Source organism: Methylocystis sp. JR02, assembly GCF_030063565.1.
Taxonomy (GTDB): domain Bacteria; phylum Pseudomonadota; class Alphaproteobacteria; order Rhizobiales; family Beijerinckiaceae; genus Methylocystis; species Methylocystis iwaonis.
Genome location: NZ_JASIRC010000001.1, coordinates 2977387 through 3035057, shown reverse-complemented (window position 1 = coordinate 3035057; position 57671 = coordinate 2977387). Strand labels below are relative to the sequence as shown.

The 57671-nt window shown below is 64.8% G+C and carries 46 protein-coding genes (2 of these 46 only partly in view); 26 read left to right on the top strand and 20 right to left on the bottom strand.

Going from position 1 to position 57671, the window contains the following annotated elements; translation table 11 throughout:
- The 3 genes from QNA11_RS14480 to QNA11_RS14470 all read left to right on the top strand — a co-directional run.
- On the top strand, positions 1–42 hold the end of the coding sequence (locus tag QNA11_RS14480; RefSeq protein ID WP_283483577.1) for a hypothetical protein. Its footprint begins 1770 nt before the window's first position; only the last 42 of its 1812 coding nucleotides appear in the window; its start codon lies off the left edge, out of view; the stop codon is at positions 40–42.
- Between the two features lie 65 nt (positions 43–107).
- Complete coding sequence (locus tag QNA11_RS14475) at positions 108–1049, top strand: hypothetical protein (RefSeq protein WP_283484217.1); 942 nt, start codon at positions 108–110, stop codon at positions 1047–1049.
- Positions 1046–2050 (top strand): heparan-alpha-glucosaminide N-acetyltransferase, encoded by a 1005-nt coding sequence (locus tag QNA11_RS14470; RefSeq protein WP_283483576.1) that lies wholly within the window; start codon positions 1046–1048, stop codon positions 2048–2050. The genes QNA11_RS14475 and QNA11_RS14470 overlap by 4 nt, the downstream gene beginning before the upstream one ends.
- A gap of 339 nt (positions 2051–2389) precedes the next feature.
- On the opposite strand, the gene trmD is transcribed toward QNA11_RS14470, so the two are convergent.
- Positions 2390–3073: a tRNA (guanosine(37)-N1)-methyltransferase TrmD gene (gene trmD / locus QNA11_RS14465; RefSeq protein WP_283483575.1), complete on the bottom strand. Its 684-nt coding sequence runs from the start codon at positions 3071–3073 to the stop codon at positions 2390–2392.
- Positions 3074–3151: 78 nt separating this feature from the next.
- On the opposite strand from trmD, the gene QNA11_RS14460 reads away from it, so the two are divergent.
- Positions 3152–3478, top strand: a complete 327-nt coding sequence (locus tag QNA11_RS14460) for a DUF1905 domain-containing protein (RefSeq protein ID WP_281929747.1) — start codon at positions 3152–3154, stop codon at positions 3476–3478.
- A 1-nt stretch (position 3479) separates the two neighbouring features.
- Here QNA11_RS14460 and rimM read toward each other — a convergent pair whose 3' ends face one another.
- The 5 genes from rimM to QNA11_RS14435 form a co-directional block, all read right to left on the bottom strand.
- Positions 3480–4004, bottom strand: coding sequence for a ribosome maturation factor RimM (gene rimM / locus QNA11_RS14455; protein ID WP_283483574.1), 525 nt, complete (start codon positions 4002–4004; stop codon positions 3480–3482).
- Positions 4005–4145: 141 nt separating this feature from the next.
- Positions 4146–4505 (bottom strand): 30S ribosomal protein S16, encoded by a 360-nt coding sequence (gene rpsP / locus QNA11_RS14450; RefSeq protein ID WP_165049614.1) that lies wholly within the window; start codon positions 4503–4505, stop codon positions 4146–4148.
- Positions 4506–4530: 25 nt separating this feature from the next.
- Positions 4531–6066, bottom strand: coding sequence for a signal recognition particle protein (gene ffh / locus QNA11_RS14445; RefSeq protein ID WP_283483573.1), 1536 nt, complete (start codon positions 6064–6066; stop codon positions 4531–4533).
- A 183-nt stretch (positions 6067–6249) separates the two neighbouring features.
- Positions 6250–6492 carry a hypothetical protein gene (locus QNA11_RS14440; RefSeq protein WP_283483572.1) on the bottom strand — a complete coding sequence of 81 codons (243 nt, stop codon included), beginning with the start codon at positions 6490–6492 and terminating at the stop codon, positions 6250–6252.
- A 257-nt stretch (positions 6493–6749) separates the two neighbouring features.
- Complete coding sequence (locus QNA11_RS14435; RefSeq protein ID WP_202070957.1) at positions 6750–7793, bottom strand: HpcH/HpaI aldolase/citrate lyase family protein; 1044 nt, start codon at positions 7791–7793, stop codon at positions 6750–6752.
- 210 nt (positions 7794–8003) lie between these two features.
- Between QNA11_RS14435 and glgB the strand changes: the two genes are divergently transcribed.
- The 3 genes from glgB to glgA are packed head-to-tail and all read left to right on the top strand — an operon-like array spanning position 8004 to position 12948.
- A complete protein-coding gene (glgB, locus tag QNA11_RS14430) occupies positions 8004–10208 on the top strand; it encodes a 1,4-alpha-glucan branching protein GlgB (RefSeq protein WP_283483571.1) in 2205 nt (734 codons plus the stop codon).
- Between the two features lie 29 nt (positions 10209–10237).
- A complete protein-coding gene (gene glgC, locus QNA11_RS14425; protein WP_283483570.1) occupies positions 10238–11500 on the top strand; it encodes a glucose-1-phosphate adenylyltransferase in 1263 nt (420 codons plus the stop codon).
- Positions 11497–12948 carry a glycogen synthase GlgA gene (glgA, locus tag QNA11_RS14420; RefSeq protein ID WP_283483569.1) on the top strand — a complete coding sequence of 484 codons (1452 nt, stop codon included), beginning with the start codon at positions 11497–11499 and terminating at the stop codon, positions 12946–12948. The genes glgC and glgA overlap by 4 nt, the downstream gene beginning before the upstream one ends.
- A gap of 50 nt (positions 12949–12998) precedes the next feature.
- On the opposite strand, the gene QNA11_RS14415 is transcribed toward glgA, so the two are convergent.
- Complete coding sequence (locus QNA11_RS14415) at positions 12999–14309, bottom strand: IS4 family transposase (RefSeq protein WP_283482376.1); 1311 nt, start codon at positions 14307–14309, stop codon at positions 12999–13001.
- 244 nt (positions 14310–14553) lie between these two features.
- On the opposite strand from QNA11_RS14415, the gene glgX reads away from it, so the two are divergent.
- The 6 genes from glgX (at position 14554) to QNA11_RS14385 (ending at position 23155) form a co-directional block, all read left to right on the top strand.
- Complete coding sequence (gene glgX / locus QNA11_RS14410) at positions 14554–18669, top strand: glycogen debranching protein GlgX (RefSeq protein ID WP_283483568.1); 4116 nt, start codon at positions 14554–14556, stop codon at positions 18667–18669.
- Positions 18670–18711: 42 nt separating this feature from the next.
- Positions 18712–20067 carry a murein hydrolase activator EnvC family protein gene (locus tag QNA11_RS14405; RefSeq protein WP_283483567.1) on the top strand — a complete coding sequence of 452 codons (1356 nt, stop codon included), beginning with the start codon at positions 18712–18714 and terminating at the stop codon, positions 20065–20067.
- The gene (locus QNA11_RS14400) at positions 20064–21425 is read left to right on the top strand and encodes a S41 family peptidase (RefSeq protein WP_283483566.1); all 1362 of its coding nucleotides are present in this window, start codon (positions 20064–20066) and stop codon (positions 21423–21425) included. Before QNA11_RS14405 ends, QNA11_RS14400 begins: the two co-directional genes overlap by 4 nt.
- A gap of 211 nt (positions 21426–21636) precedes the next feature.
- A complete protein-coding gene (locus QNA11_RS14395) occupies positions 21637–22407 on the top strand; it encodes a heme ABC transporter permease (protein ID WP_283483565.1) in 771 nt (256 codons plus the stop codon).
- Positions 22404–22577: a heme exporter protein CcmD gene (gene ccmD / locus QNA11_RS14390; RefSeq protein ID WP_283483564.1), complete on the top strand. Its 174-nt coding sequence runs from the start codon at positions 22404–22406 to the stop codon at positions 22575–22577. Before QNA11_RS14395 ends, ccmD begins: the two co-directional genes overlap by 4 nt.
- A complete protein-coding gene (locus tag QNA11_RS14385; RefSeq protein WP_283483563.1) occupies positions 22574–23155 on the top strand; it encodes a DsbE family thiol:disulfide interchange protein in 582 nt (193 codons plus the stop codon). Before ccmD ends, QNA11_RS14385 begins: the two co-directional genes overlap by 4 nt.
- 2 nt (positions 23156–23157) lie before the next feature.
- Here the strand turns inward: QNA11_RS14385 and QNA11_RS14380 are convergent, their stop codons facing one another.
- The 3 genes from QNA11_RS14380 to QNA11_RS14370 form a co-directional block, all read right to left on the bottom strand.
- A complete protein-coding gene (locus QNA11_RS14380) occupies positions 23158–23487 on the bottom strand; it encodes a PilZ domain-containing protein (protein WP_202070947.1) in 330 nt (109 codons plus the stop codon).
- 378 nt (positions 23488–23865) lie between these two features.
- Positions 23866–24606 carry a sulfite exporter TauE/SafE family protein gene (locus QNA11_RS14375; protein WP_283483561.1) on the bottom strand — a complete coding sequence of 247 codons (741 nt, stop codon included), beginning with the start codon at positions 24604–24606 and terminating at the stop codon, positions 23866–23868.
- Positions 24607–24646: 40 nt separating this feature from the next.
- Positions 24647–25273, bottom strand: coding sequence for a TetR/AcrR family transcriptional regulator (locus tag QNA11_RS14370; RefSeq protein WP_202070945.1), 627 nt, complete (start codon positions 25271–25273; stop codon positions 24647–24649).
- Between the two features lie 245 nt (positions 25274–25518).
- On the opposite strand from QNA11_RS14370, the gene QNA11_RS14365 reads away from it, so the two are divergent.
- The 3 genes from QNA11_RS14365 to QNA11_RS14355 all read left to right on the top strand — a co-directional run bounded on the left by QNA11_RS14365 (position 25519) and on the right by QNA11_RS14355 (position 30116).
- Positions 25519–26211 (top strand): PspA/IM30 family protein, encoded by a 693-nt coding sequence (locus QNA11_RS14365; protein ID WP_283483560.1) that lies wholly within the window; start codon positions 25519–25521, stop codon positions 26209–26211.
- A 61-nt stretch (positions 26212–26272) separates the two neighbouring features.
- Positions 26273–26560 carry a YiaA/YiaB family inner membrane protein gene (locus tag QNA11_RS14360; protein WP_202070943.1) on the top strand — a complete coding sequence of 96 codons (288 nt, stop codon included), beginning with the start codon at positions 26273–26275 and terminating at the stop codon, positions 26558–26560.
- Between the two features lie 85 nt (positions 26561–26645).
- Positions 26646–30116 (top strand): acyl-[ACP]--phospholipid O-acyltransferase, encoded by a 3471-nt coding sequence (locus QNA11_RS14355; protein WP_283483559.1) that lies wholly within the window; start codon positions 26646–26648, stop codon positions 30114–30116.
- A 178-nt stretch (positions 30117–30294) separates the two neighbouring features.
- Here the strand turns inward: QNA11_RS14355 and QNA11_RS14350 are convergent, their stop codons facing one another.
- On the bottom strand, positions 30295–31290 hold the full coding sequence (locus tag QNA11_RS14350) for a CHAD domain-containing protein (protein WP_283483558.1): 996 nt from the start codon (positions 31288–31290) through the stop codon (positions 30295–30297).
- Positions 31291–31437: 147 nt separating this feature from the next.
- Between QNA11_RS14350 and QNA11_RS14345 the strand changes: the two genes are divergently transcribed.
- The 4 genes from QNA11_RS14345 (at position 31438) to QNA11_RS14330 (ending at position 36436) form a co-directional block, all read left to right on the top strand.
- Positions 31438–32871, top strand: coding sequence for a homospermidine synthase (locus tag QNA11_RS14345; RefSeq protein WP_283483557.1), 1434 nt, complete (start codon positions 31438–31440; stop codon positions 32869–32871).
- Positions 32872–33276: 405 nt separating this feature from the next.
- A complete protein-coding gene (locus tag QNA11_RS14340) occupies positions 33277–34395 on the top strand; it encodes a PA0069 family radical SAM protein (RefSeq protein WP_283483556.1) in 1119 nt (372 codons plus the stop codon).
- 112 nt (positions 34396–34507) lie between these two features.
- Positions 34508–35119, top strand: a complete 612-nt coding sequence (gene rnhB, locus QNA11_RS14335) for a ribonuclease HII (RefSeq protein WP_283483555.1) — start codon at positions 34508–34510, stop codon at positions 35117–35119.
- 141 nt (positions 35120–35260) lie between these two features.
- Complete coding sequence (locus QNA11_RS14330) at positions 35261–36436, top strand: site-specific DNA-methyltransferase (protein WP_283483554.1); 1176 nt, start codon at positions 35261–35263, stop codon at positions 36434–36436.
- Between the two features lie 240 nt (positions 36437–36676).
- Here the strand turns inward: QNA11_RS14330 and QNA11_RS14325 are convergent, their stop codons facing one another.
- The 4 genes from QNA11_RS14325 to QNA11_RS14310 all read right to left on the bottom strand — a co-directional run bounded on the left by QNA11_RS14325 (position 36677) and on the right by QNA11_RS14310 (position 42017).
- Positions 36677–37549 (bottom strand): undecaprenyl-diphosphate phosphatase, encoded by an 873-nt coding sequence (locus QNA11_RS14325; RefSeq protein ID WP_283483553.1) that lies wholly within the window; start codon positions 37547–37549, stop codon positions 36677–36679.
- 142 nt (positions 37550–37691) lie between these two features.
- Positions 37692–39398, bottom strand: coding sequence for an OFA family MFS transporter (locus QNA11_RS14320; RefSeq protein WP_283483552.1), 1707 nt, complete (start codon positions 39396–39398; stop codon positions 37692–37694).
- A 276-nt stretch (positions 39399–39674) separates the two neighbouring features.
- Positions 39675–40806, bottom strand: a protein-coding gene (gene prfB / locus QNA11_RS14315; RefSeq protein ID WP_283483551.1) for a peptide chain release factor 2 whose coding sequence is annotated in 2 segments (ribosomal slippage) — positions 39675–40736 and positions 40738–40806 — 1131 coding nt in all. Because the reading frame shifts where the segments join, the coding sequence is not laid out codon by codon here.
- Between the two features lie 119 nt (positions 40807–40925).
- Positions 40926–42017, bottom strand: a complete 1092-nt coding sequence (locus tag QNA11_RS14310; protein ID WP_283483550.1) for a CorA family divalent cation transporter — start codon at positions 42015–42017, stop codon at positions 40926–40928.
- Between the two features lie 333 nt (positions 42018–42350).
- Between QNA11_RS14310 and QNA11_RS14305 the strand changes: the two genes are divergently transcribed.
- Entirely contained in the window at positions 42351–44846 is a 2496-nt protein-coding gene (locus QNA11_RS14305) for a putative bifunctional diguanylate cyclase/phosphodiesterase (RefSeq protein WP_283483549.1), read from the top strand.
- A gap of 410 nt (positions 44847–45256) precedes the next feature.
- Here the strand turns inward: QNA11_RS14305 and QNA11_RS14300 are convergent, their stop codons facing one another.
- On the bottom strand, positions 45257–47728 hold the full coding sequence (locus QNA11_RS14300; RefSeq protein ID WP_283483548.1) for a TonB-dependent receptor family protein: 2472 nt from the start codon (positions 47726–47728) through the stop codon (positions 45257–45259).
- A gap of 113 nt (positions 47729–47841) precedes the next feature.
- Positions 47842–48213, bottom strand: coding sequence for a hypothetical protein (locus tag QNA11_RS14295; RefSeq protein WP_283483547.1), 372 nt, complete (start codon positions 48211–48213; stop codon positions 47842–47844).
- Positions 48214–48480: 267 nt separating this feature from the next.
- On the opposite strand from QNA11_RS14295, the gene QNA11_RS14290 reads away from it, so the two are divergent.
- Positions 48481–50742 carry an NADP-dependent malic enzyme gene (locus QNA11_RS14290; RefSeq protein ID WP_283483546.1) on the top strand — a complete coding sequence of 754 codons (2262 nt, stop codon included), beginning with the start codon at positions 48481–48483 and terminating at the stop codon, positions 50740–50742.
- 297 nt (positions 50743–51039) lie between these two features.
- Here the strand turns inward: QNA11_RS14290 and hemA are convergent, their stop codons facing one another.
- Complete coding sequence (hemA, locus tag QNA11_RS14285; RefSeq protein ID WP_202070929.1) at positions 51040–52326, bottom strand: 5-aminolevulinate synthase; 1287 nt, start codon at positions 52324–52326, stop codon at positions 51040–51042.
- A gap of 223 nt (positions 52327–52549) precedes the next feature.
- On the opposite strand from hemA, the gene QNA11_RS14280 reads away from it, so the two are divergent.
- Complete coding sequence (locus QNA11_RS14280; protein ID WP_283483545.1) at positions 52550–54307, top strand: alkaline phosphatase family protein; 1758 nt, start codon at positions 52550–52552, stop codon at positions 54305–54307.
- 121 nt (positions 54308–54428) lie between these two features.
- Entirely contained in the window at positions 54429–54902 is a 474-nt protein-coding gene (locus QNA11_RS14275) for a pentapeptide repeat-containing protein (RefSeq protein ID WP_283483544.1), read from the top strand.
- Between the two features lie 3 nt (positions 54903–54905).
- Here the strand turns inward: QNA11_RS14275 and QNA11_RS14270 are convergent, their stop codons facing one another.
- On the bottom strand, positions 54906–56291 hold the full coding sequence (locus QNA11_RS14270; RefSeq protein WP_283483543.1) for a M20/M25/M40 family metallo-hydrolase: 1386 nt from the start codon (positions 56289–56291) through the stop codon (positions 54906–54908).
- A gap of 77 nt (positions 56292–56368) precedes the next feature.
- Positions 56369–56830, bottom strand: coding sequence for an FxsA family protein (locus QNA11_RS14265; protein WP_283483542.1), 462 nt, complete (start codon positions 56828–56830; stop codon positions 56369–56371).
- Positions 56831–56957: 127 nt separating this feature from the next.
- On the opposite strand from QNA11_RS14265, the gene QNA11_RS14260 reads away from it, so the two are divergent.
- The gene (locus QNA11_RS14260) at positions 56958–57647 is read left to right on the top strand and encodes a Tim44/TimA family putative adaptor protein (protein WP_283483541.1); all 690 of its coding nucleotides are present in this window, start codon (positions 56958–56960) and stop codon (positions 57645–57647) included.
- A gap of 4 nt (positions 57648–57651) precedes the next feature.
- Positions 57652–57671, top strand: the 5' end (the start) of a protein-coding gene (mltA, locus tag QNA11_RS14255; RefSeq protein WP_283483540.1) for a murein transglycosylase A. Its footprint extends 1072 nt past the window's final position; only the first 20 of its 1092 coding nucleotides appear in the window; the start codon lies at positions 57652–57654; its stop codon lies beyond the right edge, outside the window.

Genomic DNA, 57671 nt, shown 5'->3' with positions numbered 1-57671 from the left:
GACGCGCCTCTCCTTGTTTTCGCCTTGAGAGCCGTGAAATAAGCGGCGCAACACTCCTGTACCGTCGAGGAACCCCCGTGACGTCTTTCGATCGCCGCCGATTTCTCATGGGCGCCGGCGCGCTGGCCGCTACGCCCGCTTTCGCGCAGCCTTCCGCTCAGGAGCAGCTCGACGAGCTGCAAGTGCGCGTCGAGAATAAATCCGTGCAGGAGCTCTGCGCCGAGAAGGACAATATCGAGCTCGACTTCGTCTCGCCGCGCATTCGCGGCCTGCAGATCCAGGCCGTGCATCCGTCCTACATCAACACGATCGTCTCCGACCGCTGGGCGCCGGACTGGTCGAGCTGCGATCTCTCCCACGATCCGAAATTCTTCGCCCAGGCGCGCCGCCGCACCTTTTGGGAGACGCCGGAATTCTGGATGACCGGCTATACCTTCCCCTCCTTTTGGCGGCCCAATGACGTGCCGATCCGCATCGGCGATCAGGTGGAGACGGGCTTCCATCTCATCCAGGTCTGGATGTGGTACCGCGAGCGGGCCGAGGAGATCATGGTCTTCTATCCGCCGGACGGCTATTGGCGCGCCCGGCCGCTGCCCTTCGAGGATATGCGCTGGACCGCCTATGGCTCCTCCTTCCTCGTCGGCCCTGTCGAGACGCAGGAACGCCCGATCGTCGCCTATGAGGAGATTGTCTTCGACCCGAAGACGCGCAGCTTCACGCTGAAATTCAAGCGCGGCGGCGAAGCGAAGGTTTCTCTGAAGGGCATCGACCAGGAGCGGCTGACGCTCGACGTCTCCTATGACGACGCAATGCCCGGCGGGCGGCCTTTCGCGGCGCTGCGCTCGATGTATGCGATGGAGACGATGAGCGACGCCGCGATCGTCGCCTGGCGCTCGAAGCGCGGCAAGGGTTGGGAGGAGGCCCCCGTTATCGACTTCCCCGGCGCCAGCGCCACGGAGGTCTGGGTTGGCCGGCATCTGCCCTCGCGCCATAATCTCTCGGCGCCCGATATGGTGTTCAGCAAATTCCAGGGCGCTACGGGCAAATGACCGCCGGGCGCTGGGGCGCGCTCGACGTCGCGCGCGGCCTCGCCGTTCTGGCGATGGTCGCCTTTCACCTGACCTGGGATCTGGGCCATTTCGGTTATATCGCCGCGTCTATCCCCTGGTCGGCGCCGGTGAAGGCCTTCGGTCATGCGATCGCCTTCTCTTTTCTCTTCATCGCCGGCGTGTCGCTGGCGCTGGCGCATCGCAATGGGGTGCAGTGGCGGGCCTTCTGGCGGCGCTTCGCGATCGTCGCCGGCGCGGCGGGGCTGGTGAGCGTCGGCACCTATATCGTCTTCCCGAGCGCCTTCGTCTTTTTCGGCATTCTTCACTGCATCGCGGCGGCGAGCCTGCTCGCGATCGGATTTCTCTTCCTGCCCTGGCCGGCGGCGCTCGTCGCCGGCGCCCTGTTTTTCGCCGCGCCGCATGTTTTGGCGTCGCCGGCCTTCAATTCGAGCTGGCTGCAATGGCTGGGCCTTTCGACGACCGAGCCGTACACTCAGGATTGGCGGCCGTTTTTCCCCTGGGCCGGAGCGATGCTTATCGGCGTCGGGGCGGGACGGCTAATCGTTCGTCGCCTTTATGGCGAGAAGGCGGAGGAGCAGAAGCGGGTGGAGACGTCCACCGAGGCGGGCCAGCCCCCGGCGTGGCTGACGCGGCAGGCGTCTCAGCCGATCCCTTTCCCCGCGCGCGGAGAGAAAGCCTGGCTATCCCTCGCGGGCCGCAACAGCCTACTCATCTATCTCGTCCATCAGCCTGTGCTCTTTGCGGTCTTCACCGGCCTCGTGATGGTCGCGCCGCCGCCGGAGAGCGCGAGCGATTTCATCGCCGAATGCGTCAGAAGCTGCCGCGCGGAAGGCGCCGAAGAGGGCTTTTGCCATAACGCTTGCGTTTGCACGGCCGAGGAGGCGACGCGCAGCCATGCGCTCGCTGGGATCACGGATGACGCCGAACGGGGGAAGAGGCTGAGAGAAATCGCCGGAAAGTGCATCGCGGCGCAAAAATAGGGTGCGACGAACGCTCCCCTTCACGGCTGCGGGAGTTCGTCATGGCCGGGCTTGTTGTTCAGTCCGGATAGATGACCGACGGGTGTTCGGGGACATAGCCGACACGTTCGCAATGGCTTGGATTGGCAATTTGGAGCGCCGTCCATGCCGATGGGCGCGGCCTCCCCCGGGGGACGGAATGAAATCCTTGCTTTCCCTTAGGAGATTTTGGCCCGACTGGACCCATCGCCTCAAATGAGCTGCGCTGCGCGGCGAGGAAGGCTAGGGCGAGCCCGGCCACTACGTGGGAGTGGAGGGACGATGCATCGAGACGGGGAAGGGCTCTGCTAACCGCCCGTCCTACTTGCGGGTGAGAAGGTCCGGCCGTCTCGCCCGCGTGAGTTTCAATGCCTCGTCATGGCGCCATTTGGCGATCTTGGCATGGTCGCCGGAGAGCAGAATGTCCGGTATCGCGCGCCCCTCGACGTCGCGCGGTCGCGTATATTGCGGATATTCCAGAAGGCCGCCCTCGAAGCTTTCTTCTTCCCCTGAAAGCTCCTCGCCCATCACGCCCGGCAGCAGCCGCACGCAGGCGTCCATGAGCGCCAGCGCGGCGATCTCGCCGCCCGAGAGAATGTAATCTCCGATCGAAACCTCCTCGAGGTTTCGCGCGGAGATGATCCGCTCGTCGACGCCCTCGAAGCGTGCGCAAAGGATGATCGCGCCGGGCCCCTCCGCCAGAGCGCGCACCCGCTGCTGCGTGAGCGGCAGACCGCGCGGGCTCATGAGCAGCTTTGGGCGGGGATCGCCTTCAGGCGCCGCCGCGTCGATCGCCGCCGCGAGAACATCGGCGCGCATCACCATGCCCGGGCCGCCGCCAGCGGGCGTGTCGTCCACGGCGCGATGCCGGCCAATGCCGTGCTCGCGGATCTGCTTGGTCTCCAGCTCCCAAACGCCCCGCGCGAGCGCGTCGCCAGCCAGAGACAGCCCGAGCGGGCCGGGGAACATTTCGGGGAAAAGGGTGAGGATCGTCGCGCGCCACATGGGCGGGTTATGGCACGCCTGCGGCTGCGGGAGAAAGGGCGATCGGATATGCTGGTCTCGTAGCGGAGATTTGCTGAAATGAATTTTTTGAGACTTGAGGTCAGAGGCCCGATTTGGAAATATCCAGGCCCCGGCGGCTGGTATTTTCTCTCTCTCGACGGCGAGGAGTCCAAAAGGCTGAAAGGAGAGCGCAGAATCAATCGCACCGGCTTCGGCTATGTGCCGGTCACTGTGACGCTCGGCTCCAGCGTCTGGGAGACGACCTTGTTTCCATCAAAAGAGGGGCCCTATCTGCTCGCAATAAAGGCGAGCGTGCGGGCCAAGGAGCGGCTCGGAGTCGGCGACGAGGTTGCGGCGAAATGCGTCGTCAGGCTCTCTGATCCTCGCCCGGACGCCTTTCCGTAGGTCAGTCGGCCGGGCCTTCGACTTCCGCCGGCGGCTCGACGACGACCCGGCCGCCCGCAACGTCGACGATCGGAACCACCGCCTTGGTGAACGGCAGCAGGATCGTCTCGCCCTGCGACGGTTGGATTTCGAGAATATCTCCCGCGCCGAAATTGCTGAGGCCGACGACGTGACCGATCAACTCGCCGTCACGCGCCTCGGCGCGGAGTCCCACGAGATCGGCGAGGTAGAATTCGTCTTCGTCTTTCGGCGCCGGAAGCTTTTCGCGGGCGATGTAAAGCTCGACGCCCGTGAGCCGCTCGGCGCCCGAGCGGTCGGCGACGCCTTCGACGCGCGCGACGAGCATGTCCTTACCCTGCGGGCGGACGGAGAGAAGCTTGAAGGTCTTGGAGCCGCTTTTGTCGGTGAGCGGGCCGTAGGAGCCGATCGCGAGCGGATCAGCCGTGTGGCTTTGCAGGCGAATCTCGCCGCGCACGCCATGCGGCGCGCCGAAACGGCCGAGGAGGACGAGGTTGGGTTTGGTCATGGCGGCTTGGCCCCCTCCCTGTCCCTCCCCCGCTTACGCGGGAGAGGGGACGCTCGCGATCAGCTCCGCTGATGAAGGCGACGGTCCGCTCCCTCTCCCGCGCAAGCGGGGGAGGGTTGGGGAGGGGGCAAAAGCGATCAATTACGCAGCCGCGTCCGCAGCGGCGGCGGCGGCTTCGGCCGCGGCGGCGGCGCGTTCCTGGGCCTTCTTCTTCGGCTGGGCCTTCTCGGGATTGTTGCGGGCCTCGCGCTTCACCACGCCGGCGGCGTCGAGCAGGCGGGCGACGCGGTCGGTCGGCTGCGCGCCCTTGGCGATCCACTCCTTGGCCTTCTCCAGATCGAGAATGACGCGGTCGGCGGCGTCCTTGGCCTTCAGCGGGTCGAAGGTGCCGAGCTTCTCGATATAACGGCCGTCGCGCGGCGAGCGGGAGTCGGCGACGACGACGCGATAGAAGGGGCGCTTCTTGGCGCCGCCGCGGGCGAGACGAATCTTGAGAGACATGTCAGTTTCCTTGTGAGTCTTGTGATTACTTTTTCTTTCCGAACGGGTTGAGCCCGCTCAGCAGTCCGCCGCCGAGCCCCGGAAGGTTCGGCTTCTGCGCAAGGAGATCGGCCGGGGGAGCGGCCGGAATGCCGGGGGCGCCGGGAGGGGCGCCGCCGAGCTTCTCCTGCAGTTTCTGCAGCTCCTCCTGCGAGGGCATTTGCATGTCGCCGGGGCCGAGCCCCATCATCTGCGCGGCCTTGCCCATGAGCCCGCCGCGCTTTCCGGCGCCGAAGGACTTCATGAGATCCGCCATCTGGCGATGCTGCTTGAGGAGCTTGTTGATATCCTCAACCTTCATGCCGGAGCCGGCGGCGATGCGCTTCTTGCGCGAGGCCTTGAGCAGGTCCGGATTGCGCCGCTCCTGCGGCGTCATGGAGAGGATGATGGCGCGCTGGCGCTTGATGACCTTGTCGTCGAGATTGGCCTTGGCGAGCTGGTCCTTCATTTTGCCGACGCCCGGCAAGAGGTCCATCATGCCGCCGAGGCCGCCGATCTTCTCGACCTGGGCGAGCTGGTCGCAAAGGTCCTGAAGGTCGAACTTGCCCTTGGCCATGCGCGCGGCCGTCTTGCGCGCTTCTTCCGCGTCGATGGCGGCGGCCGCCTTTTCGACAAGGGCGACGATGTCGCCCATGCCGAGGATACGGTTGGCGATGCGGCTCGGCGAGAATTCGTCGAGCGCGTCCATCTTCTCGCCGGTGCCGATGAGCTTGATCGGCTTGCCGGTGACGTAACGCATGGAGAGCGCCGCGCCGCCGCGGCCGTCGCCGTCCATTCGCGTCAATACGATGCCGGAGAGGCCCACGCGCTCGTCGAAGTTCTTGGCGAGATTGACCGCGTCCTGGCCGGTCAGAGAGTCGGCGACGAGCAGGGTCTCATGCGGGTTGGCGTAGGACTTGATGTCCGCCATCTCCTGCATGAGCGGCTCGTCGATATGGGTGCGGCCGGCGGTGTCGAGCATCACCACGTCGTAGCCCTGCAGACGCGCGGCCTCCATGGCGCGGCGTGCGATCTGCAGCGGCGTCTGGTTGGGCTCGATCGGCAGCGTGTCGACCTCGACCTGGCGGCCGAGCACGGCGAGCTGCTCCTGCGCGGCGGGGCGCTTCACGTCGAGCGACGCCATCAGCACGCGCTTGTCGTGACGCTCCTTCAACCGCTTGGCGATCTTGGCCGTGGTGGTGGTTTTGCCGGCGCCCTGTAGGCCGACCATCATGATGGCGACGGGCGGGCGGGCGGCGAGGTCGATCGGCTGCGCCGTCTCGCCCAGCGTCTCGATGAGCACGTCGTTGACGATCTTGACGACCATCTGGCCGGGCGAGACCGATTTGATGACGCCGGCGCCGACCGCGCGGTCGCGCACCTTGTCGGAGAAGGAGCGCACGACATCGAGCGCGACGTCGGCCTCGAGCAGCGCGCGGCGGATTTCACGCAGCGCCTCGTTGACGTCGGCCTCGTTCAGCGCGCCGCGGCGCGTGAGCTTGTCGAATACGGCGGAGAGCTTGTCGGAAAGGCTCTCGAACATTTTGTCACTCCTGCAGCGCCTGCGTCAGCCGCCGCGCCAAAGCAAAACGCGCCCGGGGGCGCATCGCGCTGCCGGGCGTTGACCTGCCGCCTCATGGGGCGGCTCGGCTGGTCGAACTTTTTTCTCTTTCGAGATCAGCGCGCTTTTTAGGAGCGTCGGGGCGCGTCTGTCAATGGCGGCGGATCAGCGCGTTCCGCCGAGGCGGCGCAGCAAGCCCACATTCTCGAAAAACATCTCCCGCGCCGCCGGGCTGATGGCCGCGTGACCTTCGTCGGCGACGTAGAGAAGCTCCAGCTCCTTGAGCCGTGCAAGTTGCTCCTCGGCAAGACGCGCGGCCTCCTCCATGCCGCCCGAGCCCGCGCCGTCGCGGATATAGCGGGCGAGTTCGATGACATTCTCGGGCGTCGGGTCCGGCGGAAGGCTCATGGTTGCTTTGCTCCTTTTCAAATGGAGCGTGGGCGCAAAATCCTAAACGGGCCGGTGTGCGGAATATGTAAAATGCTCAGCAATTGGCGCGCGGCATTCCCCTGGTTTATCTGGGCTTTCCGCACCGCAATGATTTTTATGAACCAGCGCCGTCATTGCGAGCGACGCGAAGCAAGCCAAGGCCGCGGCAGCCGCCCTGGATTGCTTCGTCGCTGCGCTCCTCGCAATGACGGTGGTCAAAGCGTGAAGGACTCCGATCAGAGGCCGTAGATCCTCGCGAAATCCGCGTCCTTGGCGGCGACCTGCTTGGCGAGGTCGACCACGACCTTGCACTGCTTCCAGGTGGCGTCGTCCTGCATGCGGCCGTCGATCATCACCGCGCCGGTGCCGTCGGGCATCGCCTCCAGCACGCGCTTGGCGAAGGCGACTTCCTTGGGATCGGGCGAGAAGACGCGCTTGGCGATCTCGATCTGAGTCGGATGCAGCGACCAGGCGCCGGCGCAGCCGAGCAGGAAGGCGTTGCGGAACTGCGACTCGCAGGCCGGGCCGTCGGAGAAATCGCCGAACGGGCCGTAGAAGGCCTTGATGCCGGCGGAGGCGCAGGCGTCGACCATTTTGGCGATGGTGTAGTGCCAGAGGTCCTGCTGGAAGGTCGCGCGCAAGCCGGCGCCCGGATCGGCGTCGGCGATGACCTTATATTCCGGATGGCCGCCGCCGACGCGCGTCGTCTTCATGGCGCGCGAGGCCGCAAGATCGGCCGGGCCCAGCGAAATCCCGTGCATGCGCGGCGAGGCCGCGGCGATGGCGTCGACGTTCTTCACGCCCTCGGCGGTCTCCAGAATGGCGTGGATCAGGATCGGCTTGGTCACGCCGTTCTTGCCCTCGAGCTGGGCGAGAAGCTGGTCCAGATAGGCGATGTCCCAGGGGCCTTCGACCTTGGGCAGCATGACGACGTCGAGCTTGTTGCCCACCGCGCCGACGATCTGGATCATGTCGTCGAGCGCCCAGGGGCTGTTCAGCGAGTTCATACGGGTCCAGAGGCCCGTCGAGCCGAAATCGGTCGATTTCGCCATCTCGATGAAGCCCGCGCGCGCGGCTTCCTTTGCGTCGGCCGGGATCGCGTCCTCCAGATTGCCGAGCACGACGTCGACCTGCTTAGCGATCTCCGGAACCTTGGCGCGCATTTTCTCGAGATGCGGCGGCACGAAATGGATCATGCGCTCGACCTTGACCGGTAGCTCGCGATAGGGAGCCGGCGCGCCAATGGCCAGCGGACGGTAGAACTGATTAGGCAGTTTCATGCGGGAAAGCTCCGTCACGCGCGTTCCCTCATAGGACGAGCGGCCGAAGGGCCGAAGGGACGCGGAAAAGACCGGGTCGAGCTAGCGCAGACAGGACGGATTGGCAATGGCGCGGCGAAAAGCGCGTGAGGAACGCCGATCCGGGGCTTTCCGCATGGGGCGCGCGAGGCCATGATACGCAATAGGACCCCGCCGGATCATCCAATCCTCATGACACGACCCAATTGGCAAGCTGACCCGAGCGAGATCGCGGCGATTGTCGCGGCCCGCCATGGCGATCCCTTTGCGGTCCTCGGCCCCCATGAGACCGGCGACGGCCTCGTCATTCGGGCCTTCATCCCGAGCGTACAGACGCTGACCGTCGAGACGCCGCAGGGGCAGCCCGTCGCCGAGCTGGAGCTGATCCACCCGGACGGCTTTTTCGAGGGGCTCGCCGCTATAGACCCAGGCGCGCCCTATGTTCTGGCCGCGTCGAACGGTCAATCGCAGTGGCGCTTCGCCGACCCTTACGCCTTCCCGCCCTTCCTCGGCGCGATGGACGACCATCTCTTCGTCGAAGGCGCGCATCGCAAGCTCTACGAGCGTCTGGGCGCCCATGTCACGAGGCATGTGGGCGTCGAGGGGACCAATTTCGCCGTCTGGGCCCCGAACGCCAGGCGCGTCTCCGTCGTCGGCGACTTCAACCAATGGGACGGGCGGCGCGCACAAATGCGCAAGCGCGTCGATAGCGGGATTTGGGAGATCTTTCTTCCCGGAGTCGCGGCCGGCGCAGTCTACAAATATGAGATCCTCGGCCGCGACGGACATCTCCTGCCGCTGAAGGCCGATCCTTTCGGCTTCGAAGCGGAGCTGCGCCCCTCCACGGCTTCAGTGGTCGCATCCCCTGCGCCCTATCGATGGGGCGATGAGATTTACCTTCGCGCGCGCGCCGAGCGCGACCCGCGACGCGCGCCCATGTCGATCTATGAGGTTCACCTGCCCTCCTGGCGGAAGGCGGATGGATGGCGCTTCCTCACCTATGACGAGCTGGCCGATCAGCTTGTCCCTTACGCCGCCGACATGGGCTTCACCCATATCGAGCTTCTGCCGATCAACGAGCATCCGCTCGACGCCTCCTGGGGCTATCAGCCGATTGGCCTGTTCGCGCCGACGCGTCGCCATGGCGACGCGCAAGGCTTCAAGCGCTTCGTCGACCGCGCGCATCAGGCGGGGCTCGGCGTCATCCTCGATTGGGTTCCCGCGCATTTCCCGACCGACGAACATGGCCTCGCGCAATTCGACGGCGGGCCGCTCTACGAGCATCCCGACCCGCGCCGCGGCTTTCACCCAGACTGGAACACGGCAATCTATGATTACGGGCGGCGCGAGGTTTCAAATTTCCTGATCGCCAATGCGCTCTACTGGTGCGACCGCTTCCACATCGACGCTTTGCGCGTCGACGCCGTCGCCTCCATGCTCTACCTCGATTACTCGCGCGATCCGGGCGAATGGGCGCCCAATCCCGACGGCTCCAACGACAACAAAGACGCGGTCGCGTTTCTTCAAAACGTCAACACGCTCGTTTACGGGCTCTACCCCGGCGTCATCACCATTGCGGAAGAGTCGACGTCCTGGGCCGGCGTCACGCGGCCGGTCGACATGGGCGGGCTCGGCTTCGGCTTCAAATGGAACATGGGGTGGATGAACGACACGCTGCGCTACATGTCGTCCGATCCCGTCTATCGCAAATGGCGGCACAATGAGATCACTTTCGGCCTGCTCTACGCCTTCGCCGAGAATTTCGTGCTGCCGCTCTCGCATGACGAGGTCGTCCATGGCAAAGGCGCGATCGTCTCGAAAATGCCCGGCGACGAGTGGCGGCGCTTCGCCGGCGCGCGCGCCTATTACGGCTTCATGTGGGGCCACCCGGGTAAGAAGCTTCTCTTCATGGGGCAGGAATTCGGTCAGACAAGCGAATGGGATTATGCGCGCGAGCTCGAATGGGGGTTGCTGGCGCACGCCTTCCACAAGGGGCTGCGCGATTTTATTCGCGACCTGAACCATCTCTATCGCAGCCATGAGGCTTTGCATGCGCGCGATTGCGAGAGCGAAGGATTCGAATGGGTCGTCGTCGACGACGCAGCGAGTTCCGTCTTCGCCTTTCTGCGCTACGGCGCCCGCACGCGGCCCATACTCGTTGTCTCGAACTTCACGCCCGTGCCGCGGCCTAATTACCGCCTCGGCCTGCCCTACGCCGGGCGCTGGCGCGAAATCCTCAACTCGGACGCCAGCCTTTACGGCGGCTCCGGACAAGGCAATCTTGGCGGGGTGGAGGCGAAGGAAGAGGGCTTCGCCGGCTTCCCGGCGATGGCCGAGATTCAAATCCCGCCGCTCGCCACTTTGTTCTTCGAATTCGACAACGCCGGACTACAATGAAACTGCGAATCGCAGACTGGGTGTGACTGATGGCCGCCTATGACAATCCGCCTTTCGCGCGCCACGCCATGGCCTATGTTCTCGCTGGCGGGCGCGGCTCGCGGCTCATGGAATTAACCGACCGGCGCGCCAAGCCCGCGGTCTATTTCGGCGGCAAATCGCGTATCATCGACTTTGCATTGTCCAATGCGCTCAACTCCGGCATTCGCCGCATCTGCGTCGCGACGCAATATAAGGCGCACAGTCTCATCCGCCATTTGCAGCGGGGCTGGAGCTTTTTTCGCGTCGAGCGCAACGAGAGCTTCGACATTCTACCGGCGAGCCAACGCGTCTCCGAAGATCATTGGTATCTCGGCACGGCGGACGCTGTTTATCAGAACCTCGACATCATCGAGGGCTACGATCCAAAATACATTGTGCTGCTCGCGGGCGATCACGTCTACAAGATGGATTACGAACACATGCTCAAACAGCATGTGGAGCAAGGCGCGGACGTCACCATCGGCTGTCTCGAAATCCCTCGAAGCGAAGCGTCGGGCTTCGGCGTGATGCATGTCGGCGATGACGACCGCATTATCTCCTTCATCGAAAAGCCCGCCGATCCACCCGCCATGCCCGGCCATCCCGATCGCGCGCTCGTCAGCATGGGCATCTATGTCTTCGAGGCGAACTTCCTCTACGACCAGTTGCGCCGCGACGCGCAGGACCTTGCGTCCACGCATGATTTCGGCAAGGACATCATCCCTTACATCGTGAAGCACGGCAAAGCCGTGGCGCATCATTTCTCGCGCTCCTGCGTGCGCGCGGCAAGCGAGCCGCACGCTTATTGGCGCGACGTCGGCACTGTCGACGCCTATTGGGCGGCGAATATCGACCTCACCGATTTCGTGCCGCAGCTCGACCTTTATGACCGCAACTGGCCGATATGGACCTATGCGGAGATTACGCCGCCCGCCAAATTCGTGCACGACCAGGTGGGGCGCCGCGGACAGGCGCTTTCTTCGCTCGTTTCCGGCGGCTGCATCGTCTCCGGCTCGACGCTGCGCCGCTCACTGCTCTTCACCGGCGTGCGCGTGAATTCCTACGCATCGGTCGAGAATGCAGTGATCCTGCCTTACGCCGATATCGGCCGTTCGGCGCGGCTCACCAATGTCGTCGTCGATCGCGGCGTGCACATTCCGCAGGGCCTCGTCGTCGGCGAGGACCCTGAGGAAGACGCGCGGCGCTTCCGGCGCAGCGAGCAGGGCATTTGCCTCATTACGCAGCCGATGATCGACAGGCTCGCGCCATGACTCTTCGCGTTCTCGCCGTCGCCTCCGAGATGAGTCCGCTCGTCAAAACCGGCGGGTTGGCCGATGTCGTCGGCGCGCTGCCGGGCGCCCTTGCGAGTGAAGGCGTCGAGACGCGCACGCTCATCCCCGGCTATCCGGAAGCGCTTGCGGCGCTCGGCGCGGGCGAAACGGTTCTGTCTTTCGACGATCTCTTCGGCGGGCCCGCATGGGTCCATGCCGGTAGTCTCCGCGCAAGCGTCGTCTATACGCTCGTTGCGCCGCATCTTTATGCGCGCGAGGGCGGGCCTTACACGAATGCGGAGGGCGTCGATTATCCGGACAACGCCTTCCGTTTCGCTGCGCTCGCCTGGGTCGGCGCACAGATGGCGCAGGGCGCGCTCGCCGATTTTACGCCGGATGTCCTGCACGCCCATGATTGGCAGGCGGCGCTCGCGCCCGCCTATCTGCATTACAGCGGCAGGCCGCGGCCGGCGACGATCGTCACCATTCACAACATCGCTTTCCAGGGGCAGTTCGCGAAGGAGCTGCTCACGGAGCTGCGCCTGCCGCCCGAATCCTTCCGGATGGAAGGCGTGGAATATTACGGCGCGATCGGCTTTCTCAAAGCTGGCCTGCAGCTTTGCGACCGCATCACCACCGTCTCGCCGAGCTATGCGCAGGAGATCGAGACGCCCGAATTCGGCATGGGGCTCGACGGCCTGCTGCGCGCGCGGGCCGACGTCGTGAGCGGCATTCTCAACGGCGTCGATGAAGACGTCTGGAACCCCGCCACGGACGAGCGCATCGACGCGACCTATGACGCCGCGACCCTCTCCGCCCGCACGAAAAACAAAGTGGCGTTGCAAAAGCGCATGCATCTCGACGCTGACCCCGAGGCTTTTCTGCTGGGCGTCGTCAGCCGCATGTCCTGGCAGAAGGGGCATGATATGCTGCTCGCCACTCTGCCGTCGCTCATGGCGCGTCACGCGCAGCTCGCCTTGATCGGCACGGGCGAGAAGCATCTCGAAGAAAGCTTCCTTGCCGCGCGGAACGCCTATCCCGGCCGCGTCGCCGTGTGGGTCGGATACAGCGAGGATCTGGCGCATCTTATTCAGGCGGGCGCCGATGCCTTCCTCGTTCCGTCGCGCTTCGAGCCTTGTGGGCTGACGCAGCTTTACGCCTTGCGCTACGGCGCGGCGCCGATCGTCTCGCGCGTCGGCGGATTGAAGGATACGATCGTCGACGCGAATGAGATGGCGCTGCAGGCCGGCGTCGCCACAGGTTTCCAATTTTCACCGCCGACAGCGGAGGCGCTCGACATCGCGCTTCGCCGGGCGCAGGAAATTTTCAGGGACAAGGACACGTGGCGCAAATTGCAATTGAACGGCATGAGCACGGACGTCTCCTGGCGCCATCCGGCGAAACGCTATGCGGCGCTGTATCGCGAGGCGATCGCCTCGCGAAGTTGAGGGGCTTCTTGCCCCCTCCCTGTCCCTCCCCCGCTAAAGCGCTATCGGATTCACACATCGTAGAAGGTCAGCGCGGCTCCGAACTTTATTCGTCGAAAGTCGTCGAGGCCCTGGCGCATTACTTTGGGGCCGGGCTTTCCGTAATAGGCGGTCCAGCCGCCGAGCCTGGCGACGACCCAGGCGGCGAAGGCGAGGCTGCCTTTGCGGTGGGGGTTCTTCTGGCGGGCCGTCGCGCCCTCGAGCTTCGCCGAGACGGCCTCGAGCAGCGCTTCGTCCTCGGGCTCGAAAGCGTCCGTCAGCAACTGGTCGGTCGCGCCGTCGCGCGCCTTGACCAGTTGCATGACCGTCACCGCGGCGACCGCCGTCGCCGCCACCAGCTTGATCATCACTTTCGGATCGCAGATGTCGGCCTGCTCGATCTCGAAGCCCGCCGTCTTCAGCGTGCGGAAGAATTCCTCGATGGTCCAGCGCATTCGATAGAGGTCGATCACCCGGCGCGCCTCGGCCAGGCTCGTCGCCGCATGGGTCGTGAGAAGCCGCCAATGAATGGGCGCGACGCCCTCCGCGGCCCCGACCTCGCGCACGTCGACCAAAGTCACGCCGACCGCGTCCGGCAAGTCGCGCGCGCCGTGGCGCGGCTTGCGCAAAGTGACCGGCGAGACGCGGACCGCGAGCGCCGCCTTGCGCGCCTTGCGTCCCGGAGCCGCCGGGATCTCGGCGACGAAGCGGCCCGCCTCGGCCAATCCGTCGGCGAAGGGGAACAAAAGCTCGATCGCATCCTCGCCGTCTGCGGCGATCGTCCGGTTCTGGCAGGCGCGCACAATCAGCTCCACGCCGCCCGGACGCTGCGCGAGATGCGCGTAGATGTCGCTCTCCCGATCCGAGACGACAGTGATCCGCTTCGCCGCCGCGAAATCCTCGCGCGCATGCGCCGCCACATCGAGCCAGCGCTGCGATTCCTTGTCCGCGAGCGCGCGCGAGCGCCGCGCCGCGACCTTGGCCCCCGTGTCGCGGTTCCAGACCTCGGCATGAGCGAGGCCGAGCAGCGCGCCCGTGCCGGCGTCGAGCGCCAGGGCCGCGTGCAGCAAAAGGCCGCGCGTCCCGCCGCCCTTGCCGACCGGCCCATAGCCGTTCGCCTGCGCGCGCTTGCCGCCGAGCGCCAGCTCGCTGGTGTCCTGCGCCACCACTATGTCGCGACCCGCCGCCCGCGCCGCTGTGAGCCCGGCGGCGTGCCGCGCCATCTCCTCGGCTGTCACTGCAGGATTGCGCAGGAAGCGCGCGAGCCGCACCTCCTGCGCCCGCCGCCCGCCGGCGATCCGACGGATGCGCGCGCACGGCCGCGCGACGAGGCCCCGATGCAACGAGACCCCCCTTTTTCCAGGCGGCGGTCGCCGAACCGCCCCAGTCCATACGAAATCGCCATGCCCCACCCCGCGAATCAATACGCGACCCACGGAATCAAACAGACCCCACCGAGGCAATCACGATGTGTGCATTCGATAGCGCTAAAGCGGGAGAGGGGACGCTCACGATCGGCATAGTGGATAAAGGCGACAATCTGTCCCCTCTCCCGCGCAAGCGGGGGAGGGCTAGGGAGGGGGCCTGATGCGCATCTCCCCCGGCGCCCCCGAACCCCTCGGCGTCACGCTCGACGATACAGGCGCCAATGTCGCCGTCTTCTCGGCCCATGCCGAAGAAATTCATCTCTGTCTTTTCGATGCAAGCGGCGCTGAAACGCAGCGCATTCGCCTCCCGGCAAAAACCGGCGACGTCTTCCACGCACATATCGAAGGATTGAAAGACGGCCAGCGTTACGGCCTGCGCGCTTACGGCCCCGACGCGCCGCATGAAGGCTACCGCTTCAATGGCGCCAAGCTTCTCATCGATCCTTACGCGCTCATGCTCGATCGGGCGGCGGCGCTGCATGAAAGCATGTTCGCTTCCGGCGCGGCTGCTCAGGAAGACAGTGCGCCTTTCGTCGTCAAATGCGTGATAACGCGCCCGGAAGCTGCGTCGCCTTTGCGCCCACGCCATTTGTGGCGCGACACCATCATCTATGAGATGCACGTTAAGGGCTTCACGGCGACGCATCCGGATGTGCCGCCGCAGTTGCGCGGCACATTCGCGGGCCTCGCGCATGAGGCGTCCATCGCGCATCTCACAAAGCTCGGCGTCACCACGCTCGAACTCTTGCCCTGCGCCGCCTGGATCGACGAGCGCCATCTGCCGGCGCTGGGTCTCACGAATTACTGGGGCTACAACCCCATCGCCATAATGGCCCCCGATCCGCGCCTCGCCCCCGGCGGATGGCGCGAGGTGCGCGAAGCGGTCGAAGCGCTGCATGCGGTTGGGCTCGACGTCATCATCGACGTCGTTTTCAACCATACGGGCGAGAGCGACGAATGGGGACCGACGCTTTCGCTGCGCGGTCTCGACAATGCGAGCTATTATCGCCTCAACGACCGCGCGCGCTATGTGAATGACGCGGGCTGCGGCAATATCCTGGCCTTCGACCGCGCGCCCGTTGTGCGTCTCGCCATGGATGCGCTGCGCGCCTGGGCGATCTATGGCGGCGTCGACGGATTCCGCTTCGATCTCGCGACGACGCTCGCGCGTGATCCCTCTGGCTTCAATCGCAACGCGCCGTTCCTCGCCGCCCTGCTGCAAGACCCCGTCTTGCGCGATTTGAAGCTCATCGCCGAGCCCTGGGACATGGGCCCCGGCGGCTATCAGCTCGGGCATTTCCCGGCCGCCTTCGCCGAATGGAACGACCGCTACCGCGATTGCGTGCGGCGCTTCTGGCGTGGCGACGCTGTCGGTGTGGCGGAGCTTGCCACCCGCTTCGCCGGCTCGCAGGATTTCTTTCCGCGCCGCAGCCCGTCGCGTAGCGTCAATTTCATCACCGCCCATGACGGTTTCACGCTGCGCGACCTCGTCTCCTATGAGCGCAAGCACAATGCGGCCAATGGCGAAGAGGGGCGCGACGGAACGACCGAAAATCTCTCCTGGAATAATGGCGCAGAAGGCGAGACCGACGATTCGGCAATCATTGCGGCGCGCGCGCGCGACCAGCGCAATCTGCTCGCAACGCTGCTGTTCTCGCGCGGCACGCCGATGCTCTCCATGGGAGCGGAGCTCGGCCATACGCAAAAGGGCAACAACAATTCTTATGCGCAGGACAATGAAACAAGCTGGCTCGATTGGGGGGCGGCCGATCCTTCGCTGATCGAGACGGTCGCGCGGCTTATTGCGCTTCGCAAAGCGCATGTCTGTCTGCGTGACGATCGCTTTCTCGATGGCGGGGCGCAGGATGAAACGCTTCTTCCCGACGTCGAATGGCTCGGCGCCGACGGCGCGCCGATGCGCGAGGAAGACTGGCGGCGCGGCGACGCTGAGACGCTGATTGCGTCGCTTTATGCGAATGGCGACCGCGCGCTCGTAATCCTCCATCGCGGCCCGGCGCCTCGCGAAGTGACGCCGCCACCCACGCGCGACGGTTATGACTGGCGCGTGGCTTTCGACCCCTCTGACAGCGCCGGAGTCTCGGTCGTTGCCGGCGGGCTGACAGCGCCGGCGCGCAGCGTCCTGCTTCTCGTCGAAGAAAAAACCACCGTGCGCCGCGCGCCCGCTCCCGTAGCCGACGCCCTGCTCGCGCATCTTGCGGAAGCTGCCGGAATCGCCCCGCATTGGCGCGACGTCGACGGCGCGGCGCATGACGTTCCCCGAGAGACGCTCCTGAACCTGCTGGCAACCCTCGGCCTGCCGGCGCAGACGCGCACTGAGGCCACAGACAGCCTCGTCCGCCTCGCAGACGCGCGCGATCGACGCGCGCTACCGCATCACGCCGTCGCGCGTGACGGAGAAGCAATTACTTTGCGCCTCGCCGCCGCTGATTGCCGCGCGCCGTCGAACCTTATTTTATCGGATGAAACCGGGCGCGACGAGCGCATCGTGAAACTTCCGACACTCTCCCCCTATACGTGGCGGGGCGTGGATGGTCGCGTGACGCACGGGTATCAGGCGCAATTGCCGCCCCTCGATTCAGGCCGCTACATTTTGCGCGCGGAGCATGAAGACATCGCCTGCCGCCTGATCGTTTCGCCCGCGCAATGCTATTTGCAGCAGGAGCGTCGCGACTTCGGCATCTCCGCGCAGCTCTATTCCTTGCGTCGCGAGGGCGATCAGGGGATCGGCGACTTCACAACGCTTGCGCGGCTCGCGCGAAACAGCGCCGAGGCCGGCGCGGCGCTTGTCGCGATCAATCCGCTGCATGCGCTCTCCTCCCAGGATCGCTCGCGCGCGAGCCCCTATTATCCGTCGGACAGACGCTTTCTCGATTCGCTCTACATCGACCTCGAAAGCCTCCTTGGCGACGGCTTCAATGAGACAATTGCGCGTGCGCTCTCGACGCGCGACACGGTCGATTATCCGGCCGTTCATGCGTTGAAACAGCAGGCGCTCGAAAAAGCATTCGCGCGTTTCGATGCGCTGGCGCATCAGCAGCAAGACCACACGCTCGTCGCCGACTTCACGAAATTTATCGCTGAAGGCGGCGAGGCGCTGACGCGTTTTGCGCTGTTCGGGACGATCAGCGAAGCGCGCGGCGGCGAGGATTGGCGCCAATGGCCGCAGGAGCTGCGCGACGGCGCGCCACATGCGCTCGCCGCTTTTGCCTTGGAGCACGCAACGCGCATTCGCTTCCAACGCTTCCTGCAGTGGATCGCCGATCGCCAATTCGCACAAGCGGCGCAAGACGCGCGCGACGCGGGCCTTGCGCTCGGCTTCTGCCGCGACCTTGCCGTCGGCGCCGCGCCCGATGGCGCCGAGAGCTGGAGCAAGGCGTCGCGTCTCCTCGACGGCTTCTCGATCGGCGCGCCACCCGATCCCTTCAGTCGCGAGGGCCAAAGCTGGGGATTGCCGGCGCCGAATCCGCTGGCGGTCGAGAAAGACGGCGGCGCGGATTTCGCCGAGCTGCTGCGCGCCAATATGCGTCACGCCGGCGCGCTGCGCATCGATCACGCCATGGGGCTGGCGCGGCTTTTCCTCGTGCCGGAGGGCGAGAAGGCCGGCGCCGGCGCCTATGTCTCCTACCCGTTAGAGACCTTGCTGGCGCAGCTTGCACTCGAGAGTCGGCGCGCCGGCTGCATGGTCGTCGGCGAAGACCTCGGCACGCTGCCCTGGGGTTTCCGCGAGCGACTGGAGGCGGCGAATGTGCTGAGCTATCGCGTGGTCTGGTTCGAGCGCGCCGGCGCGGGCTTCATCCGGCCGAGCGATTATCCGGTAAAGGCGATGGCTTGCGTCTCCACCCATGACCTGCCGACCCTGGAAGGGTGGTGGCGCGGCGCGGATATAGACGAAAAAGAAAGGCTTGCGCTTCTCGCGCCTGAAGCGGCGGCGGCCGAGCGCGAAACGCGCGCAAAAGACAAGCGCGCGATGCTCGACGCCTTGCGCGACGAGGGGCTGTTCAACGCCGCTGCGGAAGATATGGCGTTCGACGATGCGCTCGCGGCTGCGCTGCATCGCTTCGCCGCCCGCGCGCCGTCTTTGCTCGCCATGGCGCAGCTCGACGATCTGGCTGGCGAAAGCGTCGCGGTCAATCTCCCTGGCACGGATGCGGAGCGGCCCAACTGGCGGCGCAAGCTCGGCCCTTCGGTAGAAGCGCTTTTCTCGACCCCGCGCGCGGCGGCGATCATCGCTGGGATTCGCCGCATTTCGGTCTAGATTGAGTCGGCATAGTCGCGGCTCTTCATGGAACCAGGCTATATGGCGCGCATGACATGGGCGAGCGAGCAACTGCGGACAGGCGAGGGGCGTGGTCTCTTCGTCCTGCTGTCGCTGGCCGCCGCCCTTTCCGCGCAGGCTGAGGAAAAGGCGGGCGATTCAAGCGATCTATCGATCAAGCGCCTGGAGCTGCGCGGGGTCGAGAGCACGATAGACGAGGCGAGAGAGCGGGCGAAGAAGCTCGAAGGAGAGATCGCCTCGCACGCCGCCATACGCGAAAACCTCACCAAAGTGCTGCTCGAGGCGACCGGCCGTCTGCAGGAGACGGAAGAGCACGCGGCCCAGATCGAAGAAAGACTGGCCAAGCTTGCCGGTGACGAGAAAAAAATCGTCGACTCGCTGGATAGCCGCCGGGCGACGATCGGCGAGGTGCTGATGGTTCTCCAGCGCATGGGCCGGCGCCCGCCGCCCGCGCTCCTGGCCCGCCCGCAAGATATTCTCGACGCTCTGCGCGCCTCGCTGGCGCTGGGCGATATGCTGCCGCAAATGCGCGCCGAGGCGCGCGCGCTGCAGGACGATCTCGCCGAGCTTGTCCGTCTTCGCGACATGGCCCGCCACGAGCAGGACCGCCTGAGCGAGGAGAAGAAGGCGCTGGCCGAGCAACGCGCGCGGCTCGGCGACTTGATCGCCATGCGGCAGGAGGCGATCGAGACCGCGCAATCGGCGATGCAGAAGGAGGCCGCGCGCTCTGCGGCGCTGGCGCGGCAGGCGTCCAGCCTGAAAGATCTGATCACGCGCATGGAGGCCGAAAGCGAAGCCGCCCGCAAGGCGGCGGAGGCGGCGCGCAAGGCCGATGAGGAACGGGCGGCGGCGCAGGCAAAGCTCAGCGAGGAGCAACGCCGCAAGGCGCTGGCGGCGCCCTTCAAGGACGCGGCGCGTCTCGCGCCCGCTGTCTCCTTCGCCGACCTCAAGGGCAAGCTCAACTTCCCGGTGGCGGGGCCGGTGCTGAAGCGCTTCGGCGCGCCGGACGGTTTCGGCGGCAAGGAAAAAGCCTATTACATCGGCGCAAGGGACAATGGCGTCGTGGTCGCGCCCTCCGACGGCTGGGTTCTATTCTCGGGACCATACAGAAGCTACGGACAACTCTTGATCCTTAACGCAGGCGACGGCTATTATGTCGTCCTGGCCGGCATGAATCGCTCAAACGTGAACGTCGGACAATTCGTCCTGGCGGGCGAGCCGGTGGCCAGCATGGGAGACGGAGCCGCGCAGACGGCCGCAACCGTCGCGATCGGCGCGAAACAACCCATTTTATATGTCGAGTTCCGCAAGGACGGTAACTCGATCGACTCGAGCCCATGGTGGGCCAAGTCAGACAGTCGGAAGGTCGGCGGATGATTCGCAAAACTGCTCTAATCGCTACCGGAATCGTCATCGGAGCCGGAAGCGCGACGCTCGGCCAACAGGCTCGCGCTCTGATCGGCGCGCCGGCCGCCGCCGCCACCACCGCCGATACGTATAAAAATCTGAGCCTCTTCGGCGACGTGTTCGACAAGGTCCGCGCCGATTATGTCGAGAAACCAGATGAGCAGAAGCTCGTCGAAAACGCCATCAACGGTATGCTCACCTCGCTCGATCCGCATTCGAGCTACCTCGACGCCAAGGGCTTCAAGGACATGCGGACGCAGACCGAGGGCAAGTTCGGCGGTCTGGGCATCGAAGTCACCCAGGAAGACGGCCTCGTGAAGGTTGTCACGCCGATCGACGACACGCCGGCCTCGCGCGCGGGCATCATGTCGGGCGACCTCATCGGCGCCATCGACGACGAGAACGTCCAGGGCATGACGCTCAATCAGGCCGTCGACAAAATGCGCGGCCAGATCAACACGCCGGTCAAGCTGACGGTCTACCGCGGCAAGGACAAGGACAAGATCGAGGTCAAAATGACCCGCGCCGAGATTCACATCAAATCGGTGCGCTCGCGGACCCAGGACAATGACATCGCCTATGTCCGCATCTCCCAGTTCAACGAGGAGACGGCAGACGGCCTGCGCAACGCCATGGCCAAGGCGCAGCAGGAGATCCCGGCCGACAAGTTCAAGGGCTATATCATCGACCTGCGGAACAATCCGGGCGGTCTGCTCGACCAGTCGATCCAGGTGGTCAACGCCTTCATCGACAAGGGCGAAATCGTCTCGACGCGTGGCCGCAACGCCGACGAGACCCAGCGCTACAACGCCCGTCCGGGCGATCTTTCCAAGGGCAAGCCGGTCGTCGTGCTGATCAACGGCGGCTCGGCCTCGGCCTCGGAGATCGTCGCCGGCGCGCTGCAGGACCACAAGCGCGCGACGCTCATCGGCACGCGCTCCTTCGGCAAGGGCTCGGTGCAGACCATCATCCCGCTCGGCGGCGCGGCCGGCGCGTTGCGCCTCACCACGGCGCGCTACTACACGCCGTCGGGCCGCTCGATCCAGGCCAAGGGCATCGATCCCGACATGCAGATCCTGCAGGACGTGCCGGACGAGCTGAAGGGCAAGGACGACACCAAGGGCGAAGCCTCGCTCAAGGGCCATCTCAAGAACGGCGAGGACGAGAAGTCGGGCTCGCAGGCCTATGTCCCGCCGGACGAGAAGAAGGACAAGCAACTGACCGCGGCCATCGACCTGCTGCACGGCAAGTCCCGGGCGCAGATCATCGCCGAGCAGACCAAGGAAATCGCCAAGGACTCGACAAAAGCTCCGACCAAGGCCAATTAAGCGGGGCGGACAGGGCTAGAAAAGCGGGCGCCGCAGGAAAGCGGGGTCCGCTTTCTCATTTCTGGGGGTTGGGCGCCGCTGCTCTGGATTCCCGATCGCGCTTCGCGCGTCGGGAATGACAGCGGGCGCTTAAAAGGCGATGTCATTCCCGACAGGCGAAGCCTGATCGGGAATCCAGAGGCCAGATTATCGAAGGATCCGACGTTCCACGATGCCGAATATCCTCGACTACGCCAATCCGACGCGCTTCCTCAATTTCGCGCGCATCGTCCTGCCCTGGCTCTCCGGCCTCACGCTCATTCTGCTCGCGGTCGGGCTCTACGGCGCCTTCACCGCGCCGCCCGACTATCAGCAGGGCGAGACGGTGCGGATCATGTATATCCATGTGCCGTCGGCCTGGCTGGCGATCTTTGCTTATGTCGTGATGACCTCGGCCTCGCTCGGCGTTCTGGTCTGGAAGCATCCGCTCGCCGACGCCGCGCAGAAGACCGCCGCCTCGCTCGGCGCCGCCTTCACTTTCGTCTGCCTCGTCACCGGCTCGCTGTGGGGCAAGCCGATGTGGGGGACCTATTGGGTGTGGGACGCAAGGCTCACCTCGATGCTGGTGCTGTTCCTGCTCTATCTCGGCCTCATCGCCGTGCGGCAGACCATGGATGACACCCCGCGCGGCGCGCGCATCGCCTCGATCATGACGCTGGTCGGCGCCATCGACATTCCGATCATCAAATATTCGGTCGATTGGTGGAACACGCTGCATCAGCCGGCTTCCGTCTTCCGCATCGGCGGGCCGACGATCTCGGGCTCCATGCTGTGGCCGCTGCTGGTCATGGCGCTCGCCGGAACGCTTTTGTTCCTGACCCTGCATTTCATGGCGATCCGCAATGAAATCCTGCGCCGCCGCCTCGCTCGCCTCTCGATGCAGGCGCTGCAGGAGGCGGCCCGGGACGAAGGCGAGGCGCCCACGCTCGAGGCCGCGCAATGAGCGAACATCAAACTTTCGTGGCGCTCGCCTATGCGATCGCCTTTCTGACGATCGGCGGCGCCGCCGCGCGCATCATTCTCGACTACCGGCGCCTGAAGGGCGAGCTTGCCCGCTTCGGCGCCAAGGGGCAAAGGGATGAGGGCCAGCGGGATGAAGGAGGCGCGGCGTGAGCGAACCCGTCATCGCCCAGCGTTCGCCGCTGCGTTTTCTGCCTCTCATCCTTTTCGCCCTGCTCGCGGGGCTGTTCCTCATCCGGCTCTTTGCCGGCGACGCCTCGCGCATCCCTTCGGCGCTGATCGGCAAGCCCGCGCCGACCTTCAACCTTCCTGCTCTCGATGGCCTCAAGGACACGCCCGGTCTTTCGACCGAAGACCTGCGCAAGGGCCATGTCAGCGTCGTCAATATTTTTGCGAGCTGGTGCGCGCCCTGCCGGCAGGAACATCCTGTGCTGATGGCCATGGCGCGGGATGCGGGGCTGAAGGAGAAAGGCGTCGAAATCTATGGCCTGTCCTATAAGGACGAGCCCGCCAACGCGCTGGGCTTCCTGCAGGCGGGCGGCAATCCCTTCCAGCGCGTCGGCGTCGATCCGGCGGGTCGCACGGCGATCGACTTCGGCGTCTATGGCGTGCCGGAAACCTTCGTGATCAAGGGCGACGGGACCATCGCCTATAAATTCGTCGGGCCGTTGTCGCCGTCGGCGGTGGCGACGACGCTCCTGCCGGAGATCGAAAAGGCGATGGGCAAGTAAGCCTATCGCCGCTCCGGGAGCCGGGCGCCGTCGCGCGGCGGCTTCGATCCCTTCTGGAACTCCACCCCGACCAGCGTCTGCCGGCGCCAGACCACCCGGGCGACATGTTTCGCTTGGCCGGCATGGAGGATGAAATTGTCGGGCAAGGTCGCGCCCAAGCCGTCGATCTTCGCGCCCGTCGTCGAAATATCGACGATCCGGCACGGTATCGCCGGCTCCATTCCGCCCGGATCGGCCCAGACATCGGTGTAAGACTTGTGCCTCGGGGCCGCGCGCCTGTCGCTTAAGGCGCCGGTCTGCTGCCGGGATTTGTCCGAGAAGGTGGCGGCCATGGAATCTCGCGCGGCAAGCAGTTCGACAAGACCGCAAGCCTATTCCAAAGCTGCTTACGCTTTCCTCAACGAAGCCGCTAAATAGCTCCTAATACCATTTCCGGTTGAATAGCTCGCATGGGGACTTGTCATTCCCGACGGGCCGAAAGCCCGATCGGGAATCCAGAGCCACAAGAGCGCTGCTTTTGCCCAGAGCCCGTCATTGCGAGCAAAGCAATCCGGGGCGGCGATGCCGCTTTGGATTGCTTCGTCGGCTCCGCCTCCTCGCAATGACGGCGGTGAGTCCCTGTATGTCCAAACGGCGCGAGCGTCGGGGATGGCGCCGAACCAATCGAGCAGATCTCTTACATGCGAAGGGAAAGCGCGTTAGCAATTCGCTTACGGCGCTTTCAAAAAGAGACCCACTGTCAGCAGCGACCCGATGACGACGATAAAAATCCGCAGGATTTTTTCGTCTATGCGGTGAATGAGATGGGCGCCGCCGACGCCGCCGATCGTCGCGCCGGCCGCCGTGACGAGCGCCTGCTCCCAGTGAAGGTCTGGCGAAAACAAGAAGATGACGACAGCCGATGCGTTCATCACGCCGGCGAGCACATTTTTGGTCGCGCTGGCGATGCGCACCGCCTGACCGGCCATGGTCAGAGCCGCTACCATCAGAAACCCGGCGCCGCCGCCGAAATAGCCGCCATAGGTGGCGATCAGGAATTGAATAAAGCCGGCGCCGGCGGGAGAAAGATGGCCATCCGCCTCTCCCGGCTTGCGAAAGAAGCTGCCCCAGGCGAACAGCCCCGTGGCGAAGAGCACCAGCCAGGGCACGAGCCGGGCGAAAAGGCCGCGCGGGGTCTCCAGCAAGATCACCGCGCCGATGGCGCCGCCGATAATGCAAATGACGAAGAGCCAGGCCAAGGTGAGCGCCCCGACGCCTCTTGCGTGACTGCGCCCCGTCCAGCCGGTCGCGACCTGCGCCGGAAAGAGCGCGACGCAGGAGGTGATGTTCGCCGCGAGCGCGTCCATGCCGGTGAACATCAGCGTCGGCAGAATGAGGAAGGAGCCGCCGCCCGCGAGCGCATTTTGCGCGCCCGCCCAGATCGCGACGGCGAAAAGCAGAAGGTAGGCCATAAAGGGGCTATGTCAGCTCCCATGCCGCATGGCAAGCCGTTCAGGATTTTGGAGCCGCCTCTTGCGCCAGACCAGCGGCGATGAGGCGCACGAGGGTCTCCAATTGCGCGTCGAGCGCCTCGGGAGGCGTTTCCTCGAGCTTCTCTTCGAGACCGAGCGCCACGACGCCATGGACCGCCGAGAAGAGCGTGCGGGCGAGGCGCGCGCGGGATTTTTCGTCCCAGCCGGGCAAAAGCGCCGCCAACGGCGCCTCGAGGCGCCCGAACAATTGGTTGCGCTCGTCCGAATACCAATCCGGAACTCGCGCCCCGCCCGAAAGGCGATGTTCGAAAAGCGCGCGCCAGCTCGGCTCCTCGCGTCGAGCGAAATCGAGATAGGCGCGGGCGAGCGCGAGCAGCGCCGCCGACGGGTCCGCCTGGCTCAAGGCGGCGTCGAGGGAATCGCCCAGCCGCTCCAGCGTCGAGAGATTGACGCGCAGGATCAGCTCGTCGAGATCGTCGAAAGCCGTGTAGATCGCTCCGAGCGCGCAACCGGCCTCGGACGCAAGGTCGCGCGCCTTCAGCCCGCCGAGCCCGCGCGCCGCGACGGACTGCCGGGCGACATCGAGAAGGCGCTCCCTGAGCTTCTGGCGTCGCTGCGTTCCGGCTTCGGTTCTGGTCTCGCTCACCGATCATTCCTTTCGAGGCCGTAAGGCCGCCGCGGCGGCAAGAATGGGCGGGGAAGGCGGCCGCGCCGAGGCGAGCGGCGTTCTTCCGGTGTTTCAAAACCGCGCAACCTATTGAGCGGTTCCAGACTTGCGCATGTCCTAGAGCACAGCCCCGAGCCGCGTTCAATGTTTTCTTGAACTTCGTTCACAGCGATGCTAAGTATGGCTTGTGAACACTGTTCAATAACGCTCAGGGGAGAACCCGAATGCTAAAGACTGTCGTCACATTGTTCCGGGGCAAGGCATACGAAGCCGAGGAAAGGTTCGCAGACCGCCATGCGCTCGCCATCCTCGATCAACAAATGCGCGACGCCGCCCTGGCGGTGGAACGCGCCAAAAAGGCGCTCGCCCTGGCGAGCGCGCAGGACAAGGCGGAGGAGCGAAAGCTCGACGCCACGCGGGCGCAGATCGCCGAGATCGAAACCCGCGCCGTCGCGGCCTTGAAGGCCGGGCGCGAGGACCTTGCCCGGAAAGCCGCTGAAAATATCGCAGACCTCGAAAGCGACGCCACGGCGGCGGAAAAGGCGCGCGCGCTGTTCTCAGTCGAGATCAAGAGTCTCGAACGTCATCTGCGCGACCAATCCGCCCGCCTCGCCGAATTGGAGCGCGGCAGGCGGATCGCCCGCGCGGCCGAGGCCGTCCGCGTCGCGCGCCGCGGGAGGCTCGAAGAGGCGCCTTACGGCCAATCGACCCTTTCGGAGGCGGAAGCCACATTGGCGCGGCTGCGGGAACGGCAGGAGGAAGCCTGCGCCGCCGAAGCCGCTCTCGACGATCTGGACGCCCGCGACAAAGCCCAGGACCTCAACGCGGCCCTCGCCGACGCCGGCTTTGGCCCGCCGGTGAAGCCGCGCGCGGCGGATGTTCTCGCAAGGCTGAAAGAAAAGGCGGGCGCGGCGTGAGCCAGCCCGCCGGCCTCGTCTCCTGAAAGCAAGGCCCCAACTACAGTCCCGATAGAAGGAAATGAAAATGTCCGCTCAACCAATCAAACATTCCGCCGCATTCGTCGGCTTCTCCTATGTTTCCTTCGGCATTGCCGCGCTGATGGTGGGCGGCGGCGTCTTCGTCATGCCGATCGACCATTGGATGAAAGGCTTTCTCATCATGGGCGTGGTGATGCTGGTGCAATCCTGCATCATCCTCACCAAGACGATCCGCGACAATGTCGAGGCGGAAAAGCTGCTCAACCGCATAGAGGACGCCAAGACCGAGCGCCTTCTGATGGACGTCTCCAAAGGCGTCTCCGCGTAGATTTTCGTAATCGGCCGGCGGTCTTGACCGATCCTTAACAGGCTCTGTTCAATTTTCGCCGGCCCAGCCCTTTGGATTGACCGCCATGTCGCAATCGCTTCTGGCCACCCGCCGCTTCGCGCCGCTCTTCTGGCGCCAGTTCTTCGCCGCCTTCAACGATAACTTCCTAAAGAACGCGCTGGTTCTGATGATCCTCGCGCAGATCGGCGGCGAAAAAGGCGCGTCTCTCGTCACCCTCGCCGGCGCCATTTTCATCGCGCCCTTCTTCCTGCTTTCGGGGATCGCGGGCGAGATGGCGGATAAATTCGACAAGGCGACCATCGCGCGCCGCCTGAGCCTCGCCGAAATCGGCGTCGCCGGCCTCTCGGCCGCCGGTTTTTATTTTTCGGACGTGACGACGCTCTTTGTGGCGCTTGCGCTCTTCGGCGTCACCGGCGCGCTGTTCGGCCCGGTCAAATACGGCATTCTGCCGGATCATCTCACGCGCGAGGAGCTGCCGGCCGGCAACGCCCTCGTCGAGAGCGCGACCTTCCTCGCCATTCTCGCCGGCACCATCGCCGGCGGCCTCGCCATGCAGGCGCATGACGAAGTCTATGGCGCGCTCGCCTTTGTCGGCGGCGTCATGGCGGTGGCGCTCGCGAGCTACGCCGCGGCCTGGTTCATCCCCTCGACGCAAAGCGCGGCGGCGGATCTGAAGATCGACGCCAATATTTTCCGCTCGACCTTCAAGCTGATGAAGGCGCTGCGCGCCGCGCCGTCGCTGCGCCGCCTCACGACCGTCACGAGCCTCTTCTGGCTCTATGGCTCCATCGCCATGTCGCTGATGCCGCCGCTCGTCACGCATTCGCTGCATGGCGCCGAAAGCGTCGTCACGCTGCATCTGACGATTTTCGCCGTCGCCATCGGCGCAGGCTCGGGGCTTGCCGCCTTTCTGCTCAAAGGCCGCATCGTCCTGCTGCCCGCCGCAATCGGCGCCGCCCTCGTCGCCATCGCGTCCTTCGATCTTGGCGTCGCCGAGCTGTCGCGCGTCGTGGCGGAAAGCCCCACCCTCGGCATCGCCGATTACTTCAACCAGCCCGGCGCGCTGCATGCGTCGCTCGACCTCGCGCTGCTCGCCCTCGCGGGCGGCCTGATGATTGTGCCGTCCTTCGCCGCTATTCAGGCGCAGAGCCCGGCCGATCAGCGCGCGCGCACCGTCGCGGCGGTCAATGTCCATAACGCCGCTTATATGGCCGCGGGCGGCGCCGGCGTCGCCTTTCTGCAGGCGCAGGGCGTGACCCTGGCGCAGCTTTTCCTCGGCATGGGCGCGGTCGCGCTGCTGTCGGCGATCTGGATTCGCTACGCCGTGGTGAAGAACCCGATCCTCGACTTATTGTCGATTATTTTTCGGTCCTTCTACCGGCTCGAAGTGAAGGGGCTCGACAATCTGGAGAGAGCGGGACCCAACGCGATCATCGCCCTCAACCATGTCAGCTTCCTCGACGCGGCGGCGATCCTCTCCGTGCTGCCGAAAGACCCGGTCTTCGCCATCGACCATGGCATCTCGCAGCGCTGGTGGGTGAAGCCCTTTCTCAAATTCACCCGCGCCATTCCGCTCGATCCGACGAAGCCGCTCGGCACGCGCACGCTCATCAACGCCGTGAAGGCGGGCGAGTCCCTGGTGATTTTTCCAGAAGGACGCCTCACCGTCACCGGCAGCCTGATGAAAGTCTATGACGGCGCCGGTCTGATCGCGGAGAAATCCGGGGCCATGATCGTGCCGGTGAAGATCGACGGGCCAGAAGCGACCATTTTCTCGCGCCTGACGCGGGATCAGGCGCGGCGCCGCTTTTTCCCGAAATTCACCCTCACCCTGCAGGAGCCGGTGCGCCTCACCGTCGATGATGAGCTGAAGGGCAAGGCGCGACGGATGGCGGCAGGCGCGGCGCTCTATCAGATCATGTCGGACATGATCTTCCGCACGACCAAGCAGGACGAGACGATTTTCGAGGCCGTCGTGCGGGCGGGCGACAAGCATGGTTTCTCGCGCGTCGCGCTGGAAGACCCGCTGACGGGCGCGCTCACCTACAAAAGGATCCTCATCGGCGCCCGCGTGCTGGGCGAAAAAATCGCGAAGATCGATACGGCGGGCGATTGCGTCGGGATCATGCTGCCGAACGCCAACGCCGCGGGCGTGACTTTCCTCGCCGTGACGTCTGCGGGGCGCGTTCCCGCCATGATCAACTTCACCGCCGGCGCCGCGAATATTCTCTCCGGCTGCGAAGCGGCGGGCGTCAAGACCATCCTCACCTCGCGCGCCTTCATCGAGAAGGCCAGGCTCGACAAGCTCGCCGCCGCATTGGAAGAGAAAGTCGCGCTCGTCTATCTCGAAGACATGCGCGCCGGCGTCTCGTCATTCGACAAACTGAACGCCCTGCTGCGCTTCAAAAAGCCGGTCGTCGCGCGCAAGGCCGGCGACATGGCGGCTGTGCTGTTTACCTCCGGCTCGGAGGGCGCGCCCAAGGGCGTCGCGCTGTCGCACGCCAATATGCTCGCCAACGCCGCCCAGGCGGCGGCGCGCATCGACTTCGGCCGCCAGGACAAGGTGTTCAACGTGCTGCCGGTGTTCCACTGCTTCGGGCTGACGATCGGCTTCATGCTGCCGCTCATCTCCGGCGTGCCGGTCTATTTCTACCCCTCGCCGCTGCACTACCGCATTGTGCCGGAGCTGATTTACGGAACCAACGCGACGATCTTCTTCGGGACGGACACCTTCCTTGCCGGCTATGCGCGCAGCGCCCACGCCTATGACTTCCGCTCGATCCGCTATGTCGTGGCCGGCGCGGAGCCGGTGAAGCAATCGACCCGCGACATCTGGTGCGAGAATTTCGGGATCCGCATTCTCGAAGGCTATGGCGTCACCGAGACCGCGCCCGTGCTCGCGCTCAACACGCCCATGTTCAACAAATTCGGGACGGTGGGCCGCATCATGCCCGGCGTTGACGTCAGGCTCGAACCCGTTCCCGGCGTCGAGGAAGGCGGCCGCCTGCTCGTGCGCGGCCCCAATGTGATGATGGGCTATCTCATGGCCGACAAGCCGGGCGTGCTGCAGGCGCCGGAAGGCGGCTGGCACGACACCGGCGACATCGTCACGGTCGACGCGCAGGGTTTCGTGACGATCAAGGGCCGCGCCAAGCGCTTCGCCAAGATCGGCGGCGAAATGGTGTCGCTCGCCGCCATCGAGCAGCTCGCCGCCGAGCTTTGGCCCAAGGCGCTCTCCGCGGCGGCGACCGAGATCGACCCGCGCAAGGGCGAGCGCATCGTGCTCGTCACCCAGCAGAAGGACGCCACCCGCGCCGATTTCGCGGCCTACGCCAAATCCAAGGGGGCGTCGGATCTGTCGATCCCGGCGGAAGTCATGCTCGTCGAGCATATGCCGCTGCTGGGCTCCGGCAAGCTCGATTTCGCGGCGGTGACCAAAATGGTGCGCGACCGCAACCGCTACCTCGGCGGCGGACCGCGCCTGCCGAACGGGGTGCTCGGGCGGATCGATGGGAATGTCGCGGTTGTGGGGTGAGAGCATTGCTAGAACCGGAAGCTATCAGCCCCGCCACCAAGTTTACGGGGTGAGCCCCCTCCCCAACCCTCCCCCGCTCTGCGGGAGAGGGAGCAGAGCGTGGCCTTCATAAACGACGCTGATCGTGAACGTCCCCTCTCCCGCGAAGCGCGGGGAGGGACAGGGAGGGGGGCAAGCGCTACTCCCAAAACGGCTCCAGCTTCCTCAGCCGCTTCTCGCTCTTCTTCGCATGCGCCGCGCCGGCTTGGGCGGCGTGGGCGAACCAGCCGCGCACGAAGCCCGAGGCGCGCAGAACGCCGTCCCCCTCGGCGTCGACCTCGTCGAGCAGCGTATTCGCCGTCTCCATGTCGTTATAGTCGCCAAGCCCGTCCTGCAGCTTGGCGAGCGCGGCGGAGAATTCCTCGGCGTCTTCGACATGCGGAAACAGGCTCTCGAAAAACTCCGCGCCATAGCGCGCTTTTTTCAAGGCGATGCGCACCTGGTGCCGCTCCTCCGGCGTTAGCTCGGCCAGTCCCTTGGCCTTCTTTACAACGCGCTTGCGCAGCTTCGTGAGCGCCGCCGCAGCGAAATCCTTCGCCGATCCCTCTTCGCGAACGTCCGGCTGCGCGGTCCAATCGCGCTTGGCGATCGCCTCGCGAAAATCAGCAAGAAAAGCGCGCGCCTCCGGTCCCTCGACCGCCGCGCGCGCGGCGCGATAGGCCTTGGCGCGGCGCGTTTCGATCGCGGCGAGAAGCGCTTCGTAGCTTGCTTCGTCCTTGAGCGTTTCGCCGGGGCCCTCCGCGAGCATGTCGAGGAAAACATCCCAATTGCGCGCCTGCCCGAGAGTTGAGGCAAGCGTTTTGGCCCGATCGCGCGCCGCGGCGAGGGCAGGGCCGGACAGCGCGTGGCGGAACGTGCCGATCGCCGCGCGCAAACGCCGTAGCGCCACGCGCATCTGATGCACGCTTTCCGCCGGCTCATCAGCCAGAAAGACCGGCGCATTGCCCTCGAAATGGTCGAGCGCGGAGGAAAAGACGCAGACGGCGGCGTCCTCGACCGTGTCGGTCGCAAGCAGCTTCACCGGCCGGGCCTTCTGCGGTCCTGCCGGCTTGGCGCGCTTGGCGGGCTCGGGGCGCAGGTCGACCGCCGGGGCGATCGCCTCGGGTAAGACGCCATGGGGCGCGGGCCGTTCCATGCTTGCTCCTGTCGGAATGCTCAGGATTTTGGGCGCCAGGCGCTCGAGGTCAAGCGCAGGCGACGCAATAAACCGGCGCGATACTTGATTAAGACGCCCGCGCCTGCTTTATCGCGGCGCACCATTCGCACAGGGAGGCAAGAGTAAATGTCCGTATGGCCCGTCTATGGCAAAATCACCGGCCCGATCGTCCTGATCGGCTTCGGCTCCATCGGACGCGGCATCTTGCCCCTGATCGAGCGCCATTTCGACTTCGACAAGAGCCGGTTCACCGTCATCGACCCGGTCGATACGCACCGCCGGCTGCTCGATGAACGCGGCATCGCTTTTCTCAAAGAAAAGCTCACCCCCGAAAATTATCGCGAAGTGCTCACGCCCCTTCTGACGAACGGCGGCGGGCAGGGCTTCATCGTCAATCTCTCCGTCGACGTCTCCTCGCTCGACATGATCAAGCTCGCGCGCGAGCTGAAGGCGCTTTACGTCGACACCGTCATCGAGCCTTGGCCGGGCTTCTATTTCGACAAGAACATGGGCAATGACGCGCGCACGAACTACGCGCTGCGCGAGACCGTTCTGGAGGAGCGCCGCAAGAACCCGGGCGGCTCCACCGCCGTCTCCTGCGTCGGCGCCAATCCCGGCATGGTGTCCTGGTTCGTCAAGCAGGCGCTCGTCGACATCGCCAAGGACACGGGCGTCTTCGACAAGGAGCCGACGACCCGCGCCGAATGGGGCGCGCTGGCGCAGAAGCTCGGCGTCAAGGGCATCCATATCGCCGAACGCGACACGCAGCGGGCGCGCGACCCCAAGCCGCAGAATGTCTTCGTCAACACCTGGTCGGTCGAGGGCTTCGTGTCTGAGGGCATGCAGCCGGCTGAGCTGGGCTGGGGCACGCATGAGAAGTCGCTGCCAGACATCGGCCGCACCCATGCTGCCGGCTGCGGCGCGGCAATCTATCTGCTCTCGCCCGGCGCCAACACCCGCGTGCGTAGCTGGTGCCCGACGCCGGGCGCGCAATTCGGTTTCCTCGTCACGCATAATGAGGCGATTTCGATTGCCGATTACCTGACGGTGCGCGACGGCGCGGGCAATGTCGCCTACCGGCCGACCTGCCATTACGCCTATCATCCGGCCAATGACGCCGTGCTGTCGCTGCATGAGATCTTCGGCGCCGCCGGCAAGATGCAGCCGAGCTGGAAGATTCTCGATGAGCACGAGATCGTCGACGGCATCGACGAGCTGGGCGTGCTGATCTTCGGCCACGCCAAGAACGCTTATTGGTACGGCTCGCAGCTCTCGATCGAAGAGACGCGCGACCTCGCGCCCTATCAGAACGCGACCGGCCTGCAGGTGTCCTCCGCCGCGCTCGCCGGCATGGTGTGGGCGCTGGAGAATCCGGAAGCTGGCATCGTCGAGGCGGACGAAGTCGACTACAAGCGCTGCCTCGAAGTGCAACTGCCCTATCTCGGGCCGGTGAAGGGCTATTACACCGACTGGACCCCGCTCGAAGGCCGCCCCGGCCTGTTCCCGGAGGACATCGACGAGAGCGATCCCTGGCAGTTCAAGAACATCCTCGTTCGCTGAGCGGACCTCGCAACGAAACGCATGGAGGCGGCGCGCAAGCGCCGCCTCTTTTTTGTGTCGCAAGTCTCAAGGTCGTCATTGCGAGGAGCCGAAGGCGACGAAGCAATCCAGGGCAGCCACCGCGGCCCTGGATTGCTTCGCTTCGCTCGCAATGACGGGCGTTCGTTTGCTTTCGACCCCTGCTGGTCCACCGGCCGCGCCGGACGCTTTGCCAGCGGTGAGCCCTTAACTTCATCTTAAACCCTCTTGCATGCTCCGAGAATGTTCTTTATTCGTTCTTTATTCGCGCTATGTTCCGCTTCGGCAGGTCGAGCCGCGGCGGGGCGTCAAGTCCCCAAAGTCGCGATCACGGGAGGCCGGTTCCGGCCGGCCTCCCCTTAGGGGCCGTTTTGTCGGGAGTGGATCATGGGTCGGCTCGCTGAAATCTCGACGGATGCGCAGGCGCAAATCGGCGCGCTGGTCGACCCCGAGCGGCGGCGCGGGCGCGGTTCGCTGTCGAAGCGCAGCGGCCGCTATGAAAAGGAAGTCCGCGAGGAAGCGGACGACGGCTGGGGCTCGCTCGAGACCCTGGAGGCGCTGAAGACCAACATTCACGTCGAGAAGCCGCGCTCGATCATCACGAAGAATGATTCTCCCGACATCGCTTTCGATCGCTCGATCAACCCCTATCGCGGCTGCGAGCATGGCTGCGTTTATTGTTTCGCGCGGCCGACGCACGCCTATATGGGTTTTTCGCCGGGGCTCGATTTCGAGACCGAGATTTTCGTCAAAGAAGGCGCGGCGCAGCTTTTGGAGCGCGAACTCTCGGCTCAAAATTACGCGCCGAAAGTCATCGCCATCGGCACGAACACCGATCCGTATCAGCCTTCTGAAAAGCGCCACCGCATCATGCGCTCCATTCTGGAAGTTCTGGCGCGCGCGAAACATCCGGTTGCGATCGTGACGAAATCGGCGCTCGTCTTGCGCGATCTCGATCTTCTGGCCCCGATGGCGCAAGACGGGCTCGCCAAGGTCGCTTTTTCGGTGACGACGCTCGATCCACGCCTTGCCCGGATCATGGAGCCCCGCGCCGCCACGCCTGAGCGCCGGCTCGACGCCATGGAAAAGCTCGCCGCCTCCGGCGTGCCGGTCGCCGTGATGGCCGCGCCGATCATTCCCGCCATCAATGACGACGAGATCGAGGCGATCCTCACCCGCGCCCACGCCGCCGGCGCGCGCGAGGCCGGCTACATCATGCTGCGTCTGCCGCTCGAAGTGCGCGATCTCTTCAGCGAGTGGCTGGTCGCCAATTTCCCCGACAAGGCCCGCCGCGCCCTGTCGCTTGTGCGCTCGACGCGCGGCGGCAAATTGTACGACCCGACCTTCGGCAAGCGCTTCACCGGCGAGGGGCCTTACGCGTGGATGCTCGGCCGGCGTTTCGAGCTCGCCGCCAAGCGCCTCGGCTTTTCGAGCTCGACGTTCAAATTGCGAACGGACCTCTTCGAGCCGCCGCGCCGAGGTCCTCAGCAGCTCAGCCTCTTTTGAGCGGGAGAGCAGCGAATTTTTAATTGCCAATAAGACCGCCAGCCGCTTTTTAGATCGCCATGCACATGACCGACCGAAATTTCACCTGGCCTTTTCATTCTGGCGTTGCGCCATGAGCGCCGGCCCCGACTTCCGCATCGAAGGCCGGTTACATCGACAGGGAATCTGGCCGGTCGCCGGCGTGGATGAAGTTGGGCGCGGCCCGCTCGCCGGGCCCGTGGCCGCCGCCGCGGTCATTCTCGACCCAAAGCGGCTCCCGCGCGGGTTGGACGACTCGAAAGTCCTGAACCAGAAAGAACGGGAAGCCGCTTTCGAGCGGATCATGGAAAAGGCGGTCGCCGTCAGCATCGCCTTCGTCACGCCCGCGGAGATCGACGCCATTAACATTCGACAAGCGTCGCTCGCGGCCATGGTCCGCGCGGTCGCCACCCTGTCGCACGCGCCGGCCTATGTGCTCGTCGATGGCTCCGATCCGCCGCGCCTCGCCTGCCCGTGCCGCGCGATCGTCAAGGGAGACGCGTCGACCTTGTCGATCGCCGCTGCGTCGATCGTCGCCAAAGTTGCGCGCGACGCAATGATGCGGCGACTTGCCGCACACTACCCGAGCTATGGATTCGAGACCAATGTCGGCTACGCCGCGCGGCGCCATCTCGACGCCTTGCGCGAGAACGGCCCAACTCCCGCACATCGCTTAAGCTTCTCGCCGATGCGGGAGAAAGTATAAACGAGGCATTAAAGCTAAGTTTCTTACTTCATTAAGATTTTCGTTCGAAAAAGAGACGCCCTGCCGCGCCCGCTCTATACGCGCTTTTTACCTAGTTCCGGCATCTTCACACGTGTTGGTAGCGTATGTGGTGTCGAGTTCATGAGTAGCGCGCGCGTCGGGGCGGCCCGCCTCAAATCCCGGATAAAGGTCACGCGTACCGGGTTATCCATCGCCGGGCCGCTCCACGCGCAGCCTGCCAGAAATTCGATATTGCGCGGCGATTGCGTCAAGCTGATGCAGACGCTCCCTGAAGAGAGCGTCGATCTCGTCTTCGCGGATCCGCCCTATAATCTCCAGCTCGCTAATAAGTTGACGCGCCCGGACCAGAGCCTCGTCGACGCCGTCGATGACGACTGGGACAAATTCGCAGATTTCTCGACCTATGACGCCTTCACGCGCGAATGGCTCGCCGCCGCCCGCCGCGTCATGAAGCCGACAGCGACGATCTTCGTCATTGGCTCCTATCACAATATCTTCCGCGTCGGCGCGATCATGCAGGATCTCGGATTCTGGATCCTGAACGACATCGTCTGGCGCAAGAATAATCCGATGCCGAACTTCCGCGGGCGCCGCTTCACCAACGCCCATGAGACAATGATCTGGGCGGCGCGCGACCCGGCCGTGAAGAGCTACACCTTCAACTATGAAGCGTTGAAGGCCGGCAATGAGGATTGCCAGATGCGCTCGGATTGGCTCCTGCCAATCTGCACCGGCTCCGAGCGGCTGAAGGACTCCGAAGGCCGCAAGGCGCATCCGACGCAAAAGCCGGAGACGCTGCTCGCGCGCGTGCTCCTCTCCGCCTCCAATCCCGGCGATCTTGTGCTCGATCCCTTCTTTGGCACAGGCACAACGGGCGCGGTCGCGAAACGATTGCGCCGAGATTTTATCGGACTCGAGCGCGAGGACGGATATGCTCAGGCGGCGGCCGCGCGCATCGCCGCCGTCGAGCCGCTTTCCGAAAACGCGGTTGCGCTCGCGCCATCCAAACGCGCCGAACCGCGCATTGCTTTTGGGAGCCTCGTCGAAGCGGGCATGATCGCGCCCGGCGCCGTGCTGACGGACGTCAAAAAACGCCATACGGCGATCGTGCGCGCCGACGGCGCCGTCTCGCTCTCGGGTTTCGTGGGCTCTATTCACAAGACCGGCGCGCTGGCGCAGGGTCTCCCGGCCTGCAATGGCTGGACCTTTTGGCACTTCGAGACAAACGGCCGCCTGGCGCCGATCGATGAATTGCGCTCCCAGGCGCGCGAAGCGCTCCGCGAAGCCGCGGAGTAAAAGCCCCGGACCGCGGGCCTTCAGGCCCGCGCAGACTTGCTTGAAAATTGGCGATGACGCCCCTCGCGCTTCGAGACGCCTGCTGCGCAGGCTCCTCAGCATGAGGGGCTACTGTTATCTGCGTCAGACACTTAGGCCTCATCCTCAGGAGCGAGCGAAGCTCGCGTCGCGAAGGACGAGGCCGCCTCGGAGGTTTGCAAACAACCAAGCGCGCCTGAAGGCGCGCGGTCCGTTCACGTCTTAGACCAGGAAGCCGCCGTAAAAGCCCACGAGCAGCACGACGCCGATGAAGGCGCGATAGGCGACGAAGGGCCAGGCGGAAAAGCGCTCCAGGATGCGCAGCAGGCCCCAGATCGCCGCAAAGGCGGAAATCGACGCGACGAGAAGCCCAAGCGACAGCACCGACCAGCCGTGAAAATCGAGATGCGCCTTGTGCAGTTCCCATAATTCCTTGAGGCCGGCGAGTGCGATCGCGGGCAGGCCAAGCAGGAAGGAGAAGCGCGCGGCTTCTTCGCGCTTGAGGTCGAGAAAGAGCGCCGCCGTCAGCGTCGAACCCGAGCGCGACACGCCGGGAACAAGCGCGCCGACCTGGGCGAAGCCGACGATCAAGGCGTCTTTCAGGCTCACATGGTCGAGCGTGCGCTTGTGGTTGCAGTAAAGCTCGGCGAGCGCGAGCAGTGCGGCCATGACGATGCAGGAAATGCCGATGACCGGAAGCGATCGCAGCGGCGAGCCGCAAGTGTTGAGCGTGTGCGACAGGAGAATGCCAGCGAGCCCGATCGGCACGGTCGCGAAGCCGATCCAAAGGACGAAGCGGAAGGTCCAGTCGTTGAAGTCGCGCCGCCGAATTGCGCCAATGGAGCCCACAGCCAGCGCCCGGATGTCGCCCCAGAAATAGCTGACCACCGCGGCGAGCGCGGCGAGCTGCATGGCGGCGGAGAAAGCCGAGCCCGGATCCTTCCAGCCGAGCAGCGCCGGCACGATGCGCATATGCGCCGTCGAGGAGATCGGCAGAAGCTCGGAAATGCCCTGAACGACGCCGAGCGCCGCCACCTTCATATAACCGAGGTCGACGAAACCTGTGTCGAGACCATTGGTGCAAGCCGTCGCCATTTTCTCTCCGCCGGAATGGGGCGCGGGGGCTCCGCGCGGGGCGCTACGGAATATCGACCATGCGCGGTTGTGGTTAATGGAAAGAAAACGAGGCGCCATGGGGGCAAGCAAAAGGGCCCCCGCGTGCGCCGCTCGATCCAGCTCATTTGAACAGCGCCATCGCCTTCAACAACGTGATCGACACGCCCCAGGCGAGCGGGACGCCGACCGCGAGCCAGGAGAGGATCAAGACCGGCGAGAGGCGCGGCGCCGCGCGAAGGGCGACCGAGGGCACAGGGTCATGCGGCTCCAGCCCCTCCTCCAGAAAATCCTCGAAATCGGCGTGGGTCTCTTCCTCTTCCTGCTTCACCGCGGCGATGCTGGTCTTCTTCTCGGCCGCGACCTCTTCATCGGTCATATAATATTTCTCGGCGACCGGCCGAACGAGGAGATTGCAGACAAGCCCCGCCAGCAGCAGGCTGGCGAGCACATACATTGTCTGGTTATAGGCGGCTTCGCGCGGCACGCCGATCGAAAGCTGATATTCGCGAATGTAGTTGACCAGCACCGGGCCGAGCACGCCGGCCGTCGACCAGGCGGTCAGCAGCCGGCCATGAATGGCCCCGACGTAATGGGTGCCGAAAATATCCGCGAGATACGCCGGAATAGTCGCGAAGCCGCCGCCATACATGGTGATGATGACGGCGAAGAGCAGCACGAACAGGAAGACGAGCCCGCCCTTTGCCGCGAAAGGCGCCGCGGCGTAGAGCGCGAGGCCGAGCACGAAGAAGATCGCATAAGTGACCTTGCGGCCGAAGGCGTCGGAGGCCGAGGCCCAGCCGATGCGCCCGCCGATGTTGCACAGGCTCAGGAGGCCGGTGAAGCCGGCGGCGATGGCGGCGATCTGCTTCTTCTGGTCGGAGTTGAGGGCGTCGAAGCCGAGGTCGAGGCCGATGAGCTTGCCGCCGAAGACCTCTTGCAGCATGGGCGAGGCCATGCCGAGCACGCCGATGCCGGCCGAGACGTTGAGGCAGAGCACGCCCCAGAGCAGCCAGAATTGCGGGGTCTTCCAGGCGACGTCGAGATGGACGTGACGATGGGTGACCATGGCGTTGGCGGCCGGCGCCGGCGGCGTCCAGCCCTTGGGCGCCCAGCCGTCGGCCGGAACGCGATAGCCCAGCGAGCCGCTGACCATGAAGATGAAATAAATGCCGGCGAGCGCCACGAAGGTCTGCCAGACGCCCGGCGAGGTCGGCGTCGCGAAATAGCCCATCAGCCGATCGGCGAGCGGCGCGCCGATCATGGCGCCGCCGCCGAAGCCCATAATGGCGAGGCCGGTCGCGAGGCCGCGCCGGTCGGGGAACCATTTGATGAGCGTCGAGACGGGCGAGATATAGCCGAGCCCGAGACCGACGCCGCCGATGACGCCGGAGCCGAGCCAGAGCATCCAGATCTGGTGAAGATAGACGCCCAGCGCCGAAATGAGCAGGCCGCCGCACCAGCAGAAGGCGGCGGCGAGGCCGGCTTTGCGGGGGCCGGCCGTCTCCAGCCAATGGCCGAAGATCGCCGCCGAGGAGCCGAGCAGGACGAAGAACAGCGTGAAGGTCCAGCCCAGCATGCTGATCTTCCAGTCGCAATTAGTTGCGACGATGGTCTGGAAGAAGCCCATGTCGGCCGGGCACTCTTTCGGCGCCGCGCCGCCGACGACGCGCGACAGCGGCAGCCAGAACACCGAGAAGCCATAGGCCATGCCGATGCAAAGATGCACGGCGAGCGCGGCCGGCGGAACGAGCCAGCGGTTGAATGTCGGCGAGGCGATGGAGCGCTCGCGGCTCAGGAAACTTGGTTGCGGCGCAACAGCGGCGTCCATCTCTCGACCTTTCGCGGCGCGGACGGCGCCGATTGACGCAAATGAAAAACAAAGGCGCTTGGCGGCTTGCTTCTTATCGCGCCGCGAAAGATTGATCAAATGAAGCGGGAGCTTTTGCGGATGCGAAAAGGATGGCGGGGTGAGGTTGCCCCCTCCCCAATCCTCCCCCGCTTCGCGGCCCCCTTTACGGAGGATGGCGGCGCCAGAGGCGTCGTTTAGACGCCCGTCTTTCAGACGGGCTTCGGCGGCGCCGGGTGGGGTCCGCCCCGTCGCGCGCTACTCCACGTCCTCCACCTTCTCCGGCCCGCCGCCATAGATGCGCTGGGCGAGAGAGGCCTGCATGAAGTCGTCGAGCTCGCCATCGAGCACTTCCGACGGCGTGCCCGACGTGACGCCGGTGCGCAGGTCCTTCACGAGCTGATAGGGCTGCAGAACATAAGAACGAATCTGGTGCCCCCAGCCGATGTCGGTCTTGCTGGCGGCTGCCTTGTTCGCCTCGGCCTCGCGCATTTCCAGCTCGCGCTCATAGAGACGGGCGCGCAGCATGTTCCAGGCGGTCGCGCGATTCTTGTGCTGCGAGCGCTCAGCCTGACAGGCGACGACGATGCCGGTCGGCAAATGCGTGATGCGAATCGCCGAATCGGTCGTGTTCACGTGCTGGCCGCCCGCGCCGGACGATCTATACGTGTCGATACGGCAGTCCGACTCGTTGATATTGACCTCGATCCGGTCGTCTACCACCGGATAGACCCACACCGACGCAAAGCTCGTATGCCGCCGCGCGTTCGAGTCGAAAGGCGAGATGCGCACCAGGCGATGCACGCCCGATTCGGTCTTGGCCCAGCCATGGGCGTTGTGGCCCTTGACCAGAAGCGTGCCCGATTTGATGCCCGCCTCTTCGCCGGCCGTCTCCTCGATCACCTCGACCTTGAACTTCTTGCGCTCGCCCCAACGGGCGTACATGCGAAACAGCATGCGCGCCCAATCCTGGCTCTCGGTGCCGCCGGCGCCGGAGTGGATTTCGATGAAGGTGTCGTTGCCGTCGGCTTCGCCCGAGAACAGCGCCTCGATCTGACGGCGCTGGGCCTCTTTGAGCAGGGCTTTGAGCGCCTCGACGCCCTCTTTCTCGGTCGCCTCGTCGTCGGCTTCCTCGCCGAGCTCAACGAGCGTCAGCGCGTCTTCGAGATCGCGCGCAAGCTTATCGATCGCGCCCATCTGCTCCTCGAGCTGGGTGCGTTCGCGCATGAGCTTCTGCGCTTCGTCGGCGTTGTTCCAGAAATTGGGGTCTTCGGCCTTGACGTTCAGTTCGGCGAGACGGCGGGTTGCAGTCTCGACGTCAAAGATGCCTCCTCAGCAGCCCCATGGACTGCTCGATCTGTTCTTTGAGCGCAAGCGGCTCGGCGCGCATGGGTTTTTGTCTTTCGGAAAGCTTGGGGAGCGGCGCTCCCCGTTTCGAGTGGCGCGGAAATTAGGCGGGGCGGGCCGGCATGTAAAGCGCCGATCGCGCCCGCCTTCAGTAACTCCTGCTCAGTAACTGCTGGTGTCGGCCGGCGGCGCCGGCGGCTTTGAGCCGCGCGGCCGACTCTCCTCCGCGCCCTCGGAGTCGGTAAGGCCCCAACGCCGCATCAACAGCAGCACGAGCCCCGCCGCAAAGATGCAAACAATGGTGGCGTAGACGACGCCCTCCTCGCTTTCCGAAAAGGGCAAATTCTTGAGATTCATCCCGAAAAAGCCGGTGACGAAGGTCGCCGGCAGCAAGAGCGTCGTGACCACGGTCAGCACATAGAGCCGGTCGTTGGTCTCGAGATTGAGAATGGCGTTCAGCTCGTCCTGCAGCAGGCGGGCGCGATCCTGCAGGGTTTGCATATCGCGGGCGAGCGACTCGGTATGCTGCACGAGCCGCGACGCCGTCTCGCGCAGCGCATTGTCGGCGGCGCTATTGGGATCGTCCTCGATGTCTTCGAGGCGCGCCAGCGTCGAGACAAGGCCGCCGATCTGCCGCGAGAGCCGCACGGCGTCGCGGCGCCCGGCGCCGAGCAGCGGCCGCGCGTCGCGCCCGCGCGCGTCGATGATCAGATCCTCGGCGCGGTCGAAGGCGAGGCCGATGTCATTCGCCATCCGGCTCAGCTCATCGACGATATGGGTCGTCATCATCTCGAAAAGCGCGAAGGGCGACTCGACGATCGTCCCGCGGCCAACGGCGCTGCGGATGGCGTCGACGCAGCTCATCGGCCGCCGCCGGGCGGTCACCAGGAAGCTTTCGTCGATCGCAAAGCGCAGGAAATCCGTGCGCGACGCCGGGCCGGCGAGGGTGCGCTCGTGATCGAGCAGGGCGCCGCTCAGCAGGTTTTCCGAATATTCGAGATATTGGTGATCGATCGGATCGCGGAGCGCCTCGCGCGCGCTGTCCGAGAGCGCCTCGATCCGGCCGATGAGCGGCCGTGCGCGCACGTCGGTCAAATCGAGATGCAGCCAGATGAAGCCCTCGCGCGCCTTGCCGAGCGCGTCGAGATCGGCCGCCGAGCCCGGCTCGGCCCGGCCCTGCGCATCGAAGCGGATGATCCAGAGACAGCCGGGAATGCCGGCGTGAAGGGGTTCTTTCAGGCGGTCGGCGGTCATGAGCTCGGGCTATCGGGAAATCGTCTTGAGCCGCGCCGAGCCTCCGCAGTGATGTCCGGCGCAACCGGGCGCAATGGTTTCGGGGGTTCGGGAACGCCCCGGCGCCGGGAAGAGAAAGCGCGCTCAGCTCCGGCTTCAGACGTCTCAATTAAACGCCTCCTTTGCGCTTGGGAAGGGCGCCGCGCACATTTTCGTCGGCCCCGCTCGTTACCGCCAAGCTTTGTGACACTATTGCGACGCAGTATGTTCAACAACGCGCTGGAATATTTACGTTTTTTTCAACTCCCGCCGACACCTTCAGGCTAAATTCCGATCGATTTCTGGTGCGGCGTCATGATGTCTATGGATTCGGCGGACGACATATCCGCCGCATATGGAGTGCTGAGCGACTTCGAGGAAGTCCGCGAGCTGTGCGTGAGCTGGGGCTGCCAGACAGATAAGCCGTCTGAATTCCCGCGCTTCGAGGAACTTGCTCTGGGGAGTCTCGGAACGCTCGCCGACGATCTCGGCCTCATGGGGGAGGGGTGCGGCGGCGGCCTCGAAATCTATTATGCGGGCAGGTCGATCGAAAGCTGGCTCGGTCAGGAGCTGCGCTGCACGGCCCTGGAGGCGATCGATCAATATTGCGCCGCGTGCTTACGTGACGCTACGGCCCTCGCGACGCAGCGTCGCGCGCCAGCCATGCAGGTGCTGCATTGGCTGCGGGACGGTCTCGCGACGAGCCGCGAGGTCGTCATCTTCCCCTTGTCGACCAGAAAAGGCGCGACGGTTTTCCTCGTCTTCTCGCGCGAACGAGCGGAGGCGCACAATGTCGTCGACGCCATTTACCGCGCGACCGACGACGGTCTCGTCACGCTCGCGGCCGTCTTCGACGACGCCGCCGACGCGATCTCGGATTTCCGCATTCTGAGCCTCAATAACGGCGCCGCACGACTGTTTGGCGATTCGGAGACGGCGCTTCGCTGGCGGCGCCTGTCCGAGGCGGCCCCCACTTTTGCGCGCGACGGCACGCTCGCCCGTCTGATCGAATTGTCGAAGAACAGGCGCGGCGACGAATTCGAGATCGCCGGGCCGCTCCCGGAGTCTCCCCGGCATTTGCGCCTCAGCGCCGCCCCGATGGGCGCGGATCTCATCGCCATCACCTTGACCGACGTCACCCGGCTCAAAGCCCGAGAGGAATATTTCCGGCTGCTGTTCGAGGAAAACCCCATGCCCATGTGGGTGCACGACCCACAAAGCAGGCGCATTCTCGCAGCCAATGACGCGGCGGTCCGGCATTTCGGCCATTCACGCGACCGCCTCCTGGACGCCACTCTCGAAGCTCTTTTCGAGGAGAAAGAACACCCGCACCTTCCGGGCATCCAAGGAATCCCGGGCGACGCAAGCGCAGATCGAATCTGGCAGGGGCGCTCCGCCGACGGGCGGCGTCGGGATTTGGAAATTCACGCTCGGGAGCTCGACTTCGACGGCCGCCGCGCCGTCCTCGTCTCGGTGGTCGACGTGACCGAGCAGCTCGCGGCTTCGGCGCGCATCGCCCATATGGCGCTTCACGATTCGCTCACCGGTCTTGCGAACCGCAACCAGTTTCGCATGCGCCTCGCGGCCAGCCTGGAGGCCCTGCAACCTGACGAGGCCCTCGCCGCACATTACATCGATCTCGATGATTTCAAGGACATCAACGACACGCTGGGGCATCCCGCGGGCGACCAATTGCTGGTCGCCGTGGCGGAGCGGCTCTCCGACATCCTGCGGCCGGGGGACATGGTCGCCCGTCTCGGAGGTGACGAGTTCGCTTTTGTCCAAGCCGGTCTCACCTCGCCGGACGAGGCCGGCGAGTTTGCCGAAAAAATCGTCGGCGCGCTCGGCCATCCGCTCAAAATCAACGGCCAAAACGTGCTGGTGAACGCGAGCGTCGGCGTGGCCATCGCCCCGGCGCACGCCAGCGACCCCGACACGCTGCTGCAATACGCCGATATTGCGCTTTATCAGGTCAAGCAGGCCGGCGGCGGCGCCTATCGGCTGTTCGACGCGGGGATGGCGGCGGCGCTGATACGTCGCCGCGTCTTGGAGGCGGATCTCAGGGACGCGCTGATGCACAACGCCTTCGACGTGCATTATCAGCCGATCGCCGAGATCGAGAGCCGCCGGATCGTCGCGATGGAGGCTTTGCTGCGCTGGACCCATCCGACGCGCGGGTCCATTTCTCCCGCGGAGTTCATTCCCATCGCCGAGGCCAGCGGACTCATCATCCCGATCGGCGAGATGGCGCTGAGCCGCGCTTGCCTCGAAGCCATGCACTGGCCGCCGACGACGCGCCTGAGCGTCAATCTTTCGCCGGCGCAATTCAAGTCCGAGACCCTCGTCCAGTCGGTCGTCCGGGCGCTGGAAGCCAGCGGTCTGCCGGCGAGCCGCCTGGAGCTCGAGATCACCGAGTCCGTCCTGCTGGTGGAGAGCCGCGACAATCTCGCGATCTTGCACCAGTTGCGCGCTTTGGGCGTGCATATCTCGCTCGACGATTTCGGAACGGGTAATTCCTCGCTCTTCTATCTGCGCGCATTCCCCTTCGACAAAATCAAGATCGATCGCTCCTTCGTGCAGGAGCTGCCGACCAACCTTCAATGCGTCGCCATCGTTCGCGCGGTGACGGGAATCGGCCAGTGTCTGAATGTGGCGACAGTGGCGGAAGGGGTGGAGACGGAAGAGCAGCTCGCGCATCTGCGCAAGGAAGGCTGCACGCAGATGCAGGGCTATCTCTTCGCCAAGCCGCTGCCGGCGGAAGCGGCGCGAAAGCTGTTCGGCGCGTGGCAGGAGGAGGAGGAAGTAGCGTGAGGAGCGCCGGAATTCGTTTTCGCCGCAAAGTTCGGGCAAAGCCCGCCGTCAGCTTGTTGGCAAACCTCCGAGGCGGCCTCGTCCTTCGAGACGCGAGCTTCGCTCGCTCCTCAGGATGAGGCCTAAGTGTTTGGCGTAATTTGCAGAAGCCCCTCATGCTGAGGAGCCTGCGCAGCAGGCGTCTCGAAGCACGAGGGGCGTCAGCGCCACTTTGTCAGCAGTCTCATACGAGATCCGCTTGATTGGGTCGGCGTCATTCCCGACGCTCGCGCCGTTTGAACACACAGGGACTCACCGCCGTCATTGCGAGGAGGCGGAGCCGACGAAGCAATCCAGGGCCGCATCGCCGCCTTGGATTGCTTCGCTTCGCTCGCAATGACGGACTCGGCAAAGCCCGCCGTTGCACGCCCTTAGAATTTCACTTTGACGCCGCCTTGGACGCTGATCGGGGCGCCCGCGTAAATCGAACCGGTGGCGTTCTGCGCCAGATAAGAACCGGGGGCCTGGAAGCCGTACAACAGCGTATTGGTGAGGTTCGTCGCCCCCGCGACCCAGTTCTGGTTCAGCACATTATTGACCTGCACAAAGGCGGTGAACTCCTTGAGGAAACTGTCCGACAGTTCCCGCTTATAGTGGGCGTTGAGGTTCAACAGCCCATAGCTCGGGATGGTGAGCTGGTTTCCATTGTCGATATAGTAGGAGTATTGGTAGATATACTCGATGAATGCTCCGAGCCCTTTGAAGTCCCCATTGGGCTGATCGTAGGTCAGCCGCGTCGTCAACTGATGGGCGGGCACGTTGGGAACCTTATAGCCGGCTCTGTTCAGATAGTAGGTGTTGGCGCTGTAGGGCGCGCCGCCGCCGCTATTTCTCTGCTCGATGTAATTCGTGAAGACCTGATTGTTGTAGGTGTAGTTCACGAGCCACTTCAATCCCTCGCGCAGCTCGTAATCCGCCGCGAATTCGGCGCCGCGATGGACGGAGCCGGGGGCGTTGAACTGGTAGGTCAATTTGCCTGCGCCGGGCCGCTGCGCCAGAATCTCGTCGGTCCACCACTCGTAGAAGCCAGTCAAAGAGACGGTGAGCTTGTCGTTCGGGGTCCAGACAATCCCGCCGTCGACGCCCGTATTGGTTTGCGGCTTCAAGCCGGTGTTCGGTCCGATATTGCCCTGCTGGTCGACAAAAAACGCCAAATAATTCGGCGTGCCGAAGCCGCGCGACGTGCGCGCCCGCACCTGCCACTCGCTGCTCGGCCGCCAGGTGAGCGAAGCCTCATGCGCCCAGTTCACCCAAAGATCGCTGAACTTCACGGTGCTGAAGCTCGTCGGAAGAAACGGGTTGCCGACGTTGGCGTAGCCGAGGTTGTCGGACTGCGAATTGTTTCGGCTCGCCTCGACGTCCATGCCGATGACGGCAGTGAGAGTCGGCGCCAGCGCATATTCCGAACGGAAGCGAGAGCCGAAATTGGAGACGAGCGCGTCCAGCTTGTTGACCGGCTGCGGCATCACATTGCCCGGGCCGAACATGGCCAGAGGCTTGGTGTTGGTCGTGAACCGGCTGCTGTTGTAATAGACTTCCACATTGTTGCGCAGATCGCGCCCGAGGAATTGGCCGAGAGTCGTCACATCCGTCCGGATGTCCACCCCAGGGACGTTGGCGTAGGTAACCGGCGTGTCGATCGGCTGCCAGAACTCCTTGTCGTAATAGATTCCGGTCGTGCGGATGACGGTGCTGGCGTCGACTTCATGCTCCCAACGCAAGCCGAGCGCGTCGAAACGATCGTTGCGCAACCAGCCGCTTTGCGTTGCGGTGATGGGAAGCGACGCGCCATTCACGCCATTGATGAACAGGCTCGTGCCGCCGCAAGATTGGTTCGCGACGCCCAGCGCCGGGGCAATGGCGTTGCACCCCCTTTGGAACGGGTTCGCATAATACTGGTTGAGCGACAAGCGCGCCGGCAGCTCGCCATAGAGCTGATTATGGATGAATTTGAAGGTCACTTTATCCTGCGGCGTCACCTCATAGGTCGCGCGCAGATTCACGGTTTGCGTGTTGCTGTTGTTGTTGAGCGTAAACCCTTCGAGCCGCATGTCGCTCGCGAAGACGGCGAAATCGAGCTTGCCGATTTTCTTGCCGATGGTCACATAATTATTGACGTAGCCGAAGCTGCCCCCTTCGCTCCCCGCTTCGACGCCATTGATCTCCGCGCCGCTGCGCGTGCGGAAATTGATCGCGCCGCCAACCGCGAAATTGCCGAACAAAGCCGAAGACGGCCCGCGATACACGTCGAAGCCGGCATAGGCATGAGGATCGACCCAGTCGGCGCGCGAGAAGCCATCCGGCATCGCCATTCTGAAGCCGTCGTCCGAAAGAATGATCCTCTGGATCGCGCCGCCGACCCGGGCCCCCGAGCCGCGGATCGAAATGGTCATGTCCCTTGGACCATTGCCCTGTTTGAAGGACACGCCGGGGCTGTAGCGAAGCATGTCGCCGACCGTGCCCAAGGGTTGTTCGGCGAAGGTTTTGGCGCTGACTTCGGTGACGGTCTGACCGGTTGGCTCGCGGTAAATGGGGAGCTTCAATTTTTCGGGGCTGAAGCCCGGCGCGGCCTGCGCGCTGACGAGCGGCGAAGAGGCGGGCGCGGCGCTCGGCCCGTTCGGCGCCAGTCGATTTGGGACGGCCCCCGCAGGCCTTCCGCCTGTGTGTTTTTGACGTTGCCCGCTGATGTCGATCGTCGGCAGATTTTGTTGCGCGTAGGCGTGAGAGTTCGCGACAATGGCGATAGCGAGCAGCGACGCGCCCGCGCTTAGAGACTTCCGGCACATGGGAAGAAGCTTTCGTATCTCGAAACAGGAAAGAACGCTCCAGAAGCGCTGCGCCATGCGATCACGCGATCGCTTGGGCCACAGATGATTGAGAACGCTTCGGGGCGCGGCTTGCTGTCGTATCGAGCGGCGTCTCTTCGGACGCGCGATCGATCGACGCAGGAAAAGAACTAAATCGTCGGCGGCGCCGTGGCGGACCAAGCGGTCAGCGCGCCCTGTATCGGCGCAGGCGGAATATCTCTCGCTGGGAATTCGAGCGCCGTCGGCGCGTCAGGAAACTCTACAAGGAAGACAATCGCCGGGACGAGGCCAAGGCGCAGGAAATCCTTATCGCTGTCGAAGCGGCAAAAAACGCAGCAGTCGAGACCATCCGCATGATGATCCGTTTGATCGCCGGCATGCTCTCGCCGCTCGCAAATGCCATTCTGGGGCGCGACAGAACGCTCGACGCCCACACGCGGCGCGCCAGCAGCCCAGAGCAGATTGCCGAAAACGCGCGGCGCGACGCTGAAAATAAGGCAAACGATCAGCAGCGCATGCACCAGGCGCGCTGCTAGAGCCGATCGTTTTACTTTCCGCCGCATGGCTTTAGGCAGTACTACCCACAGCCAAGCTGGCGCAAGGTAGGCCAACAAAGGCCGTCTCATCTAATCTTGCAATGTTGCACATTCGCAACAGATTGCTTCGTTCTTTTCGACGAGGCGCTCCTCCATCGCGTTTCAAACGCTTGTGATCCCCACCCCCGCCCCGCTATGCTGCGCCGCCGAAGGCGCTGCAATCGGAAAGGCTTGCGGAACATGAATGAGAGCATGAGCGATCGTCCCGTCGTCACAGACAAGGAGGCGCTGCTCTTCCACTCGCGCGGGCGGCCCGGGAAGCTCGCCGTCGTGTCGACCAAGCCCATGGCGACGCAGCGGGATCTGTCGCTGGCCTATTCGCCGGGCGTCGCCGCGCCGGTGCACGCCATCGCCAAAGACCCGACGCTGGCCTTCGATTATACGACGCGCGGCAATATGGTCGCGGTCATCACCAATGGCACGGCGATCCTCGGCCTCGGCGATCTGGGGCCCCTCGCGGCGAAGCCGGTGATGGAAGGCAAGGCGGCGCTGTTCAAGCGCTTCGCCGATATCGATTCGATCGATCTCGAAATCGACACTAAGGAGATCGACGAATTCGTCGCCGCCGTGCGCTATCTCGGGCCCTCTTTCGGGGGCATCAACCTCGAGGACATCAAGGCGCCCGAGTGTTTCGTGATCGAAGAGCGCCTTCGCGCGCTCATGGATATTCCCGTCTTTCATGACGACCAGCACGGCACGGCGATTATTTCCTCGGCCGGCCTCATCAATGCGCTGCTGCTGACGGGCCGCGACATCAAGACCGCGAAGCTCGTCTGCAATGGCGCGGGCGCGGCGGGCATCGCCTGTCTCGATCTCGCCAAGGCGCTCGGCTTCGATCACCGCAACGTCACGCTCTGCGACACCAAGGGCGTGGTCTATCGCGGTCGCGAGGCGGGCATGAACCAATGGAAGAGCGCGCACGCCGTCGAGACGAGCGCGCGCACGCTCGCCGAGGCGCTCGAGGGCGCCGACGTCTTCTTCGGCTTGTCCGTGAAGGGCGCGCTGACGCCCGACATGCTGAAATCCATGGCTCCGGACCCGATTATTTTCGCCATGGCCAATCCCGATCCGGAAATCACGCCGGAAGAAGCGCGCGCGGCGCGGCCGGACGCCATCATCGCCACGGGCCGCTCGGACTACCCGAACCAAGTCAATAATGTCCTGGGCTTTCCCTACATCTTCCGCGGCGCGCTCGACGTGCGCGCCAAGACCATCAACATGGAGATGAAGATCGCGGCCGCGCAAGCGCTCGCCGATCTCGCGCGCGAGGACGTGCCGGACGAAGTCGCCAACGCCTATCGCGGCGCGCGCCCGCGCTTTGGCCGCGACTATCTCATCCCCGCGCCTTTCGATCCGCGCCTCATCTCGGTGATTCCCCCGGCGGTGGCGCGGGCGGCAATGGAGTCGGGCGTCGCCCGCCGTCCGATCATCGACATGAAAACCTATCGCGCCGAACTCTCGGCGCGGCGCGATCCGGTCGCGGGCCTCATGCAGACCATCTATGAGCGCGTGCGGCGCGAGCCCAAGCGCGTCGTCTTCGCCGAGGGCGAGGAGCAACAGGTGATCCGCGCGGCGGTCGCTTATGTGAATCAGGAATTGGGCGAGGCGGTGCTCGTCGGGCGCGAGGATCGGGTGAGGGCCAACGCCGCCAACGCCGGCGTGGAGCTCGTCCCCGGCATCGAGATCCATAATGCGAAGCTGTCGCAGCGCAACGGCGTCTATGCGCAGTTCCTGTTCGAGCGGCTGCAGCGCAAGGGCTTCCTGTTCCGCGACTGCCAGCGCCTCATCAATCAGGACCGCAACCATTTCGCCGCCGCCATGGTGGCGCGCGGCGACGCCGACGCCATGGTGACGGGCGTCACCCGCAATTTCTCCAATGCGCTGGAAGAAGTGCGCCGCGTCGTCGATCAGAAGCCCGGACATCGCGTCATCGGCGTGTCGCTCATTCTGGCCAAGGGCCGCGTGGTGGTCGTCGCCGATACGGCGATCACCGAATTGCCGGAAGCCACGGAGCTTGCCGAAATCGCGATCGAGGCGGCGGGCGTCGCGCGGCGCATCGGCCTCGTGCCGCGCGTCGCCATGCTGGCTTTCTCGACCTTCGGCTATCCGCCGGGCGAACGCACGGCGCGCGTGCACGAAGCGGTGCGCGTGCTCGACCAACGCCGCGTCGATTTCGAATATGAGGGCGAGATGGGCGCCGACATTGCGCTCAACAAAGATTTGATGAGCGCCTATCCCTTCTCCCGGCTGAAGGACACGGCGAATGTCCTCATCATGCCGGCCTTCCACTCGGCGGCGATCTCCACCAAGATGCTGCAGGAGCTGGGCGACGCCACCGTCCTCGGCCCGCTGATCGTCGGCCTCGACAAGCCCATCCAGATCGTTCAGCTCGGCTCGACGGATACGGAGATCGTCAACATGGCGGCGCTCGCCGCTTTCGGCCTGGGCGGCTAGCGCGCGGCCCCGCAGTGGCGCTGTCAATTTGAAAGCCCGACCGGGGAATCCAGAGCCACAAGAGCGCTGGTTTTGCCCAGAGCCCGTCATTGCGAGCAAAGCGAAGCAATCCAGGGCAGCGATGCGGCCCTGGATTGCTTCGTCGGCTCCGCCTCCTCGCAATGACGGCGGTGAGTCCCTGTGTGCCCGACGACGGGAGCGTCGGGAATGACAACGAACCATCCGCCACAACGAAAAAGCCCCAAGCTGCATGCAGCCTGGGGCTCCGATTTCACGACAATCTTAGGCGAGTGACCGTTACTGCGCCGCGAGCTTGATCTCGGGATAGGTGCAGCGCTCGGCGCTCTTCTCGTCGACATGGAGATGCGACGGCGGCTCGGCGAAGGCGATCCCGAGCGTCTGCCAGACATCGACCATGGCTTCGACCAGATGAGCGATATGGTCGTGCGTATGGCGCGGCGTCGGCGTGATGCGCAGGCGCTCGGAGCCCTTGGCGACGGTCGGATAGTTGATCGGCTGGATGTAAATATTGTGCCGCGTGAGCAGCAGATCGCTCGCCGCCTTGCACAGCTCCGCCTCGCGCACCATCACCGGCACGATATGCGAGCCGTTTTCCAGCACCGGGAGACCGGCGGCGGCCAGCGCATGTTTGGTGATATGCGCCGCGCGCTGATGCGCGGCGCGCAGATCGGAGCGGCGCTTCAACAGCCGGACGGCGGCGCAGGCGGCGGCGGCGACGGGCGGCGGCAAAGCGGTCGAGAAGATGAACGCCGGCGCATAAGAGCGAATAGCGTCGATGACCGCGGCGTCGCCGGCGACATAGCCGCCCATGGCGCCGAAGCCCTTGGCCAGCGTGCCCTCGATGACGTCGATGCGGCCCATGACGCCTTCGCGCTCGCAGATGCCGGCGCCGCGCGGGCCATACATGCCGACCGCGTGAACTTCATCTACATAGGTCATGGCGCCGTAGCGCTCGGCGAGGGCGGCGATCTCGGCGACAGGCGCGACATTGCCGTTCATGGAGTAGAGGCTCTCGAAGATGACGAGCTTCGGCCGGTCGCCGGCTTCGATCAGCAGCTCTTCGAGATGGGCGAGGTCGTTGTGGCGGAAGATTTTCCGCTCCGCCCGCGAGCGCTTCACGCCCTCGATCATGGAATTGTGATTCGAGGCGTCGGACAGGATCACGCAATTGGGCAGCAGATCGGCGATGGTCGAGATCGCCGCGAGATTGGAAATCCACCCCGAGGTGAAGACGAGCGCCGCTTCCTTGCCGTGGAGGTCGGCGAGCTCGCGCTCCAGCTCGACAATCGCGTGGCTCGTGCCGGAAATATTGCGGGTGCCGCCCGCGCCGGCGCCAACCTTGCTGGCGGTCTCCACCATGGCGTCGATGACCTCCGGGTGCTGGCCCATGCCGAGGTAGTCATTCGAACACCATACAGTGACGTTTTCGATAGAGCCGTCGTCTCGAATCCATCGGGCGAGTGGAAAGCTCTCAACGTCGCGCTCGAGATGCGCAAAGATGCGATAACGGCGTTCGTCCTTCAGACGGGAGACGGCCGCCTCGAAATATCGCCGATAGACCATGTGACCCAACCCTCGATCTTTGACGCCCATCAAACCAGACTGCCGGCCCCGTCCTGCCCAGCGCCTTGTTTGGACGTTTTCTTACATAGCCCATCCTAAGCCGGAAAGCGAGTGGCGGAACGTCGCGGCAAAGGCGCCAAGCTCGACGGTCGGCGCGCGGGGTCACAGACCCGACATGGAGAGCGCCTAAGTCTCGGGCGGGTTTAGTTAAATGGGTAACATTATGAAATTCCTTAAGATCGCTTTGGGCCTTGCCGCGCTCGCGACGGCGCCCGCCGCCGCCCAGGAAGAAGACCACGGGGGGCTCGGCGATTTCGACAAGATCGTGGTCATCTACCAGGAGAACCACAGCTTCGATAATCTCTATGGGCTCTGGGGCGAGGTCGGCGAGCGGGAGGTCAACGGCCTGCGCGCGCTCGAAGATGTCGAGCATTCCGGCCAGCCGGCGCCCTGGTGGGCGCAGATCCGGTCCTCCGCCGACGGCTCCAAGCCCTATCTCTGCCTGCCGCAGAACGACGCCAATCTCACGTCGCCCGCGCCGCTCGCCACAGGCTGCACGGATAATACAGCGGGCGCCGGTTCGCCGATCAACAGCGCCTTTTACAATCGCCCGTTCAAGATCGACGACTATATCGCGGCGACCGACACAACCTGCCCGGCTCCCGGCGTCTCCGCGTCGAACGGCGTGGCGAAAGGCCAGGGACTGGCTGGCGGCTGCACGCGGGACATCGTGCACAATTTCTATTCCGAGCAGTATCAGATCAATGGCGGCCAGCAGAATCGCTATGTGACCGGCAGCAACGCCATGGGCCTCGTCATGGGCTATTACGACACCCGCAAGCTGCCGATCTATGAATATCTGCACCAGCCGGGCGCGCCGAAATATGTCATCGAGGACAACTTCTTCCAGGCGGCCTTCGGCGGCTCCTTCCTCAATCATCAATGGCTGATCGCGGCGAAAACCCCGGTCTTCGCCAGTCCGGTGACGGACGACTCCGGCAACGACCTTCACACGGTCGTCGACGCCAACGGCATGCCGACCAAGACGCCGCTCTATTCCTCGACGGACGCCGCGACTGCGGCGACGCTGCGCGACGAGTCACTGACCGCTTACTGCGCCGGAGACGCCCGCAACGCCGCGAAGCTGCCGCCGGCGCCCGCCGGCGTCGCCTGCGGCGATTATGCGGTCAACACCACGCAGCCCAGGGCGTGGCCCTATGCGCCCGGAACCGCCGACGCCAAGCGCCTGCCGCCGCTCGCCGATAAGACGATCGGCGACCTGCTGACCGATAAAGTCATCGACTGGGCCTGGTATTCCGGCGGCTGGGACAACGCCGAGGGCAACACGAGCGGCAAGGGCTGGACGAATGGCGCCGCCGGCGCCTGCTCCGATCCCAACGCCAACCAGCAGATAATCGGCGGCGCGCTCCGCTGTCCGGATAAGAACTTCCAGTATCACCATCAGGCGTTCAACTATTTCGCCGCCTACGCGCCGGGCACGGACGCCCGCAAGGCGCATCTGCTCGACGAAGCGGCGTTCATCGACGCCGCCAAGAACGGCAAGCTCAAGCCCGTCAGCTTCGTAAAGCCGCTGGGCGCGGACAATGAACACCCCGGCTATGCGAGCGAAGCTAACGGCAGCAACCATCTCGTCACGCTGGTCGAAGCGATCGTCAAAGGTCCGGACGCCCAGAAGACGCTCATCATCGTCACCTATGACGAATTCGGCGGCGCCTGGGACCATGTGCCGCCGCCGCCCCACAACGCCGACAAATCGGCGCCGTCCGATCAGTGGGGGCCCGGCACCCGCATCCCTGCGCTGGTCATCTCCGCCCGCTTCCGCCGCTCCGGCGTCGACAGCCTGGCGCATGACACGACCTCGGTGCTGAAGCTGATCGAGGAACGCTTCGGTCTCCCGTCGCTTTCCACGCGCGACGCGGCGGTTCGCAGCCTCTCGACGGCGGTGACGATCGCCCGCTAAGGCATCGCAAGCTATCAAGGCCCCCGGTCGGCGCGCGAGCCCGGCCGGGGTTTTTCATGTGTGGCGGCGCAAGGCGCGGAGGCTCGCCATCGCCGATCATCCCCTCGCCAGGAAGGAAACGATGGGTGAGATGGCGCTGGTCCAGCAAGAAGAGTTCACGGAGAGCTGCGGGCGCTTCGCGTCCCAGCCGACGGAGACCGTCTTCGCCTATTGCTGCTTCGAAGGTTTCGAGATCGACGGGCGTAGCGTCGAGGGCGTCATTCTCGGTTGCAATTTCACGCGGATGAGCTGGGACGAGGGGCTGTTCAACACCGCGCTGATCTCACGCACGACATTCGAGGACTGCGTCTTCCGCGGTTGCTCATTCCGGGGCGTCGATTTCCTCGACTGCACCTTCACGCGCTGCCGATTCGAGCTCGACAATCTCGGCGGCGCTTGCCTCTTCAGCGACTGCCGCCTAGTCGAGTGCGCTTTCGAGGATTGCGCGTTCGTGAGAGACGAGCGGCCCCGCAAGCACGAACCGCTCTTCGAAAAAAACCGCTTCTATGATTGTCGGCAAATCAGGACGCGCGGGGAGCGCCCGCCTTTCGGCTGAGCCTCACGAGGCCAGCGCGTCCAGCACCCGCGCCCAGCTACGCGCGCCCTTGTGGAAGGACGTGTAGCTGTATTTCTCATTGGGCGAATGGATGCGGTCGTCGTCGAGCGCGAAGCCGATCATCAGCGCGTCCATGTTGAGGTCGCGCTTGAAGGCGCCGACGATCGGGATCGAGCCGCCGCAGCCCGCCAGCGCCGCCTCCTTCCCCCACTCATCGCTGAGCGCCCGCCGCGCCCGATTCAGCGCCTCGGAGCCAAACGGAAGCTGCAGCGCGTTGGAGGCGCCGTGGTTGATGAACTCGACCTTGGCGTCGGTCGGCAGCCGCTCCCTCACAAAGGCGCGGAAGCTCTCCAGCACCGCTTTGGCGTCCTGCTTGCCGACAAGCCGGAAGGAGAATTTGGCGGACGCTTCCGCCGGCAGCACCGTCTTCGAGCCCTTGCCGGTATAGCCGCCGACAACGCCATTCACGTCGCAGGTCGGCCGCGCCCAAATCTGCTCCAATATGCCGCGGCCCGTTTCGCCGCCGACCCGCGTCAGGCCGATCTCGCCGAGCCACTTCGCCTCGTCGAAATCGAGCGCGCGCCACTGCTCGGCGATGTCTTCGGGGATCTCGGGCACGCCGGCGTAGAAGCCGGGGAGAGTCACTTTGCCTTCTTCGTCATGCAGATCGGCGATGATTTTCGCGAGCACATGCACCGGATTGTTCACCGGCCCGCCGAACATGCCCGAATGCAGATCATGGCTCGCAATGCGGATGAAGACTTCTTCCTGCGCAAGGCCGCGCAACATGACCGTGATCGCCGGCGTGGTCGCGTTCCACATGCTGGTGTCGCAGACGAGCGCAATGTCGGGCCGCGACAGCTCGTCCTTATTGGCGGCGAGAAAGCCGGGGAGGGACGGCGAGCCCGTCTCCTCCTCGCCCTCGAAGAGGAAAGTGACGTTGCAGGGCAGGCCGCCGTTCTCTTCGAAGGCGCGGCAGGCCTCGACAAAGGTCATGAGCTGGCCCTTGTCGTCGGAAGCGCCGCGCGCCACGATCTCGTCGCCTTCCTTGCCAGCCGCAAGACGCGGCGCAAAGGGGTCCGACTCCCATAGGCCCAGCGGATCGGCCGGCTGCACGTCGTAATGGCCGTAAAACAGCACATGCGGCGCGTCCTTGCGCTTCGCCTTGGCGTGGCCGACGACGATCGGATGGCCGGGCGTCTCCCTTACATCGGCCGTATATCCCAGGCCTTTGAGCTGATCCGCCAGCCAATCGGCGGCGCGCTGGCAATGCTGGGTATAGGCGGGGTCGGTCGAGACCGAGGGGATGCTCAAAAGGTCGAAGAGGCGCTGGGTCGACGCGGGGAGGTTCGCGTCGATCGTGTTCAGGACGGCGTCGATCGTGGCCATGGGAATCAAGTCCTTCGCAGTTGGAGCGAAGCTAGTGCGAAGTTAGGGCGGAGGAAAGGCCGGAGAGTCCGCTGGTTCTAAGCCTGAGCGCCATCGGGCTTTTTACGCTTGCGCTTGGGGCGCCCGCTCTTGGTGAGATGTTTCCACTCATGCGGCGCGAGGTCGATCGTCTGCGGGCCTGCCGGCTTGTGGGGGCTCTTGCCACGGTTTCGGATACGGTTCAGCACCGCCGAGCGCACGGACGGCGATTTCAACGCGAGGCCTGCGACATCCGAGGCAAAGCCCGGCAAGATCAATAGGAAAGAGGCGAAAGCCTGAATCGCCCCATCGAGCATGGCGCCCTCGGCGCGCCATTTTCCGCGCTCCCGCCAGACGGCGAGAAGCCCCTTGACGTCCGCAAGGCCGAGCGCGGTCGTGCCGAGCCCGAGAAGAATCGCGGCGAGGAGCCCGATCGCGCGCAGGACGAAGGCGAAGGCCAGAATCTCCAGCGCGAGCCAAAGGCCGAGCGCCAAGCCGATGAGCTTCGTCCTGTCGGTCACTCGTGAAACACTCCCGCGCGCGCAAACGCTTGGCCGCGCACGCCCGATTGGGCGCGGAGCCGGCCTTGATTCGTGACATGTGAGCGGCGACATGTTAGCCGACAAGAGAAGAATCCGGGAGTGACCAATGTCGCCGAGCGGCGAACCTTTCGACCCGTCGCTGATCGTCTTTGCGGCGCTCGCCATTTTCGTAGTGTGGAAGCTGCGCTCCGTGCTCGGCATGCGCGTCGACCGCGACGCGCCCCCGCCCACGCAATTCGAGCCGCGCCGCGCGCCGGTGGGGCCAGCCCCGCTGCCGGGCGCCGCGCCCGCCGATGACGTGCCGGCGGTGCGGCCCGAGGATCGCTGGAAGGGCGTCGCCGAGAATCGCGCCGAGGCGATCACGGGCCTCGACGCCATCGCCGCCGCCGATCCGCGCTTCGATGGCAAGGCGTTCGTCGACGGCGCACGCCGCGCCTATGAGATGATCGTCGGCGCTTTCGCCAAGGGCGACCGCGACGCGCTGCGCCCACTCCTCGCCAAGGACGTCTTCGACGGTTTCGCCGGCGAGATCGCGCGGCGCGAGGCGGTCGGAGAGACGGTGGAGACGGCGATCGTCGCCATTGATTCCGCGCTGGTCGATTCCGCCAGCGCCGCGCCGCGCCTCAATGAGATCACCGTCCGTTTCGCCGTGCGGCTGATGAATATCCGCAAGGACAAGGCGGGCGAAGTCATCGAAGGCGGCGCCACCATGCCGGTCGAAGAGCTGTGGACCTTCGCACGCGATCCGCGCGCCTCGGACCCGAATTGGAAGCTCGTCGCCACCCGCGCCGTGTGATTCCGTGCGTCCGCCGTCGGATCT

What these genes read in the sequence shown, in the direction of transcription:
- QNA11_RS14475 (WP_283484217.1), top strand. Translation starts at nt 108, where the DNA reads ATGGGCGCCGGCGCGCTGGCCGCTACGCCCGCTTTCGCGCAGCCTTCC.
- QNA11_RS14470 (WP_283483576.1), top strand. Translation starts at nt 1,046, where the DNA reads ATGACCGCCGGGCGCTGGGGCGCGCTCGACGTCGCGCGCGGCCTCGCC.
- trmD (WP_283483575.1), bottom strand. Translation starts at nt 3,073, where the DNA reads ATGTGGCGCGCGACGATCCTCACCCTTTTCCCCGAAATGTTCCCCGGC.
- QNA11_RS14460 (WP_281929747.1), top strand. Translation starts at nt 3,152, where the DNA reads ATGAATTTTTTGAGACTTGAGGTCAGAGGCCCGATTTGGAAATATCCA.
- rimM (WP_283483574.1), bottom strand. Translation starts at nt 4,004, where the DNA reads ATGACCAAACCCAACCTCGTCCTCCTCGGCCGTTTCGGCGCGCCGCAT.
- rpsP (WP_165049614.1), bottom strand. Translation starts at nt 4,505, where the DNA reads ATGTCTCTCAAGATTCGTCTCGCCCGCGGCGGCGCCAAGAAGCGCCCC.
- ffh (WP_283483573.1), bottom strand. Translation starts at nt 6,066, where the DNA reads ATGTTCGAGAGCCTTTCCGACAAGCTCTCCGCCGTATTCGACAAGCTC.
- QNA11_RS14440 (WP_283483572.1), bottom strand. Translation starts at nt 6,492, where the DNA reads ATGAGCCTTCCGCCGGACCCGACGCCCGAGAATGTCATCGAACTCGCC.
- QNA11_RS14435 (WP_202070957.1), bottom strand. Translation starts at nt 7,793, where the DNA reads ATGAAACTGCCTAATCAGTTCTACCGTCCGCTGGCCATTGGCGCGCCG.
- glgB (WP_283483571.1), top strand. Translation starts at nt 8,004, where the DNA reads ATGACACGACCCAATTGGCAAGCTGACCCGAGCGAGATCGCGGCGATT.
- glgC (WP_283483570.1), top strand. Translation starts at nt 10,238, where the DNA reads ATGGCCGCCTATGACAATCCGCCTTTCGCGCGCCACGCCATGGCCTAT.
- glgA (WP_283483569.1), top strand. Translation starts at nt 11,497, where the DNA reads ATGACTCTTCGCGTTCTCGCCGTCGCCTCCGAGATGAGTCCGCTCGTC.
- glgX (WP_283483568.1), top strand. Translation starts at nt 14,554, where the DNA reads ATGCGCATCTCCCCCGGCGCCCCCGAACCCCTCGGCGTCACGCTCGAC.
- QNA11_RS14405 (WP_283483567.1), top strand. Translation starts at nt 18,712, where the DNA reads ATGGCGCGCATGACATGGGCGAGCGAGCAACTGCGGACAGGCGAGGGG.
- QNA11_RS14400 (WP_283483566.1), top strand. Translation starts at nt 20,064, where the DNA reads ATGATTCGCAAAACTGCTCTAATCGCTACCGGAATCGTCATCGGAGCC.
- QNA11_RS14395 (WP_283483565.1), top strand. Translation starts at nt 21,637, where the DNA reads ATGCCGAATATCCTCGACTACGCCAATCCGACGCGCTTCCTCAATTTC.
- ccmD (WP_283483564.1), top strand. Translation starts at nt 22,404, where the DNA reads ATGAGCGAACATCAAACTTTCGTGGCGCTCGCCTATGCGATCGCCTTT.
- QNA11_RS14380 (WP_202070947.1), bottom strand. Translation starts at nt 23,487, where the DNA reads ATGGCCGCCACCTTCTCGGACAAATCCCGGCAGCAGACCGGCGCCTTA.
- QNA11_RS14375 (WP_283483561.1), bottom strand. Translation starts at nt 24,606, where the DNA reads ATGGCCTACCTTCTGCTTTTCGCCGTCGCGATCTGGGCGGGCGCGCAA.
- QNA11_RS14365 (WP_283483560.1), top strand. Translation starts at nt 25,519, where the DNA reads ATGCTAAAGACTGTCGTCACATTGTTCCGGGGCAAGGCATACGAAGCC.
- QNA11_RS14360 (WP_202070943.1), top strand. Translation starts at nt 26,273, where the DNA reads ATGAAAATGTCCGCTCAACCAATCAAACATTCCGCCGCATTCGTCGGC.
- QNA11_RS14355 (WP_283483559.1), top strand. Translation starts at nt 26,646, where the DNA reads ATGTCGCAATCGCTTCTGGCCACCCGCCGCTTCGCGCCGCTCTTCTGG.
- QNA11_RS14350 (WP_283483558.1), bottom strand. Translation starts at nt 31,290, where the DNA reads ATGGAACGGCCCGCGCCCCATGGCGTCTTACCCGAGGCGATCGCCCCG.
- QNA11_RS14345 (WP_283483557.1), top strand. Translation starts at nt 31,438, where the DNA reads ATGTCCGTATGGCCCGTCTATGGCAAAATCACCGGCCCGATCGTCCTG.
- QNA11_RS14340 (WP_283483556.1), top strand. Translation starts at nt 33,277, where the DNA reads ATGGGTCGGCTCGCTGAAATCTCGACGGATGCGCAGGCGCAAATCGGC.
- rnhB (WP_283483555.1), top strand. Translation starts at nt 34,508, where the DNA reads ATGAGCGCCGGCCCCGACTTCCGCATCGAAGGCCGGTTACATCGACAG.
- QNA11_RS14330 (WP_283483554.1), top strand. Translation starts at nt 35,261, where the DNA reads ATGAGTAGCGCGCGCGTCGGGGCGGCCCGCCTCAAATCCCGGATAAAG.
- QNA11_RS14325 (WP_283483553.1), bottom strand. Translation starts at nt 37,549, where the DNA reads ATGGCGACGGCTTGCACCAATGGTCTCGACACAGGTTTCGTCGACCTC.
- QNA11_RS14320 (WP_283483552.1), bottom strand. Translation starts at nt 39,398, where the DNA reads ATGGACGCCGCTGTTGCGCCGCAACCAAGTTTCCTGAGCCGCGAGCGC.
- QNA11_RS14310 (WP_283483550.1), bottom strand. Translation starts at nt 42,017, where the DNA reads ATGACCGCCGACCGCCTGAAAGAACCCCTTCACGCCGGCATTCCCGGC.
- QNA11_RS14305 (WP_283483549.1), top strand. Translation starts at nt 42,351, where the DNA reads ATGATGTCTATGGATTCGGCGGACGACATATCCGCCGCATATGGAGTG.
- QNA11_RS14300 (WP_283483548.1), bottom strand. Translation starts at nt 47,728, where the DNA reads ATGGCGCAGCGCTTCTGGAGCGTTCTTTCCTGTTTCGAGATACGAAAG.
- QNA11_RS14290 (WP_283483546.1), top strand. Translation starts at nt 48,481, where the DNA reads ATGAGCGATCGTCCCGTCGTCACAGACAAGGAGGCGCTGCTCTTCCAC.
- hemA (WP_202070929.1), bottom strand. Translation starts at nt 52,326, where the DNA reads ATGGTCTATCGGCGATATTTCGAGGCGGCCGTCTCCCGTCTGAAGGAC.
- QNA11_RS14280 (WP_283483545.1), top strand. Translation starts at nt 52,550, where the DNA reads ATGAAATTCCTTAAGATCGCTTTGGGCCTTGCCGCGCTCGCGACGGCG.
- QNA11_RS14275 (WP_283483544.1), top strand. Translation starts at nt 54,429, where the DNA reads ATGGGTGAGATGGCGCTGGTCCAGCAAGAAGAGTTCACGGAGAGCTGC.
- QNA11_RS14270 (WP_283483543.1), bottom strand. Translation starts at nt 56,291, where the DNA reads ATGGCCACGATCGACGCCGTCCTGAACACGATCGACGCGAACCTCCCC.
- QNA11_RS14260 (WP_283483541.1), top strand. Translation starts at nt 56,958, where the DNA reads ATGTCGCCGAGCGGCGAACCTTTCGACCCGTCGCTGATCGTCTTTGCG.